This window comes from Undibacterium hunanense, assembly GCF_014284335.1.
In the GTDB taxonomy this organism is placed as follows: Bacteria; Pseudomonadota; Gammaproteobacteria; order Burkholderiales; family Burkholderiaceae_D; genus Undibacterium; species Undibacterium hunanense.
Window position 1 is genome coordinate 1 of the sequence record NZ_JACOGF010000020.1, and the last position, 57,333, is coordinate 57,333.

Annotated in this window: 56 protein-coding genes (1 of these 56 only partly in view); 28 read left to right on the forward strand and 28 right to left on the reverse strand. The window is 52.3% G+C overall.

What is annotated here, in order from left to right; all coding sequences use genetic code 11:
- Positions 1-232: 232 nt before the first annotated feature.
- The 8 genes from H8L32_RS25355 to H8L32_RS25390 all read right to left on the reverse strand — a co-directional run bounded on the left by H8L32_RS25355 (position 233) and on the right by H8L32_RS25390 (position 9,250).
- Complete coding sequence (locus H8L32_RS25355; RefSeq protein ID WP_222619494.1) at positions 233-760, reverse strand: DUF1566 domain-containing protein; 528 nt, start codon at positions 758-760, stop codon at positions 233-235.
- 366 nt (positions 761-1,126) lie between these two features.
- Positions 1,127-3,826, reverse strand: a complete 2,700-nt coding sequence (locus H8L32_RS25360; RefSeq protein WP_186950655.1) for a TonB-dependent receptor plug domain-containing protein — start codon at positions 3,824-3,826, stop codon at positions 1,127-1,129.
- Between the two features lie 377 nt (positions 3,827-4,203).
- Positions 4,204-4,596 carry a cupin domain-containing protein gene (locus H8L32_RS25365; RefSeq protein ID WP_186950656.1) on the reverse strand — a complete coding sequence of 131 codons (393 nt, stop codon included), beginning with the start codon at positions 4,594-4,596 and terminating at the stop codon, positions 4,204-4,206.
- Between the two features lie 101 nt (positions 4,597-4,697).
- Positions 4,698-5,600 carry an AraC family transcriptional regulator gene (locus H8L32_RS25370; protein WP_186950657.1) on the reverse strand — a complete coding sequence of 301 codons (903 nt, stop codon included), beginning with the start codon at positions 5,598-5,600 and terminating at the stop codon, positions 4,698-4,700.
- Positions 5,601-5,840: 240 nt separating this feature from the next.
- Complete coding sequence (locus H8L32_RS25375; protein ID WP_186950658.1) at positions 5,841-6,509, reverse strand: hypothetical protein; 669 nt, start codon at positions 6,507-6,509, stop codon at positions 5,841-5,843.
- A gap of 133 nt (positions 6,510-6,642) precedes the next feature.
- On the reverse strand, positions 6,643-7,536 hold the full coding sequence (locus tag H8L32_RS25380) for a LysR family transcriptional regulator (protein WP_186950659.1): 894 nt from the start codon (positions 7,534-7,536) through the stop codon (positions 6,643-6,645).
- Between the two features lie 145 nt (positions 7,537-7,681).
- On the reverse strand, positions 7,682-8,083 hold the full coding sequence (locus tag H8L32_RS25385) for a hypothetical protein (protein WP_186950660.1): 402 nt from the start codon (positions 8,081-8,083) through the stop codon (positions 7,682-7,684).
- A 243-nt stretch (positions 8,084-8,326) separates the two neighbouring features.
- Entirely contained in the window at positions 8,327-9,250 is a 924-nt protein-coding gene (locus H8L32_RS25390) for a LysR family transcriptional regulator (RefSeq protein ID WP_186950661.1), read from the reverse strand.
- A gap of 323 nt (positions 9,251-9,573) precedes the next feature.
- Here H8L32_RS25390 and H8L32_RS25395 point away from each other — a divergent pair, with 323 nt between their 5' ends.
- Both H8L32_RS25395 and H8L32_RS25400 read left to right on the forward strand, forming a co-directional pair.
- On the forward strand, positions 9,574-9,864 hold the full coding sequence (locus tag H8L32_RS25395) for a DUF4148 domain-containing protein (RefSeq protein ID WP_186950662.1): 291 nt from the start codon (positions 9,574-9,576) through the stop codon (positions 9,862-9,864).
- A 348-nt stretch (positions 9,865-10,212) separates the two neighbouring features.
- The gene (locus H8L32_RS25400; RefSeq protein WP_186950663.1) at positions 10,213-11,157 is read left to right on the forward strand and encodes a hypothetical protein; all 945 of its coding nucleotides are present in this window, start codon (positions 10,213-10,215) and stop codon (positions 11,155-11,157) included.
- A 28-nt stretch (positions 11,158-11,185) separates the two neighbouring features.
- Here H8L32_RS25400 and H8L32_RS25405 read toward each other — a convergent pair whose 3' ends face one another.
- On the reverse strand, positions 11,186-11,950 hold the full coding sequence (locus H8L32_RS25405; protein WP_186950664.1) for a hypothetical protein: 765 nt from the start codon (positions 11,948-11,950) through the stop codon (positions 11,186-11,188).
- A gap of 393 nt (positions 11,951-12,343) precedes the next feature.
- The gene (locus H8L32_RS25410) at positions 12,344-13,141 is read right to left on the reverse strand and encodes a hypothetical protein (protein WP_186950665.1); all 798 of its coding nucleotides are present in this window, start codon (positions 13,139-13,141) and stop codon (positions 12,344-12,346) included.
- A gap of 452 nt (positions 13,142-13,593) precedes the next feature.
- On the opposite strand from H8L32_RS25410, the gene H8L32_RS25415 reads away from it, so the two are divergent.
- The gene (locus tag H8L32_RS25415; RefSeq protein ID WP_186950666.1) at positions 13,594-14,436 is read left to right on the forward strand and encodes a lipase family protein; all 843 of its coding nucleotides are present in this window, start codon (positions 13,594-13,596) and stop codon (positions 14,434-14,436) included.
- A 36-nt stretch (positions 14,437-14,472) separates the two neighbouring features.
- On the opposite strand, the gene H8L32_RS25420 is transcribed toward H8L32_RS25415, so the two are convergent.
- A complete protein-coding gene (locus tag H8L32_RS25420) occupies positions 14,473-14,727 on the reverse strand; it encodes a DUF3224 domain-containing protein (RefSeq protein ID WP_329605229.1) in 255 nt (84 codons plus the stop codon).
- A gap of 335 nt (positions 14,728-15,062) precedes the next feature.
- On the opposite strand from H8L32_RS25420, the gene H8L32_RS25425 reads away from it, so the two are divergent.
- Positions 15,063-15,413, forward strand: a complete 351-nt coding sequence (locus H8L32_RS25425; protein WP_186950667.1) for a GlpM family protein — start codon at positions 15,063-15,065, stop codon at positions 15,411-15,413.
- Positions 15,414-15,480: 67 nt separating this feature from the next.
- Here the strand turns inward: H8L32_RS25425 and H8L32_RS25430 are convergent, their stop codons facing one another.
- The 3 genes from H8L32_RS25430 to H8L32_RS25440 all read right to left on the reverse strand — a co-directional run bounded on the left by H8L32_RS25430 (position 15,481) and on the right by H8L32_RS25440 (position 18,974).
- Complete coding sequence (locus H8L32_RS25430) at positions 15,481-16,614, reverse strand: DegT/DnrJ/EryC1/StrS family aminotransferase (RefSeq protein ID WP_186950668.1); 1,134 nt, start codon at positions 16,612-16,614, stop codon at positions 15,481-15,483.
- 503 nt (positions 16,615-17,117) lie between these two features.
- Positions 17,118-17,291: a hypothetical protein gene (locus H8L32_RS25435; protein WP_186950669.1), complete on the reverse strand. Its 174-nt coding sequence runs from the start codon at positions 17,289-17,291 to the stop codon at positions 17,118-17,120.
- A 534-nt stretch (positions 17,292-17,825) separates the two neighbouring features.
- On the reverse strand, positions 17,826-18,974 hold the full coding sequence (locus tag H8L32_RS25440) for an MFS transporter (RefSeq protein WP_186950670.1): 1,149 nt from the start codon (positions 18,972-18,974) through the stop codon (positions 17,826-17,828).
- A 365-nt stretch (positions 18,975-19,339) separates the two neighbouring features.
- Between H8L32_RS25440 and H8L32_RS25445 the strand changes: the two genes are divergently transcribed.
- The gene (locus H8L32_RS25445) at positions 19,340-19,801 is read left to right on the forward strand and encodes a cache domain-containing protein (protein ID WP_186950671.1); all 462 of its coding nucleotides are present in this window, start codon (positions 19,340-19,342) and stop codon (positions 19,799-19,801) included.
- 143 nt (positions 19,802-19,944) lie between these two features.
- Here the strand turns inward: H8L32_RS25445 and H8L32_RS25450 are convergent, their stop codons facing one another.
- Complete coding sequence (locus tag H8L32_RS25450) at positions 19,945-20,337, reverse strand: VOC family protein (protein ID WP_186950672.1); 393 nt, start codon at positions 20,335-20,337, stop codon at positions 19,945-19,947.
- Between the two features lie 319 nt (positions 20,338-20,656).
- Here H8L32_RS25450 and H8L32_RS25455 point away from each other — a divergent pair, with 319 nt between their 5' ends.
- The 12 genes from H8L32_RS25455 (at position 20,657) to H8L32_RS25505 (ending at position 31,514) form a co-directional block, all read left to right on the forward strand.
- Complete coding sequence (locus tag H8L32_RS25455) at positions 20,657-21,415, forward strand: hypothetical protein (protein WP_186950673.1); 759 nt, start codon at positions 20,657-20,659, stop codon at positions 21,413-21,415.
- Positions 21,416-21,494: 79 nt separating this feature from the next.
- A complete protein-coding gene (locus H8L32_RS25460; RefSeq protein ID WP_230412417.1) occupies positions 21,495-22,325 on the forward strand; it encodes an AraC family transcriptional regulator in 831 nt (276 codons plus the stop codon).
- Positions 22,326-22,433: 108 nt separating this feature from the next.
- A complete protein-coding gene (locus tag H8L32_RS25465; RefSeq protein ID WP_186950674.1) occupies positions 22,434-22,757 on the forward strand; it encodes an ArsR/SmtB family transcription factor in 324 nt (107 codons plus the stop codon).
- Positions 22,757-23,179, forward strand: a complete 423-nt coding sequence (locus H8L32_RS25470; RefSeq protein WP_186950675.1) for an SRPBCC family protein — start codon at positions 22,757-22,759, stop codon at positions 23,177-23,179. Before H8L32_RS25465 ends, H8L32_RS25470 begins: the two co-directional genes overlap by 1 nt.
- A complete protein-coding gene (locus H8L32_RS28065) occupies positions 23,176-23,304 on the forward strand; it encodes a hypothetical protein (protein ID WP_268977654.1) in 129 nt (42 codons plus the stop codon). Before H8L32_RS25470 ends, H8L32_RS28065 begins: the two co-directional genes overlap by 4 nt.
- A 9-nt stretch (positions 23,305-23,313) precedes the next feature.
- Complete coding sequence (locus H8L32_RS25475; protein WP_186950676.1) at positions 23,314-23,748, forward strand: DUF1801 domain-containing protein; 435 nt, start codon at positions 23,314-23,316, stop codon at positions 23,746-23,748.
- 94 nt (positions 23,749-23,842) lie between these two features.
- Positions 23,843-24,748, forward strand: a complete 906-nt coding sequence (locus H8L32_RS25480; protein ID WP_186950677.1) for a DMT family transporter — start codon at positions 23,843-23,845, stop codon at positions 24,746-24,748.
- 225 nt (positions 24,749-24,973) lie between these two features.
- Complete coding sequence (locus H8L32_RS25485) at positions 24,974-26,284, forward strand: M20/M25/M40 family metallo-hydrolase (protein WP_230412418.1); 1,311 nt, start codon at positions 24,974-24,976, stop codon at positions 26,282-26,284.
- 115 nt (positions 26,285-26,399) lie between these two features.
- Positions 26,400-28,973, forward strand: coding sequence for a glycosyl hydrolase 115 family protein (locus H8L32_RS25490; protein ID WP_186950678.1), 2,574 nt, complete (start codon positions 26,400-26,402; stop codon positions 28,971-28,973).
- A 124-nt stretch (positions 28,974-29,097) separates the two neighbouring features.
- The gene (locus H8L32_RS25495; protein WP_186950679.1) at positions 29,098-29,553 is read left to right on the forward strand and encodes a MarR family winged helix-turn-helix transcriptional regulator; all 456 of its coding nucleotides are present in this window, start codon (positions 29,098-29,100) and stop codon (positions 29,551-29,553) included.
- 473 nt (positions 29,554-30,026) lie between these two features.
- A complete protein-coding gene (locus H8L32_RS25500) occupies positions 30,027-30,452 on the forward strand; it encodes an organic hydroperoxide resistance protein (protein WP_186950680.1) in 426 nt (141 codons plus the stop codon).
- Positions 30,453-30,494: 42 nt separating this feature from the next.
- A complete protein-coding gene (locus tag H8L32_RS25505; protein WP_186950681.1) occupies positions 30,495-31,514 on the forward strand; it encodes an alpha/beta hydrolase in 1,020 nt (339 codons plus the stop codon).
- Positions 31,515-31,667: 153 nt separating this feature from the next.
- Here the strand turns inward: H8L32_RS25505 and H8L32_RS25510 are convergent, their stop codons facing one another.
- The 4 genes from H8L32_RS25510 to H8L32_RS25525 all read right to left on the reverse strand — a co-directional run bounded on the left by H8L32_RS25510 (position 31,668) and on the right by H8L32_RS25525 (position 36,107).
- Complete coding sequence (locus H8L32_RS25510; RefSeq protein ID WP_230412419.1) at positions 31,668-33,233, reverse strand: eCIS core domain-containing protein; 1,566 nt, start codon at positions 33,231-33,233, stop codon at positions 31,668-31,670.
- Positions 33,234-33,415: 182 nt separating this feature from the next.
- Complete coding sequence (locus H8L32_RS25515) at positions 33,416-34,180, reverse strand: hypothetical protein (protein ID WP_186950682.1); 765 nt, start codon at positions 34,178-34,180, stop codon at positions 33,416-33,418.
- 110 nt (positions 34,181-34,290) lie between these two features.
- Positions 34,291-35,013, reverse strand: a complete 723-nt coding sequence (locus H8L32_RS25520) for a hypothetical protein (RefSeq protein WP_186950683.1) — start codon at positions 35,011-35,013, stop codon at positions 34,291-34,293.
- Positions 35,014-35,135: 122 nt separating this feature from the next.
- Complete coding sequence (locus tag H8L32_RS25525; RefSeq protein ID WP_186950684.1) at positions 35,136-36,107, reverse strand: LysR family transcriptional regulator; 972 nt, start codon at positions 36,105-36,107, stop codon at positions 35,136-35,138.
- A gap of 121 nt (positions 36,108-36,228) precedes the next feature.
- Here H8L32_RS25525 and H8L32_RS25530 point away from each other — a divergent pair, with 121 nt between their 5' ends.
- Positions 36,229-37,434 carry an MFS transporter gene (locus H8L32_RS25530; protein WP_186950685.1) on the forward strand — a complete coding sequence of 402 codons (1,206 nt, stop codon included), beginning with the start codon at positions 36,229-36,231 and terminating at the stop codon, positions 37,432-37,434.
- Between the two features lie 204 nt (positions 37,435-37,638).
- Positions 37,639-38,436: a zinc metalloprotease gene (locus H8L32_RS25535; protein ID WP_186950686.1), complete on the forward strand. Its 798-nt coding sequence runs from the start codon at positions 37,639-37,641 to the stop codon at positions 38,434-38,436.
- 154 nt (positions 38,437-38,590) lie between these two features.
- On the opposite strand, the gene H8L32_RS25540 is transcribed toward H8L32_RS25535, so the two are convergent.
- From H8L32_RS25540 to H8L32_RS25550, 4 genes are all read right to left on the reverse strand, one after another.
- Positions 38,591-39,772 (reverse strand): hypothetical protein, encoded by a 1,182-nt coding sequence (locus H8L32_RS25540; protein ID WP_186950719.1) that lies wholly within the window; start codon positions 39,770-39,772, stop codon positions 38,591-38,593.
- 111 nt (positions 39,773-39,883) lie between these two features.
- Positions 39,884-41,605, reverse strand: coding sequence for an eCIS core domain-containing protein (locus tag H8L32_RS27905; protein ID WP_230412420.1), 1,722 nt, complete (start codon positions 41,603-41,605; stop codon positions 39,884-39,886).
- A 118-nt stretch (positions 41,606-41,723) separates the two neighbouring features.
- On the reverse strand, positions 41,724-42,278 hold the full coding sequence (locus H8L32_RS27910; protein WP_329605230.1) for a LysE family translocator: 555 nt from the start codon (positions 42,276-42,278) through the stop codon (positions 41,724-41,726).
- Complete coding sequence (locus H8L32_RS25550) at positions 42,236-43,297, reverse strand: NAD-dependent epimerase/dehydratase family protein (RefSeq protein ID WP_186950687.1); 1,062 nt, start codon at positions 43,295-43,297, stop codon at positions 42,236-42,238. The genes H8L32_RS27910 and H8L32_RS25550 overlap by 43 nt, the downstream gene beginning before the upstream one ends.
- 122 nt (positions 43,298-43,419) lie before the next feature.
- Between H8L32_RS25550 and H8L32_RS25555 the strand changes: the two genes are divergently transcribed.
- Positions 43,420-44,349, forward strand: a complete 930-nt coding sequence (locus H8L32_RS25555) for a LysR substrate-binding domain-containing protein (RefSeq protein WP_186950688.1) — start codon at positions 43,420-43,422, stop codon at positions 44,347-44,349.
- Positions 44,350-44,405: 56 nt separating this feature from the next.
- Here H8L32_RS25555 and H8L32_RS25560 read toward each other — a convergent pair whose 3' ends face one another.
- Positions 44,406-45,260, reverse strand: a complete 855-nt coding sequence (locus tag H8L32_RS25560; RefSeq protein WP_186950689.1) for an oxidoreductase — start codon at positions 45,258-45,260, stop codon at positions 44,406-44,408.
- Between the two features lie 202 nt (positions 45,261-45,462).
- Here H8L32_RS25560 and H8L32_RS25565 point away from each other — a divergent pair, with 202 nt between their 5' ends.
- From H8L32_RS25565 to H8L32_RS25575, 3 genes are all read left to right on the forward strand, one after another.
- Positions 45,463-46,446 (forward strand): AraC family transcriptional regulator, encoded by a 984-nt coding sequence (locus H8L32_RS25565; RefSeq protein WP_230412421.1) that lies wholly within the window; start codon positions 45,463-45,465, stop codon positions 46,444-46,446.
- Between the two features lie 120 nt (positions 46,447-46,566).
- Complete coding sequence (locus tag H8L32_RS25570) at positions 46,567-47,238, forward strand: hypothetical protein (protein ID WP_186950690.1); 672 nt, start codon at positions 46,567-46,569, stop codon at positions 47,236-47,238.
- Entirely contained in the window at positions 47,235-47,825 is a 591-nt protein-coding gene (locus H8L32_RS25575) for a hypothetical protein (RefSeq protein WP_186950691.1), read from the forward strand. Before H8L32_RS25570 ends, H8L32_RS25575 begins: the two co-directional genes overlap by 4 nt.
- 265 nt (positions 47,826-48,090) lie before the next feature.
- Here the strand turns inward: H8L32_RS25575 and H8L32_RS25580 are convergent, their stop codons facing one another.
- The 4 genes from H8L32_RS25580 to H8L32_RS25595 form a co-directional block, all read right to left on the reverse strand.
- Entirely contained in the window at positions 48,091-48,756 is a 666-nt protein-coding gene (locus H8L32_RS25580; protein WP_186950692.1) for a GNAT family N-acetyltransferase, read from the reverse strand.
- 75 nt (positions 48,757-48,831) lie between these two features.
- Positions 48,832-51,336 (reverse strand): DUF4135 domain-containing protein, encoded by a 2,505-nt coding sequence (locus H8L32_RS25585; protein WP_186950693.1) that lies wholly within the window; start codon positions 51,334-51,336, stop codon positions 48,832-48,834.
- Positions 51,337-51,625: 289 nt separating this feature from the next.
- Positions 51,626-53,335: a methyl-accepting chemotaxis protein gene (locus H8L32_RS25590; RefSeq protein ID WP_186950694.1), complete on the reverse strand. Its 1,710-nt coding sequence runs from the start codon at positions 53,333-53,335 to the stop codon at positions 51,626-51,628.
- 455 nt (positions 53,336-53,790) lie between these two features.
- Positions 53,791-54,609, reverse strand: coding sequence for a hypothetical protein (locus tag H8L32_RS25595; RefSeq protein WP_186950695.1), 819 nt, complete (start codon positions 54,607-54,609; stop codon positions 53,791-53,793).
- A gap of 397 nt (positions 54,610-55,006) precedes the next feature.
- Here H8L32_RS25595 and H8L32_RS25600 point away from each other — a divergent pair, with 397 nt between their 5' ends.
- The 5 genes from H8L32_RS25600 to H8L32_RS25620 all read left to right on the forward strand — a co-directional run.
- Entirely contained in the window at positions 55,007-55,405 is a 399-nt protein-coding gene (locus tag H8L32_RS25600; protein ID WP_186950696.1) for a PRC-barrel domain-containing protein, read from the forward strand.
- A 193-nt stretch (positions 55,406-55,598) separates the two neighbouring features.
- A complete protein-coding gene (locus tag H8L32_RS25605; RefSeq protein WP_186950697.1) occupies positions 55,599-55,832 on the forward strand; it encodes a hypothetical protein in 234 nt (77 codons plus the stop codon).
- Positions 55,833-55,953: 121 nt separating this feature from the next.
- Complete coding sequence (locus H8L32_RS25610) at positions 55,954-56,490, forward strand: ferritin-like domain-containing protein (RefSeq protein WP_186950698.1); 537 nt, start codon at positions 55,954-55,956, stop codon at positions 56,488-56,490.
- Between the two features lie 16 nt (positions 56,491-56,506).
- Positions 56,507-57,010: a hypothetical protein gene (locus H8L32_RS25615; protein WP_186950699.1), complete on the forward strand. Its 504-nt coding sequence runs from the start codon at positions 56,507-56,509 to the stop codon at positions 57,008-57,010.
- Between the two features lie 29 nt (positions 57,011-57,039).
- Positions 57,040-57,333 carry the 5' portion of a DUF883 family protein gene (locus H8L32_RS25620; RefSeq protein ID WP_186950700.1) on the forward strand. 12 nt of this gene lie beyond the right edge of the window, so only the first 294 of its 306 coding nucleotides appear in the window; its start codon is at positions 57,040-57,042; the stop codon falls past the right edge of the window.

Genomic DNA, 57,333 nt, shown 5'->3' on the forward strand with positions numbered 1-57,333 from the left:
GTATTTCATCATGCGTCAGCAGTCATCAAGCGGCTGCAATAAAGACCGAATGTATGGCTGCAATCGACTACGTCAGGTTTAATTTGAAAATGCTCTTGCAAATGGGGGGCGTCCATGTATGCGCCGCGCGCACCATATTTTCAATCGCATGGTGGCATTCGGTGCGCATGGCGCACCCTACTCCCCCCATACGACATCAAGCCTTACGATGCCTAGAGCAAAGGCCGATGGACTAAAACGCCCTGATCGCCCGGACGCGTTCCTCAGCCGAACGTTTCATCAAATCCATCCGTGCACCATTATTACTGATAACAACAAAGGCTTCAGAGTCGCTCTTTTCGTTGGAACTCCAGTAATAACCTTCACTGAATTTGCCGATGTTCCTGTTCGGGCCATTGGTACCATTCCCTATCGTTTTAATCATCAGTTCCAGCTCGTATAGGGAAGGCAGGTACCAGTCGCCAATGCCATTCAACTGGTAACGTGCGCAAAGTATGGCAGCGTAATCGCCGGAGCCATATTTATCGATAATTTTTTCCGTATTGTACCGGCCCATACCGATCCCATCCCTTACCGTCATTGCCAGAACATTCGGGCTTTTGGCAGGGCACCAAGCTGTTCTTTCAACCGGATCGACAGGCGCGGCCATCAAGCCATGTTCACCGCTTTTATCGAGATAAAATATGATGCCGCCGTCAAGCTGTTCACCTATCTTGTATTTCGCACCTGCTGCAGTCGTTCCATTTGTCATCTGATCCACCGTAAGTTATGAAGTGTAGAGTTTCCGATAAACTATGCGCCTGAAAATAAAAGAATGCGCCAGAAACGGTCGTGTCCAATCGCATTCAGTTTATACACGGCAAATACCGGTTTTCGTTAATCATAACCCAACACTTCCAGTGCACGCCATTTTTTTATCTGTCTGGCATGCACTTTGGCAGAGAAATCAAGATCACAATTATGTGGAACTGCCATACACCTTGCTTCATGATGTGTTATCTGTCGGCATTGACGGAATGAGCCTTTACTATTTACGGAAGATATCCGGTGCACGACACCCTGCCGCATAGACAATAAGCAGGATGTCATGTCGCGCACCGTTTTTCTTCACAGCCAAAAACGGGAATTACGCACCAAATTTATAATTCACCTCCAGCCATCCTTGTCGTCCAAACGGGGTAAATGAACCTACAGGGTAATTCGGCCAGCCGCCGCTGTAATCGTATTTGATCTTGTTGAACACATTGTTGATGATCAGCGATACCGACAGGTTCTTGCTGGCCTGATAGACCGTACTCCAGTTAGCGATGCCCGTCGGGGACAGGTAGTATTCACCAGAGCCATTCGGTATCTTGCCGTAACGAGTGACCGTCAGTGTATTGGACCAGTCGCCCTTGTTCCAGTTGACGCTGGCGATCAGTTTGTCGCGCCAGTCTGAATTGCCAAGATCGGCCAGGTCATCGTAGAGGGCATCGCCTTCAAACTGTTTGGACTTCTTGCTCAACACCTTGCTGTAATTGGCCTTGAAAGTAAAGCTGCCAGCCGTCGTTGTTTTCAGCAGGTATTTGGCACTGATGTCGATGCCGCTGGTGGCCTGGTAAGCCGCATTGATGGGATTGACCCAGATCTCCTGTATTTCACCGGCATGGCTGAGCGCATTGGTCGGATAACGTTTGATGCGGTTGATGGTGTCGGCACACAGACTGGATTTGATATCGCGTTTGCCAGTGCGGCAATCAGCTTCATCGCGCAATAACTGGTCTGCGCTGAGGTTGACGACCATGTCGCTGATCTTGATGTTCCAGTAATCAAGCGAAACATCGAACTGATTGCTGGGTGACCAGACCACGCCCACGCCAAAGGATTTGCCTTTTTCTGATTTCAGGTCAGGGCTGCCGAACTGCACATAATTGGCGCCTGGCGAGTAATTCGCATAGTCACAATCCTTCAGTTCCTGCCCTTCGGCCTTGCAGCGATAATAATCCGTCGTGCTTGAATAATAACCGGTGCCGCGTGCCTTGAAGATGTAGTTCATGTCCGGCGCACGGAAACTGGTGGCATAGTTGGCGCGCAACAGCAATTCTTGCGTAGGGCGAATTTCCAGACCACCGTTATAGGTCAGCTTGCCATCCTTGCGTCCGGCAAAGTGATAATCATCATAGCGACCGGCCAGGCTGGCAGTGACTTCTTTCAACAGCGGCACATATACTTCTGCCCCCAGCGCATAACGTTTGCGCGAGCCGCGCACATCATCGGACTTGGTAACGGTATTGAACACGCCCTGGTTAATCTGCGGATCAGGCAGGTTATCAAAACTCTGGTTACCAATTTCTGCGATGCCTGCGGTTTTGATGGCTCCGGCAGGCAGTTGCCATAATTCACCATTCAGTGCCACGCTCAGGGTTTGCGTGCGTGAACTGTCGGCACTGCGCGAGGCGGCAGTGATCTGGTTGAATTCTTCGGGTGTCAGCCGACGCGTCAGACGTTGCACGTCGGGGGCATAGATGGCGATGCCAGCACTGTCCAGTCCCAGTTTGGGGCCAAGGAAGAAAGTATCAATATTGGCCAGGGTACGTGGTACCACGTTTTCACTGCGGTAGGCCGATGCGCTATAAGCCGCTTCATAATTCCACTGCGAGCCCGGCAACACGCCGCGTATGCCCAGGTTGATACCTGCCGAGGTGTCGTCCCAGCGACGGTTGAAGCGGTTCACGCCATTGATTTCTTCTGGGGCAAATACCTTGCTCCAGGCCTCATAGGCGTTGGTGTTTTTATTCCAGAAATAACTCTGGTTTGTCGATGACGATACCCAGCTTGGCGAACGTGTATCGTTTTCTGTCTTGTTCTTGCCCAGCAGGATATCAGCGAACAGGGTGGTATCAGCATTTAGCGTCAGATTGCTGCTGGAGAAAAGATTCAGGCTCTGGTTCTTGGTTTGTACTGTCCAGTGCATAGGGCTTAAACGCGGGCTGGCGCAATAGCTGCCTTTGCTGGTTTTATAGCTGATCTGGGTGCCGTCAAAGAAATCGCTCAACTGGCTACAGGCATCCCCCAGGTCGATATAGCGACCGGTCTTGATATCCTTGCGGTACAGCGTGGCACTGGGTGTACTGCGTAACGCCATGAAATCGCGCTGGGTGGCGCGCAGTGGCTCACGTTCGCTGTATTCAAGGCTGAACAGGCTTTGCAACTGATCGACATTGACCGTGCCGGAAAATTGCACGCGCTTGTTACCCCCGCCACCACGTTCGGTATCGCCGATTTTGGCATTGATGTTATACCCTTGCGTATGCTTTTTGAGAATGATGTTGACCACACCGGCAATCGCGTCTGAACCATAAATGGCTGATGCACCACCGTTCAGTATCTCTATGCGTTCCACGATATTCGAAGGGATATTTGCCAGGTTGGTGAAATTGACCGTACCTTCATAAGCGATAGGAAAATCCGCCATGCGTCGCCCGTCCAGCAGGATCAGCGTATGGTTCGGCCCCAACCCGCGCAGACTGATGGTATTGGCTGATGGCGTAAAGGTATTGCCAAAATCTTCGCCCTGGGTAAAACCGGAATTTTGCACGGCATTGTTGAGGGCATCGTAGACATTCTTGTAGCCCTGGCGTGTGATTTCTTCACCCGTGATGATGGTCACCGCCGCCGGCCCTTCGAGGCTGGCACGCGGTATGCGCGAGCCGGTGATGACCACGGACTCTTCTTTTTTATCTTCCTTTTGCGCGGTCTGTGCCAGCGCAGCATGGCTATAAAACAGCGCCAGAGCACTGACAACGCAAGCAGATAAAGGCTTTAGTTTGATTTTCTTGGTAGGCATGGGTCTTCTTTAAAAAAAACAGCGAAGACCGGAAAATATCAAGAATATATCAACAGACAAACGAATATAAGCGCATATGGAAATTCACTCGACCACTGGTATGGTGATCTTGTGATGGGTGGTGATGGCGTTTGCCCTATTAGTGCAAAACAGCGTAAGTCGGCAAAGTGGTATGCAGGTGTGACGGTTTTATTTTTTGCATAGAGCGCAAAAAAATGTTCGGCATTTATTTTTGTTCGCGTTACGTGAACATCCTGAAAAACAGAACAGCCACGCGACAACAGGTCAGAATTTTTTACAAAAAGCAGATAAAAGTGCACTTAAAAATACGTATAAGTGATTGATATCAATCACTTATCCTCTATTTTACATTTTCATCAAATCCACACATCCAGCGCACTGGTCCTGTCACCACCCTCTTCACCTGTATTCACCACACCCCGTGGTTCTATCAGCAAGAGTTTGACTTCGTGTTCGGCATAGGGTTTGTGTTCAACACCTTTGGGGACAACATACATTTCGCCTTGCGATATCAATACGTGACCATCACGAAAATCGATGCGCAGTTGCCCTTCCAGAACGATGAAGCTTTCATCGGTATCGACATGGTCATGCCAGATGAAATCGCCTTGCAGGCGGGCGACTTTGAACTGGTAGTCGTTCATTTCGGCGATGACTTTTTGTGACCATTGTTCGCTGAACAGGCTGAATTTGTCGGCGAAGTTAAGACTTTTGTAGCTCTTTGCGGTGGTGTCTGGCTGGGTAGACATGGCGGCGTATCCTGTGGTGGAGTGAACAAGCCAACAGCATAAGCAAAGTCAGGCAGCAAATATTGTACGATTGTGCGTGAAACTTGACACTGTATCGCGCGCTATCGCTTGATCTTGGTCCCATGCATTTTCAGCCAGTGCAGTGGTGTCAAACCGAAGGCCTTGCCAAAGTGTTTGGTCATATGGCTTTGGTCGGTAAAACCTGCCGTCAGTGCAGCATCCACCAGGGAATAGCCGTCCATCAACAATTTTTTGACCATATCCAGGCGACGCATGGTCAGGTAGCGATAGGGGCTGGTGCCAAACAACAGACGAAAATCGCGTGACAGGCTCCAGCGGTCACGGCCACTGTGTTCTTCCAGCTCTTCGAGGGTGATGCCATGGACTAAGTTATCCGAGAAATTATCTGCGCGCTTACCAGCGATTACGCTGTGGATGTATTCGCGCGCCCGTTCTGCTGCCTGGTAATCAAAGCGCTGGCTGCTGGGGCTGCGTTCAGGGCTACCTAAGAACGTGTCAGCGATTTTACTTGATGCGCCATGCATGGCGTGGGCCAGGTCAAACAGGGCATCCTGTTCTTCCAGCACATCCATGGGTCCATCCATGCGTTGCAGCAAGGCCAGGGTGGCGGTATGCAGACGCGGGGCTGCCGAGATGCCGTGCTTCACAAAGGGCAAAGGCTGTCCACCAAGAATTTGCTGTATCAGCGCCGGTTCAACATAAATCATGCGGTAGCGAAAACCATCACCAGTACCAGCCTGCCCATCATGCGCCTCGTCCGGATGCAAGACGATGGTGCCACCTGGCAGGCTATGGCATTCACTGCCGCGATACGTAAAGCTTTGTACACCAGACAGTGTGGTGCCTATGGCATAGGTATCGTGCCTGTGCATGGCATAGGCATTGCCGGCGAAATAGGCTTCGATACGTTCCAGCCGGTTGGCGTTGCTGCCCGGGGCATGGTGTATCCAGTCGCTTCGGTGGTCCTTGGGGTGTTTGCTCATGGCTTTGGGTGTGATGCGGTGGCTGCCACTATTTTAAGCGTTTGTGAGAGCATGTGCTGAAGCCGCTGCTGTATGCACCGTGTACACCATATCTCGTCATGGATTTGGTGAGTTTGAAAACGGTGCGCGTGGCGCACCCTACGTATTATCCATGCCCATGCGCGAGGTCGAAAATGGTAGGGTGCGCCACGCGCACCGAATGCCGCCATGCATTTGAAAATATGGTGCCCGTGGCGCAGCCTACTTTGGCTGTAAGACGGACCGGTAACGGCGTTCCGCTTCAGTCGCGTCTACCCAGCCACAGCCTTCGGGATGATAGCTGACAAAGAAAAGCAGCGATGACTTGAGGTCTGGATTCTGGCTGTCGACGAATTGGTATTGCACATTTTCTGCAAGAATATCCGGCTTGTCAAAATCGAGCAGGGTTTTGCGGGTGCGTTCTATGCCGTTTTCCAGTATCTCTGACTTGGTGCGGAATCCATATTTGAATGTCCTGCGGATGGCAGTTTCGGCGGGTTTGCGATCACGGCTCAGGCGCTGTATCTCGCCATTGGCGGCGGCGTATTCCACCTGTGGATAAATCTCCAGAAAGAAAGAGCTGTCCGCACCGGCCTCTTCACCTGCCTGCGATGCGATGAAGACGCCGTCGACATCCTTGACGGTACGGTAGACTTTCCAGCCACAGTCTGCGCTGATGGCATTCATTTTTTGTTGCCGGACAATCTGCGGATAATTAAAGATGCCCCAGACGGCAGCAATAACGACCAGGTTGACGATGACCAGGGTAATCTTGCGGTTGTTGATGCTTTGTATATTGGCAAAGCGAATGACGTAGCGTGCACACAGGCTGCCCAGCAATATAAAAACCAGCAGGCATGCCAGAAAGCCTAAGAAGCTGATGATACCCATTCAGAAACGCCTCGTACTTTGATCTGCCCTTAAACTGCCTGTGAACAAAAACATGGTGGTTGCATTGTGGTTCAAAAATAAGACCCGCATTATTTCATGCACCAAGCCTGGTGTCTGGCTTTTTTTGCAGAACTCAGGCTTGATGACGCAAGGCATCCACCACCAGCGCAAAGGCCGGTGAAGCCTGACGGCGGCTGGGGTAATACAGGTGGTAACCCTGAAAGCTGGGCGCCCAGTCTTCCAGAACGCGTTGCAAATGGCCATCGCGTACATGTTGCGCCACCATGTCTTCTGGCAGGCAACCAAGACCAAATCCGGCCAGCGCGGCACGCAAAATCGGCGTACTGCTGTTGAACACCAGTTGCCCTTCCACCCGCACATTCAGTTCCTGGCCATTGCGTTCAAATTCCCAGGCGTACAAACCGCCATACGTGGGCAGGCGCAGGTTGATGCAATTGTGGCCCGCCAGCTCTTGCGGGGTGTGCGGTGGTGCATGTCTGGCAAAATACGCAGGCGCACCCACCACCGCCATACGCAGGTCGGGCGCGATTCTGACGGCGATCATGTCCTTGGCGACTTGCTCCCCCAGACGCACACCGGCATCAAAACGGTCCGCCACGATATCGGTCAGGCCATAGTTGATATTTACCTCGACCTTGATATCCGGATAATCAGGCAAGAACGCGGCCAGTTTGGGCCACAAAACGGTACTGGCTGCATGTTCAGCCGCTGAAATGCGGATGGTACCGGCAGGTTTGTCGCGCAACTCGCTCAAAGCAGCCAGTTCAAATTCAATTTCTTCAAAACGCGGGGCAACGGTTTTCAGCAACCTTTCGCCAGCATCGGTGGGCGACAAGCTGCGTGTGGTGCGTGTCAGCAGCCGTACGCCCAACCGCGTTTCCAGCCCACGGATGGTATGACTCAAGGCCGATTGCGACACCCCAAGCTGGGCAGCAGCCCGGGTAAAGCTGCCTTCACGGGCGACGGTGATGAAAGCAAGCAGGTCATTGAAATTTTCTTTTTGCATTCATGCATCTCTTTTCGTCAGTAGCTAGCGCACAGGAATAATAGTAGGGTGCGCCGCGCGCACCTTTGTTGTGTCGTGCTAAAACCCGGTGCGCGCAGCGCACCCTACGACTTTTTGCCTGTACGGGCGCATCGATCAATCTGCATCACCCCGGCACATCCACTTCATTGCCGACAAAGTACGAACCATCGCTCCCTAATCCTGACAGGCTGATGTCGTGGGCATGCGGGTTGTTGAAATCGAGTTTAAGGTGGTAATTTTTGCTGGCGTCGACTGCCAGTACGACCACCAGCGGGCGGGTTTTACCTTCTTTTTCCAGCTCGTCAAACAGGCTATGCATCAACGGGCCAAGCAGGCCGGTGTATTCGGCGCTGGCATGTTGCGGGTGTAACTGACGGCCTTTACGGCTGATGAACTGGAAGTGGTTCTGCGTCTTTTCTGTAGACTGGAAGCGGCATACCACCTGATCCCATTCCTGCTTTGACGCTGCCATCAGGGCGAGCAAGACCTTGGCCATGACGACAGTAATTTCATTCTTGCGGGACATCCATCTATCCTTATATCTAATCACCCGTTTACCAGGCTGGCTTACCTTTGCAAGCGCTCATATGTCCCTGGGCCTTCCGACCACATAATTGACAGAAATCACGTCATTTTGTTCCTGTCACGGGCATCCGTGAGCAGGCCGAAACGAGTTGTGATGGCGTCCAGACCTGTATTCTATCCTAAGACCACTTGATTAACCGGAGGAAACTTGTCAATTCACCTACATTCATCCAGGAGATACTCCTCAACTCAGCCAGATATCATTCTCAGGATGCGGGTATTTCGCCAGGATGAAATCAACAAAGCTACGCACTTTGGCAGACAGCAGGCGGCGGCTGGGGTACACCATGGAAATCGACACCCGGCCAAAACACTGATCCGGAAACAGCCTGACCAGACGGCCGCTGACCACATCGTCGGTCAACTGGAATGAGGTACGCAAAGCCAGGCCCATACCTGCCAGGGCGCAGACCCGCAGCACATCGGCATTGTTGGAAATCACCGTGCTATGGATGGGAATGTGCCTGCCCAGTTCTGGCCCATCGCAAGAATTGCGCACCATCCAGTTATCGCGCAAAAATTCATAGCTGAAATTCAGGCAGCGATGCTGGGAAATATCGTCTGGTGTCTGCGGCGTGCCGTATTTTTTCAGATATTCGGGCGAGGCGCATAACACCACTTCGGATGTCGCCAGCTTGCGCGAAATCATGTTGCCATCGATTTTTTGCAAATCCAGAAAAAAACCGACATCAATTCCCTCTTCCACCAGGTCCACATGGTGGTCGGTGATTTTGATGTCCAGCACCACATCCGGAAATTCCTGCGCAAATTGCGGCAGCAAGGGTGCCAGTTGCGCTTTACCGAAATGTGGGACAGAATAAATACGCAAGGTGCCGCTGGGCTTTTTAGCCGCATACGAAGCCACGGCATCGGCATCATCAATATCAGCCAGTATCTGGCGGACCCGCTCCAGGTAGATCTGGCCGGTCTCGGTCAGAGACAATTTACGGGTCGAACGGTTGAGCAGGCGGGTGCCCAGATGGCCTTCCAGGTCAGCGATATAACGGGTCACCACAGCATTCGACATCTCTAATGCCTGTGCCGCCTTGGCGAAATTACCCAGCTCGACGACCTTGGAAAAGAGTCGCATTGATTGCAGCCTATCCATTTTTCAAGCCCCTTATTGTTTCGGATTCCACAATAGTATATTCCTGATTTGCTACTTTATTGTTGAAACCGGAAGGCCTACACTGCATTCATCGGTGGAGGACATCTACAAACAGCCCGACACCGAACCGCAATCGACAGACTTTTTTCAGTTGTCATCGGAAGTGAAGCATCCCTCTCACTTCTCATGACAATTTAAATCAAGAGGTGGTTGCAAGATGACACTGGCGTGAGTATCCCGTCTGGCCGGTTACATCTTGCAGCAAACCTCGAGTCAGATAGAAAGCGGTTTCTCTTAAATTTTATATAGGATAGGAACCCATCATGAATGCGAAACAAGTCTTTTTGGCCACTAGCGCCTTTTTTCTGACCAGCACTGCCGTATTTGCTGCTGATACAACAACTCCAGCCCCAAAAACCCGTGCAGAAGTGGTTGCTGAACTGGTACAGGCACGTGCCAATGGTGAAGAACTGGGCAGCGAAGGTTTTGCCTGGTACCCAGCACAAAAAGCTGCACTGGTAAAAGCCAATACAGAAACCAGACTGGCTGCTGAAAAAGCCGCTGCTGATTCCAAAGTTGCTGCTGGCACTACCCAGAAAACACAGCAAAACTAAGACAGCCGGTTTAAGGTCACGGCAATGCAGGCAAGCTGCACCGTGTGACCAGCAGTAAGTAATCAGCGGCAGATCGTCTGCCGCAACAAAAAGCGGGGAAGATAGCGGGCAGCGATGCCCCTGTCTTCCCCGCTTTGTTTTATAAGCCGAACCAGCAGGCTGCATGGCTATCCCTTCCCCCTCAAAATCCGCTCGTCAACAAACATCAACCGTTTATCCGCCGGCTGAGCCATGTCGGTTGCTGCTCAGGTAATATCCGTTTTAATTTTTGTAATTCGACGTGACCTCATTGCCGAATGTCAATTTTTTGGCATGGCTATTCCATTGCGCGTCCCAAAGGGAACCATCATGCAAAAAACGGTGCAGAACGACCAGCCATTAACGTCCAATGCGGTAGTCATCGCAAAATTGCTCTGTATCAGCCTGCTACTCTTTGGCGCATTGCGTCTTGCACGCACGATCATGTCACCCAATAGTGATAGCAGCGACATGATGTATATATTGATTTTCTGTATTGGTGGCGGCATGGGTCTGTGGGCAAACAGCTACGACAGCCCGACCTCAAGACGCCTGTTTGCGATTTTTTTCAATGTACTGTGCCTGATGACGCTGATGTCGAATTTCAGTCCGCGCAACAGTCAGATACACCTGATCCCGCGCTGGCAAATACTCTGGTTCGGACTTGTTTTTGTCATGAATATCTATGTACTCGCCAGAGGCAAAAAAATACATGCAGAACCGAAACAAGTGGCAGAAGAAGGTGAGACCGGGCAAGAAGCCGCTGAATCAAGTGCGCGCGACCACCATTTCACCATGACGCGTATGGTGCTGCAAGGTCTGTTGCAAGGTGAAAAAGGGGCGCTGTTCGTCAATAATCTGAAAAACAAAGGGCGCGTTATTTTTGCCAATATATGGGACGCTTTTGGAAAAAGGGAAATCAAGGACCCTGCAAAAATCATCCCCAGCAAAGAGATCGAAGTCTATGTCGATAAAACGACAAGCGGCAAAGAAATTGTCACCATCAAAATGCCAAGACCCGTTGCCAGGAATGAGACTTATTTTGTCGCCATCGTTGAGGATGAGCAGCCAGGAAGTTATTACACCTACAGTCTTGAACTGAGTATCATGCCCAACACCGGCAAAATGTTCACCATGCTGACCGGCATACGCAATGGCCATCGCGCCAATTTTGGTATCGGCCCGGCACCAGATAAAAATGCCTTCGTCGAAACCATATCCGGCATGCTGGATACCCCCAAAGAACCACAAACCATGATGCAGATGCCGACTTAAGACGGCATCACTGCTAAACAGGCCCGGTTCAGGGCAATTGCCAGGCGCTGATACTGCGCGCCTGCAATGTCATGTCCACCATGAAATCGCCCGCTGCATCCTTGCTGCCCACATCATGTGAACGCAATTGCCCTTCGATTTTGACGGGGAAGCCCAAAAAAGCATGCGGATGCAGGCCAAGGGTACGTCCATAACCACGCGTCAATGCCAGGCGCATGACAGAAGCCGACGCCGGAATATCGGCCACGGTAATCTCATATTGTTCGGTATGCACAAAGCGTCGCGTAAAAACCAGCGCGGCCCGCATTACCATCGTATACCTCAATTCGACCTGATAACGCTGGCTGGCATAGCCATTCCAGTTCGCCGCCGGTACTGGCGGGCTGATCTTGATGTGTTCATCTTCCATGCTACCCACCAGAGGATCGAACAGACCACCACGTTCTGGCAACAGGGGCGTATTGGTATTGGTATCAGCATGCGGACCTGCTGGCACGGGGTCGAAACGGGTATGGGCACCATCATCTTCCGATACTTCGCTGACCTGCCCTCTGGCCAGATTCAGCAAACGAAAGTGCATACCGTCAATCTCGGTCAAAAAACGGCCCTCGCCATTGCGTGCCGGCTTGCCAGGCTGACGACTCTGGCTGCGTTGTTCAAATTCGATACGCACACCGGCATGCGCTTGCAGGTAAAACACGCACAACAGCGTCAGCAACAAACATCTCTTGATGCTGGCTATGCCCAGCTTATCAGGGGTTTGCTGCATGGTTTTCTGCACGTTCTGTGACATGATGATCTTCCAGGTAGAGGGCAACCTGGCGCAGCATGAACAAGCTAGCTGCGGCTGTCTACCGGAAGATGAAAGGTAGCAGCATATCCACAAGAAAGTTGCAGGATATGCTGCCCTGAGAGCCTGAAGACGATGGATTACAGAACGTAGGTACGATTAGCGCAGCGTAATCGTACGTATGTTGTGCCCGTCCGTGGCAATGACGCTTCAAATTGTCTTGTCTTTTAACCCACCGGGAAAACTTCACTGTTTTGTATTTTCATCAGCAAATCAACAGTTGAAGATAGCAAGCCGTGATGGACATGCGTACGAATACGATTACGAGCGCGCTGCGCTAATCGTACCTACATAGGTTCAATGCGCAGCGCTGCTGTTTTGCGTAAATCCGATTAATTACAGCTTGAATTCAGCCTTCAACTGACGCTCAATATTCTTGCCGTGTTCTTTGCCGTACTGGGCTTCGATGGCGCTTTGCATGGTACGGGCATAGCCCACCATATACGCCTTGGCATCATGCGCGTCACCTTGCTGTATCAGTTCCAGCTCAATACCGTCCTTGTTCAGCAACTGCGCCAGCCTGGTGCTGACCTCAGCTGGCAGGCTGTCTTTAAACATCGACACAACATAGCGTTTTTTGGCGATGTCCTGCTGGGCTGCCTGCATCCATTGTTTGGTTTTTTCATCCGGCACCATTGATTCCCTGGTTTGCCCCAGGTCTTTTTCAGTCGGGATGGCTGCCAGGTCCAGTTTGGAGATGGTGCAGGCTGGCTTGTCCAGATTCAGGACGATACCGCTACCCAATTCATCGACACGGTCAGCACCACCTTTGGGGCCATAACCCTGTCTGGATTGGCTGCCACCCCAGGTCGATGTCAGATAACGCGGTACGGCAGCAGAATAATCATACAGACTGATTTTTACCAATTCTGTCGTCTGCGTCACATTGCGCTGAAAATCGCGCTCATAAATCTCCCTGGCGCCCTGCTCGGTCTTCACACCCAGTACAAAACCGTTAGGCAAAGTCAGCTTGTGGATCTGGCTGGAATTGCCTTCCCAGTGGGCCAGTTCATTGCCGCCATAAGTCAGGCTGACCTTTTGCACGCCGGGGCAAAGTTCAGCATGGGCCACGCCACTGATGGCAAACAGTGCCGCTGCAGCACAGGCGAAGTGATTCAATTTGGAACATATCATTGCGCATTCCCCTAAAGTGTTGTTCTGCAACTCCACCATCAAAAAGTTTCTTTCAAAGCAAATATCATTTTAATCACTCTGTAAGAAAAAGCAAATAGGATAAAGGGTTTGCCACAGCGCCGCTTGTCGGCCGCACCAGTATGCGCTATCTTGAAACACTGTGCATCTGGCCTGCAGTAGCGATAACAACCGGACCTGTGGCTGGCATCGTCAACAATGAATATACAAATAAATTGGACTTGCGCGAAATTGTCCCAGCACGGCTAACGCCGTAGGAAACCTCCCTGGCAAGGTCGGTTCGTTGCGTCGGCAGACAATATATTGTCTGAAACCCCGACTTCACCGTAGCGACGAAGACAGTACGAATAGTACCGAATCTTGCTAAATACGGGAGCTACAACACAGCTGGGGCAGTTTTGCGTAAGTCCACATAAATTAAGCGAGGATGATGTATGCAATACGACCCTAGCGAAACAGCATTGCTGCACCCTGAACAACAGCCGGCACTGCTCAACAAAGACAAAAAATGGACCAGCCACGCCATTTGCGCCGAACTGTCACGGCTTGTCTACTGGCGCTTTGAACAGGGTGACCAGTCATTGGCAGCGCTGGAAAACATCCTCGCCCATGCCCAGATGGGCAAACCACAGTTATTCAAAAATGCCGACAGCAGCACTCAGGCATTTGCCGTCAGCAGCGCCGACGGCAATACCACTTACCTCAGTTTCAGGGGCACGCAAGCTGATGACATGACAGACCTGATCACCGACATCCGTTTTTTTCCTGCCGAATGGAACGGACGCGGCAAAGTACACTCCGGCTTTCTGGCCGCTTTTCAAAGCATAGAAAAAGAGCTGGATGTCTGGTTCAGGCAATGTCCTGCCAATACCGTATGGATATGTGGCCACAGTCTTGGTGCAGCGCTGGCGACACTGGCTGCCGCCAGATACCCTGGCACCCGGCTGGTCAATTTTGGTTCCCCCTGTGTCGGTGACGCAGAATTTGCCGCCAGCTTTACCGGCCGCGAGGTGGCACGCTATGTCAACTGCGCCGATTTTGTCACCAAACTGCCGCCGGAATCATCATTTTACCAACACTTGCAAGGCATGCGCTACATAGACAGAAACGGCGTCATGCCACCCGGCATGAGCAGCACAGAGATGGAAGCCGATCAGGACGTCGCCGCCACCGCCTACACACTGGATTACGCCACCACGCCTGGCAACGTGCCATTTCGCAATATGGCAGACCACGCGCCCATCAATTATGTGCGCGCCCTGCTGGGGGAGTTATAGCAGCACTCACTATCAACAGGGTAAGTTCCCGTCCTGTCACGGCAGCGCATAATCAAAGCTGTAGTGATGCTGTCCATTGCTGATTTCTATCGCCAGCCTGCCACTGAGCCCCGTCAGTTCATCCGTGCCGGAATCCGGTACCACCTGCACCGTCAGCGACGGCACGCCACGACTCATGATACCCATATGTATCAGCACAAAGCTGCCCTTCCTGCCTTGCAGTGTGCCAGTCACACGCTCGATCGCCACATACCCGGCCGAACCCTTGGTCGCCGTACCCGCCGCCAGCATTTCCCCCAAGCTATGCGCCTCCAGCTCGCCGGTACGTCTGCCGCCCCAAAGCCGCCTCCGCAATCTCGCTGGCAGCAGGCTGCGGGGTCAACTTGACGGTAAAGGTTCCGGTGATGTGGGGCATGGTTGTCTCCTTGAATGTGAGAATCCGTTTTGCTGTAAGCACCAGAAAATACTGAGGTCTGTTGATGATCTGTTTCTGGCAATGACAAGCAAACTGTTTGCAATATAGTATATCAAGGTCTGCGATAGAAAAAAGGACTTCCTCAGTCTGAACAACCCCACAGGTCTGCTAGACTGGCATTCTGACCTGGACCATCAACTCAATCCATCCCATGATTGCCCTCCTACTCAAATGCCTGCTGGGTGCACTGGCCGTGTTACTGATTGCACTCGCATCCAAATCCCGTTATTTCGTGCTGGCCGGGTTGGTGCCGCTGTTTCCCACGTTCGCGCTGATCGCCCATTTTGTGGTCGGCACCACACGCCCCGCCACGGCTTTGCAAACCACCGCCCTGTTCGGACTATGGTCATTGTTCCCATATGCGGTGTATCTGTTTGCCGTGTACTGGCTCAGCACCAGAACATCCATCGTCATCACACTGGGTGCCGCCACTGGCTTATGGGCATGCGCAGCAGCGATCATGCTGACCGTGTGGTTCAGGTGTTATCCGACGGCGGGTTGACGTATCTTTCATCTTCGCTCATCGCACGAACATGGATGGTCGCGCAAGCAGTTGGTTGCTCCCTGCATCACCCCGCCAACACCTTGCCCACCACCCCACAAATCTCATCCACATCCCCCAGCGTCAGGCCCACGTGCAAAGGCAGTGTAACGGTTTCGCGGGCGATGCGTTCGGCGTTGGGGAACATGCCTTCGCGGTAGCCGTAGTGCCTGGCAACGGTAGTCAGGTGGCAGGCTTCGTAAGAGATGCCTGTGCCTATGCCTGCCTCATTCAATGCGTTGCGAAAGCTGGTACGGGTGTGGCCAAAGTTTTCATAGGGGATGAGCACGCAGAACATATTCCAGGTCTGGTCGGTCTGTCCGCTCTGTCCATTTGGTGGCAGCACGACACCTGGTAACTGTGGGAAGCGTTCAAAATAACGCTCAGCCAGTACCTGACGCTGCGCCATGAATGTATCAAACTGCGCAAGCTGGTGCAGGCCAATGACGGCAGACACATCCGACATATTGAACTTGCCGCTGGCTTCGACCACATCACGGGTCTGGTCTGGCAGCTTGCTGATGCCATGAAAGCGCAAAATATCCACACGCTGTGCTTCTGCTTCGTTATTGACGACGATGGCGCCGCCTTCTATGGTCGTCATGTTTTTGTTGGGATGAAAACTGAAAGTGGCAATATCGCCAAATGCGCCTACAGGTTTGCCTTGCCACTTGGAACCCTGCACCAAGGCGGCATCTTCAATCACGCGCAGCTTGTATCTTTTGGCCAGTGCATACAGGGCATCCATATCCCCCAGCGCGCCGGGGAAATGGGTGGGCATGATGACTTTGGTTTGGGGTGTAATCGCCGCCTCGACCTGGGCCAGATCAATCGCCCGCGTGACCAGATCACAATCCACAAACACCGGCCTGGCACCACATTTGACGATCATGTTCATCGCCGAGAAAAAACTCTGCGCTGAAGTAATGACTTCATCGCCTTCACCGATATCACAAAGCGCCAGCGCGATTTCCATCGCGCCAGTGGCCGATGTCACCAACCTGGTCGGGCGATTGCCAAAAGTATGCGACAGCGCCTGCTCCAACTCGGTCACTTTGGGGCCAGTGGTGATCCAGTTGGAACGCAGCACATCGGCCACGGCCTGTATGCTGGCTTCAGACAATTGTGGCTGGGCGAATTTACGGAAAATGGGAGCTGTCATGGCAAAAATAGGCTGTAAAAATCGAATGCCAATTGTAGCCGAAGTGCCCGTCGTGGCTGAGTATTGTTTGTTCAACGGCACATCTCGTAGGGTGCGCCGGACACACCATTTACGCAAACGGATAGCGGTATCCGGTGCGCATGGCGCACCCTACGGAGTGACAACACCTGGGTCAGATAACACCTCGAATCTAGCGTAGAAATTGATGCTAGAACTCATTTCATAAATAGGAGTGAGTGCGAGCAAGGCGATTCGGGATGCAGTGCAAGGCGTGACGCGCAGCTAAGGCTGGTGCCTTAGCAAGCGCAATGTCACCACCTCGCGCTGCAATGCGCCCGAATCGCCCGCTCCCGGAGGGTTTGCCTCATAACGCGTGCTGGACTGCGTTGGACTCGTTGTCAATAGACCCGCTATTGACTGCCTCGTCCGCCTTGCCAGCCCACGTTATGAGGCAAACGCATCTCACTCCTATTTATGAAATGAGTTCTAATCACAAACAGGGTTTATTCTTCTGCCTGATCACGGACATATCTTTCCTCTTCGGTGACCAGAGACTTTGTCGCTGTCTGCTTACGCAGGAATTCTGCCACCAGCAGCAACGCCAGCAATACAATCTGTGTGCCTGGCCGCCATGGGGAAAAAGCAGACGCAATGATGATCAAGAGCATCAATGCCATTTCGGCTCTGGTTCTTTGAATGACAGTGCGGTCCCGCAAAATGGCCTGGCAATGCGGGCATTTTGCCTTTTGGATTTGTGGCCGGTACCATTTCGCATGTGGAGGCCAGATTGCAATATCAGGCTGATCAAAACGACAGGCGCATTCCGGACAACGGTATTTGCCGGTATGTTTATCTGGCCCCGAAAATTCTGGCTCACAGCGCGGACAAACAGCGTTGGCGCTAGCCAAAGTATTACCGCAGTTTGCACATTGAAATCTGCTATCTGTCATAAGATTTTGAATTCGATATTGAACGGGGTGTCCGGTCTTCACGTAGTGAATTTGCCATCAGTTTAAAATACTATACGATCACATCACACTTTACAAATTCTGGATGATAAAAACGATGTACATGGGTTCAAGCCCCCGCATCTCCACACCGCGTAGGGTGCGCCACGCGCACCGTTTACGCAAATGGGTAGCGGTGTTCGGTGCGCGCGGCGCACCCTACGAAGGGACACGGTATGACTTATCGCAGCAAATTTATGGCCATCACAATCCACGACCAACAAACAATTTCAACCGTGAACTGGCCGCCACCAACAGCATGGCTGCTCCCAGACCGGCAAAGGCGGTGTTCAGGCTGATGGCGTGGGCGATGAAGCCGATCAGCGCTGGCCCGGCCAGCACGCCTGCGTAACCGATGGTGGTGATGGCACCAATGGCCAGACTGGCGGGCATGGCGTCTTGTTTGCCGGCAGCGCTGAACAGTATGGGGACGATATTCGATGCGCCTATGCCGACCAGCACAAAACCCGCAATCGCCAGGATGGGCGACGTGGCCAGCACCGCCGCAAAGAAACCGATGGCCGCACATATGCCACCGGCCAGCATCACCAGCTTGCCGCCAAAGCGTTTGACGACACGGTCACCAGTCAGGCGACCAGTGGTCATGGCGACCGAGAATGCGGCATAGCCTATGCCGCCCTGCCCAGCATCGAGGCCACGGCCTGCAGTCAGCAACAGGGCGCTCCAGTCCAGCAAAGCGCCTTCTGCCAAAAAGACGATAAAACACAAGACGCCGATCAGTATCACGGCACCATGCGGCACCACAAAATGCGGGCCATCACGGTCGGATGCATCCGGCTCGCGCAACAGATAGGGGCTGGCGATGCCCAGCATCAGTGCCACCAGCAGCGACAGGCAGATGCTGGATACCAGCGTGCCCATATCCAGCCACAACAACAGGGCCATGCTGCCCGCTCCCAGAAAACCACCGGCGCTGAACATGCCATGGAAGCCGGACATCAAGGCATCGCCGGACACTTTTTCAACGATGACCGCCTGTATATTCATAGCCACATCCAGTGTGCCTACGGCTGCGCCAAAGGCAAACAGGGTCAGGCCAAACAATAGTGGATTATCCACCAGTGCCAGACAAGGCAGGATGAGGCAAGTCAACGTACCCGCACACAAGACCACGGCACGGCAACCAAAACGGGCCGACAGCATGCCTGTCATGGGCATGGCCAGTAAAGAACCGCCACCCAGGCACAGCAACAGCAAACCCAGGGCTGCCTCATCCAGGCCGAGCCTGGCTTTGGCATAGGGCACCAGCGGTGCCCAGGCTGAAACGACGAGCCCGGCAGCCAGGAAAGCCAGGCGGGTAGACAAGCGTTGTGGTGCGCCAACTTCATTCATTGTGAATCTTCTACGGTGGGTCAATATTGCGACATCAAAACCTGTCAACAGGTATGAATGCATGTGATTCGGGGGCGTCATAGTCAAATAACGAAGGAAGCGGCATCTTACCGCATGTAGAGTGCGGAAGTAAAAAGAGCAATGAAACCACATCGACAAGCCGGGTTTGATCCAGCACATACCGATGTCACAATTTTTGGCACATTGATTTCACAGCTCTTCTATACTCATTTTGTACGCTTAGTTTTTCACCAGAATTCAGATCATTGTGTAGGCAATGCGATGCATGGCTACATGCATTTTAATTATGCAAATTACGCGATCACAATAGAATCTGACATTAAATAATAAACAAGGAGACGACAATGAACAGATTTGGCTCGCTGGTATTGGCTTTTTTCATGGCTTTTTTCTCATGCACGATAGCACTTGCCGCAGACGACAAGGGCACGGCAGATCAGGCTACGGCAATGGTAAAGAAGGCAGTCGCGCATTTCAAATCAGTGGGTAAGGATAAGGCACTGGCAGATTTCAATGATGCATCCAACAAGCCCTTCCATGACCGTGACTTGTATGTCATCGCCTTTGACATGGAAGGCACCATGCTGGCATCCGCCAATCCCAAGCTGATCGGCAAGCCGATGATGGATTTTAAGGATGGTGATGGCAAGCTGCTGACCAAAGAAATGCTGCACATCGCCAAAACCAAGGGTTCTGGCTGGGTCGAATACAAATGGCCCAACCCTGTCACCAAGGTACTGGAGCAAAAATCCACTTACATAGAAAAAGTGGACAATTATTTTCTGGGTGTAGGCATTTATAAGTAAATCGCACTGCCCCCCCACCTCCCTCACCGCCTCCGCACCAAACTCCTGTTATGCTGGCGAAATCAGTGTGCTGGCCGCATACTGCTTCGCCAGCCATTTTTTGGCCGGAGTGCGACTGACTGTTCGTTGATAGAAGGCAGGTTTCAGGTACCTGGGGGTTGCCACAGTTCGACCCGGTTACCTTCGGGATCCATCACCCAGCCAAATTTACCAAATTCTGACTCGTCGACCTTTGCGTCAACCGCGCAGCCTTCCTGGCGCAACTGCGCGAGCAGGGCATGCAGGTCATCCACACGATAATTGATCATGAATGCCTGGGTGCTTGGTGCAAAATAATCCGAATCGCTGGGGAATAATGACCAGACCGTTTTTTCAGTATCGGTGGTGCCATCGGCGTCTTTGCTACCGCTTGGCTGAAAAATCGCACCGCCCCATTCTTCCAGGTTGAAACCAAGGTGATCCCGATACCATGTACGCAGTTTTTCAGGGTCCTTCGCTTTGAAAAACACGCCGCCTATGCCTACAACACGTTTCATATCAACTCCCTGAAAACATCTGTCGAACAAAGAATCGCCTTATCTGGCCGATCACGCTACTGGATACTACATGATCAGATAATCGCGCGCAAATCAGTTGGCAAGGCACAGGCAGCAAGCGTGGCCCACATACCTGTGCTCAAAGGCCGCTCTGTCGTTTGGCAACACTGTCTCATTTTCAATGCTTTTATTACAAAAAGTACGATATTTGCTACACTGCACGCGGGAGTTGCTTCCATCGTTTGTATGCCGTCCACGCTGAAGCCGGGGCCAGTGCCTGATACAGGCCTGCCCTGTCTATAGAATGAGATCATCAAGCATGCGCTTAGTCCGTATCCTGCATCGCTATCTGCTGGCCAGCATCATGCTGATGGGCTTTGCCATGCCTGGGCTGGCACAGGAAACGCCAGCCAGCTTCAAACGCCATATCGTCTTGCCGGTATTTGTCGATGGTCTGGAGATGCGGCAAACCCGTTTTGCCCTGGAAATGGCCTATGCAGCCATCGGCATCAAAGTCAGTTTCGTGGCCCGGCCTGCCTTACGGGCACTGTTGGAAGCCGACAGCGGGCAGGTCGATGGCGAAGTGGTGCGCGATAACTCTATCGAAGCCAGCGCCCCCAACCTGGTGCGGGTTGACGTGCCCATGTTCCGCTATGTAGGCAGTGCCTTTGTACTAAAGGGCAGCGAGCTACCCACCAGCCTGGAAGCAGCATCACGCCTGCCCAGCGTGGGCATAGTCCGTGGTGCCAGACGGGTAGAAGTGGAAACCCAGGGCTGGTCCAATCTGGTGCCCATCAATGATCATGGTGCTGCCGTCAGGATGCTGAAAATCGGACGCATCAGCACCCTGATCGGTGCATATGAAGTCGTCAAGGATGCCATCCTCAGCAACCAGTTCAGTGAAAACGACTTCAGCTCACATGAGATGTACAGCATTCAGGTATTCCATTATCTGCACAAAAGCCATGCCGACATCATCCCCGCCCTTGGCCTGCAGCTTAACCGGCTCAAGGGTAGCCAGGCCACGGTACTGGATGGCTTGCGTGCCAGCAAAATCAAGGATTTCCCCCGGCAGTAGCGGCAACACCGGGCGCGATAGTGCTAGACTGTCATAACTACTCCAGCCCGGCACTGTTGCCCCTTAGCCGTACCACGCGATGAACAAACCCACCCAGCGCCCATTTACAATGCTGCCCTGCCTGATACCTGGCATTGAAGCCGTGCAAGCGCAGTCGCGGCATCGCTTTGGACGGCATATGCATGAACAGTTTGGCATAGGCGTTGTGCTACAGGGCGGGCAAAAATCACTGAGCGGGCGCGGCGTGGTAGAGGCCATGGCAGGTGATACGATTACCGTCAACCCTGGCGAAATCCATGATGGTACCCCCATCAGCGACGCTGGCCGCAGCTGGAAAATGCTCTACCTTGAACCAGCACTGATCGCCGCCCTGCGCAGTGACATCAGCGAAGGCAAATCAGAACACGCCGAATTTACCCTGCCCGTGATTGCTGACACACGCACCAGCAGGCAAGTACAAGACCTGTTTGCCTGCATGACCACACCCGGCAATAAAATTAACGGCGTCGCCCGCATGGCTGCCGAAGAAGCCATGCTCTTGCTGTTTGCCAAGGTCATGCATGTTCCCGCAGGCATGCACACGGTGCTGGCTATTCCACAGGCGATAGCACATGCACGTACCCGCATTGATGACGACCCCACCGCCGCCCTTACCCTGCACGAACTGGCGCAAGAAAGCGGCCTGAGCCGCTTCCAACTGGTGCGCGCCTTTGCCAGGGCTACTGGCATGACACCGCACGCCTATTTGTTGCAACGCCGCCTGCATCATGCCCGCCGCCTGATCGCTGGTGGCACACCCCTGGTGCAAGCCGCTGCCCACAGCGGTTTTGCCGACCAGAGCCATATGACGCGTCTGTTCATCCGCAATTTTGGTTTATCGCCCGGCATCTATGCCAGCGCGCTGACCTGAAACCACCACCACTTGCATAGCCCAAGCCCCATCTAAAAACCCTTCTTGACAATCCATAACCAGTTAGCTATGATTTATTTATGCCTATTTACAATGCGAGGATTAGCAATGCATGCCGAGCCAACCGCCGTCCTGAAAGTCTTGTCAGACCCGACCCGGCGCGCCATTTTTGAACGTTTGAGCAAAAGCGGTGAAATGACAGTGCATGCCCTGACTGACCCGTCTGGCGTGTCACAACCAGCCATTTCCAAACACCTTAACGCCCTTAAACAGGCGGGTCTGGTACAGGGCCGGCGTGAGGGGCGCGAGACCTATTACAGCGCTGAACCGAAAGCACTGGCACCGCTCATGAACTGGATCAGTTTTTATTCGACTTTCTGGCATCACAAATTTGACCGTTTGGAAGACCTATTGAAAAGGATGGATCAATAATGCATACCGATAAGCTACAGAACAGCAATGACACCCAAACCGTGGTGGTAGAGCGCGAAATGCCGCATCCCCAGGAAAAAATCTGGCGGGCGCTGACGCAGGGTTACCTGATCGAAGAATGGCTGATGAAAAACGACTTCCAGGCTGTCGTCGGCCACCGCTTCACGCTCAGTGCAGACTGGGGCACGGTGGATTGCCAGGTGCTGGTGGTAGAACCCAACCAGGCATTGTCGTATGCGTGGGAAGCAATGGGCCTTAAAAGTGTCGTCACCTGGACACTCACCGCCACCAGCAACGGAACCCATCTGCGTATGGAACAATCGGGCTTCCGCCCCGATCAGCAACAAGCCTTTCAGGGTGCAACATACGGCTGGCAAAAATTCTTCAACAGCCTCGACAATGTGGTGGGCGGTCTGTCATGAGCCATGCAGTCATGAACCATGTCATAGGCCGCGCCGTGGCTTTGCGTTGCCCGTCCCATGCTGGTCGTCTTGCATTGGCTGCTGTTCTCTGGAAAACACCTTTTCTGTCCTATCTGCCCTTTTGAAAGTGCCACATGAAAAAAACCGACACAGAGCAAGATCAGTCCGTCCCCGGTCAATCTGCATCTGAACTCATCTCGGCAAAAATTGCCAGCCTGGGTGACTGGCGTGGCGAAACGCTGGGCAAGATGCGCCAGTTGATCAAGGCAGCAGACCCCGATGTCGTCGAAGAAGTCAAATGGATGGGCACGCCGGTGTGGTCACATGACGGCATCATCTGCACTGGAGAATCTTACAAGAGTGTGGTGAAACTGACCTTCGCCAAGGGCGCTTCGCTGCCCGATCCGGCGCAGCTTTTCAACTCCAGCCTGGACGGCAACGTACGCCGCGCCATCGACATCCATGCAGGCGAAGCAGTGGATGAAGCCGCCTTCAAGGCACTGATACACGCAGCAATTGCCCTGAACAGTTCGGCCAAGAAAAAACCGGCAAAAAAAGCCAAAACCTGAACACCTGGCCTGCAATTTTGTTCAAGACCCGCAGGCCGTGACCTGTCAGGCTGATGCTTTTCCATTGATGGTGAGGCGGATGATGCGGCAAAAGATGTCAGACAGGTTATTGGGATATGTGTATTTGGCGCTGGCGATGATCCTGGTCGGCAGCACGGTGGTGGCCAGCAAGCTTATCGCATCGGGTTTGCCAGTATTCACCGCCACGGCACTGCGGTTTGCGATTGCTTTCCCCTGCTTTTTGTTGATGATGCGGGCCACAGGCACCCGTTTTTCAGGGCCGGGCAAATACAATAAGCATGACTGCATCATCCTGCTATTGCAGGCAGGTGCCGGCAGTCTGGGTTACACCACTTTGCTCATCAGCGGCCTGCACCTGACATCGGCGGCGGATGCCGGTGTCATCATCGGCACGCTGCCGATTGTGTCTGCCGCCATCGCCATCGTGTTGCTGGGCGAAAGACCGCAGCGCTTCCTGTTGCTGGCCGTGGTGCTGGCCGGTGCGGGCGTGTTGTCGATCGCCTTTGATGCAAAGCCCGGTGGTCATCATTCCCTGCCCGGCAATGCCCTGATCTTGTGCGCGGTCATTTGCGAAGGCCTGTTCATTTTGCTCAACAAGCGTTTGAAAACCGCCATCGCGCCACTCACCCTGTCCACCATCATGACGGGCCTGGGCCTTGCACTCTCCATCATCCCTGCCCTGTTTGAAATGCCCTGGAACACCCACATCAGCAGCGATGCAATGATGGCTGCCGCCTGGGCTACCGTGTATTACGCCCTGGTGCCTACCGTGGCGGGTTTTTTGCTGTGGTATGCCGGTGCCGCCCGCGTCAGCGGCAGCGAAGCCGCCCTCTTCACCGCCCTGGCCCCGGTATCGGCCGTGCTGCTGGCGATGGTGGTGCTGGGCGAACCTGTCAGCCGCAACCAGCTCATTGGCATAGTCTGCGTGTTGATCGCCATAGGGGGTATGGGTTTTCTGGGTAAGCCAGGCAATAAGTAGGGTGCCAAATGGCGATGGTGCGCGCGACGCACCCTACGAAAAACGTAAAATTGCTACGGAGTAGGGGGCTCCATGCGCACCATCGCCAACATATTGACATATCCGCACATCCAATAGCCTGTAGATGGTGGCACACATCATAATTTCATACATATGGATACTTCACACCCACACAAATCCGTTTATGATTGGCATCATACCTAAACCTCCCCACAAGGCACCGCCATGTCCAAACCCCGCAAAGCCCTACTCACCATGACGTTGCTGGCCGCTTTCGGTCTGCATGCCGCAGCAAGGGCAGATGATTTGTCAGCCACCGAGCAAAAAATTGTCGCCGCCGTACAGACAAGATCTGACGCTGCCCTGGAATTGCTGGAACGCAGTGTCAACATCAATAGCGGCACACTGAACCATGAAGGCGTGCGTGCCGTCGGCAAGCTATACCGGGCCGAGCTGGATGGCCTGGGTTTTAAAACCAGCTGGTCAGACATGCCAGCAGCCATGAACCGTGCCGGGCATTTGCTGGCAGAACGCGAAGGCACCCAGGGCAAGCGGGTACTGCTGATCGGCCATCTGGACACCGTATTTGAAAAAGACAGCCCGGTGCAATTGTGGAACAGGCAAGGCAACAAAGTGCGCGGCCAGGGCGTGAATGACATGAAGGGCGGCGACGTCATCATCATCGAAGCCCTGCGTGCGCTGCATGCCGTTGGTGCGCTGGACAATACCCGCATCCAGGTGATTTTTAGCGGCGACGAAGAAGCCGCAGGCCACCCCATCGCCATCTCGCGTGCGGACCTGGTCAACGCCGCCAAACGCAGTGATCTGGCACTGGCCTTTGAAGGCACGGCGCTCGATAGTCAGGGCAATGCCACCGGCACCATAGGCCGTCGTGCATCGGGCGGTTTTGTGCTCGATGTCAAAGCCAAACAAGGCCATTCTGCAGCTGTATTTGGCCAAAATGGCTATGGCGCGATTTATGAAACTGCCCGCATCCTCAACAGCTTTCGTGAACAACTGATCGAACCGGACCTCACCTTCAACCCCGGCAACATCATCGGCGGTACAGAAATCAGCTATGACGACCAGGCCAGCAAGGGCACTGCCTTTGGCAAAACCAATGTCATCTCGCCGACTGCGCAGGTGCATGGTGACCTGCGTTATATCACCGCCGAACAGGGTAAGCGCGCCGCAGACCGCATGCGCGACATCGTCGCCAAAAACCTGCCCGGCACCACCGCCAGCATCCGTTTTTATGAAAACTACCCGCCCATGTCGCCCACCATCGGCAACCTGGCCCTGCTGGAAATCTACTCCAAAGCCAGCAAAGATGCCGGGCTGGGTCCGATAGGCCCTTTCCCACCGGGCTTGCGCGGTGCTGGCGACATCCAGTTCGTCGCTCCATTCGTCGATAGCCTGGACGGCCTGGGTGCCACCGGCAGCGGTTCTCATTCACCAGACGAAGACCTCGACATCAGTTCCATACAGCGCGCTACCATCAGGACGGCGATTTATTTGTACAGGCTGACGCGGTGATGTAACAGCAATCATCTTGTCGATTGTTTGAGCGTGGCGGGCTGGTCTGCCGCCCCGGCGGGTAGTGTTCTCCTACAATGCGGGTTATAGATGACACTCGACAGGACGACCCGCCATGCACGCTTTCGCCAGACTTTGCCGCATATTGATTAGCTTGCTGGCTTCGTCTTTCCTGTTATGCAGCCCTGTGCTGGCGCAGAGCAGTCCCCATGATGACTGGATCAGCAGTGTTGTCCTGCCCGGTTCGGCTGTCATATCCGACGCCAGCAAACCCACACAGATCGTGCTGGCTGATGGCGATGCCAAAGTCGTGCAACTGGCGGCGCGTGATCTGGCGACTGACCTGGAGCGTGTCACCGGGCGGCACGCACATATTAGCTCGCCCTCTGCCATCAAATCCACGTCGCTGATCCTGGTCGGCACGCTGGGCAAATCCCCCTTGCTGGATCAACTGGTGGCGGCAGGCAAGCTAGACATTGGCAACCTGCGTGGCGCGTGGGAAAGTTTTGTTGTCGCCAGTGTCACCGCACCCATGCCGGGTGTGGATAATGCCGTGGTCATTGTGGGCAGTGATGCACGCGGCACCGCCTTTGGCATTTATGAATTGTCGCAAGCCATCGGTGTGTCGCCGTGGCATTGGTGGGCAGATGTGGCACCGGAAAAGAAAGCAGCCCTGTACATGGCAGCAGGCACACGGCGCTTTGGACCGCCTTCGGTCAGGTATCGCGGCATTTTCATCAATGACGAAGACTGGGGCCTGCATGTGTGGGCGGCCAACAATTTTGAGCCAGAACACAAGGGCATAGGCCCCAAGACCTATGCCAAAGTGTTTGAACTGTTGCTGCGCCTGAAGGCAAATACCCTGTGGCCTGCCATGCATGCAGTCAGCCCGCCTTTCAACCAGTTGGCTGCCAATGCGGCGCTGGCGAATGACTATGGCATCGTCATGGGATCATCCCATGCTGAACCCATGCTGCGCAATAATGTCGGCGAATGGAAGGCCGCGCCAGAAAGCTATAATTACGTCAGCAATGCAGATGGCGTGCGTGCTTATTGGGAAGAACGCCTGCGCAGCAATGGCGGCTATGAAAACATCTATACCCTGGGTATGCGCGGCATCCATGATTCCAAAATGCAGGGGCCAAAAACGGATATAGAACGCAGGCAGGTGCTGGAAACCATCTTTAGCGACCAGCGTCGTCTGTTAAACAAATACGTGAACCCCGACATCAATCAGGTACCGCAGGTATTTTGTGCGTATAAAGAAGTATTGCCTCTGTACCGTCAGGGCCTGCAGGTGCCGGACGATGTCACCATCATCTGGCCGGATGACAATTTTGGTTATGTGCGCAGCTTTGCCACTGCAGAAGAACGCAAGCGTGCAGGTGGCTTTGGCGTATATTACCACCTGTCATATCTGGGCGCACCTTTGTCTTACCTGTGGCTAAGCACCACGCCCCCGGCCCTGATCTGGGAAGAAATGAGCAAGTCTTACGACAACGGTGCCCGTAACATATGGATAGCCAATGTCGGCGACCTGAAACCAGCAGAAATCGGCACCGAATTCTTTTTGCAAATGGCCTGGGACATGCAACGCTGGCCGCTGGCACAACTGTCCACCTACTTGCGACAGTGGGCCGGGCGTGAATTTGGGGCAACACAGGCAACAGAAATTGCCGCCATCATGTCAGAGTATTACCAACTGAATTACCAGCGCAAGCCAGAACACCTGCAATGGTGGCTGCCCAAAGAAAGCCCACGCCCGAGCGCACTAAGCCCTGACGAAATCACACAAAGGCTGGCGGCATTTACGCAATTGCAAAGCCGCGTTGGCAAAGTTGGCAAGCAACTGCGCGCCGACCAGCAAGATGCATTTTTTGAACTGGTGGCCTACCCGGTGCAGGCATCGGCCCTGGCGAATCTGCGTTATTTTGAAACCGAACGCGGCAACCGTGCTGCCGCCATCAACGCCGACCAGCAACTGCAAACCATCAACGCCCATTGGAACGGCCCACTGGCAGCTGGCAAATGGCGTGGCATCATGGCAGCAGAACCGGCAGATGATCAGTGGAAATCCATGCGCATCAGCAAGTGGCAGGCGCCCGCTACAGATATTGTCGCTGCAGCACCCGTAGCACCTGTAGCACCTGTAGCACCGCCCACCGCATCAGTGGTCGCCATGGAGGCCGAACAATTCCAACATCAGCGTGCAAATGGCAGCATGCGCTGGGAACTGATACCCGGCCTGGGCCGCACTGGTGCTGGCACTATGGCCTTGTTCCCCACCACGGCCGCTGCCATCCCACTGGCGCAGGCAGCAAGCACAGCACCGCGTCTGGATTATGAATTTACGCTGGACGGTACAGACGGTGCGGGCAACTACCAGTTTTCAGCCTACCTCATCCCCACTCAACCTCTCAGCGGTACGGTACTGGAGCTGGCCATTGCCATTGATGATGGCGCACCTCAACTGGTACAACTCGATGTCAAAGATGGCAGTGCAGAATGGGCGCAGGGTGTATTGAATGCCACACGCATTGCCAGCACCCCGGTGGGCACGCTGGCGGCAGGCAAGCATCAATTGCATGTGTATGGCATACGCCCCGGCATTGTGGTGGACAAGATCGTGCTGCATCAGGGCAAGCTGTCATCTGGCTATCTGGGGCCGGTGAGCGCAAGCAGGAATTAACCAACGGAAGATATGGCAATAGCTGCCGCCATTACCGTCCATACAATTGCGATCATAAATGCCGTTACAATTAATTTTTAAAAATAACTTGCTATTAGATAGTACGCTATATATTATGTGAAACATGAAAACGCCCAACACCAAATCCATGCCAGTACCGCAGCTCGGTGATCAGTTGTGCTTTGCCTTGTATTCCACCTCACTGGCAATGAACAAGCTGTATCGCAAGCTATTGAAAGGCATGGGCATCACCTATTCGCAGTACCTGGTGCTGATGGTGTTGTGGGAGCAGGATGCGCAAACCGTGAATGACATCGGTGCCCGTCTGATACTGGATTCAGCCACCCTGACACCTTTGCTGAAACGCATGGAAGCGCAGGAACTGATCACCAGGGTCCGGGCCGCCAGCGATGAAAGACAGGTCATCATTTCACTGACCAAAGCTGGCAATGACATGCGCAAGGCAGCATCTGCCCTGCCGGTGTCGGTGATGTGTGCGACAGAATGTTCGTCAGACCAGATCAAAGGCTTGAAGGAAGAAATTATCGCATTGCGGGAAGCGATTTTGAAGAATGCATGAAGGTAGTAGATGCAGAAGCAGTAGGTACGATTCGCGGAGCGTAATCGTACGAATGTGAGCCACGGCTTGTGATATTTAAATGCCGATTTGAAATATCTTCGTGATTTTCAGGCATAGCATATGTGCGATTACGCTACGCTAATCTCACCTACGCAGCTTGGTTTCTTGACGAATGCAAGGTAGTTTTTAGCAAATTCGATTGTTGTTTTTATATAGTGAGCTATTTAATAGTAATCTATTTATGTGGGATTACAAAGAATGGCTGCAAGAGCAGGCAAGTGTGTCATCAGTTTAGCTACTTGCTTCATATCATTTATATAGCTCACTATTTATTTTGTAGCGATTTAAATTCAAGAAAAAAATGCAGTAAAAGTAGCAGCAGCAGTAAAACCAGCAACGCCAGCAACACCGTAGCAAACCCATGTGTTTTATTTTCGCAGCCATACCGGCTGCACAAACTGAAAGGAAATTGTATGTCTATAGCTCAAGTTCTCTATCGTGCGTATGCCAAAGCCACCGGTGGTCGTGATGGCCGTGCTGTTTCTTCGGATGGCGTACTGGATATCAAGCTGTCTACCCCCAAAGAACTGGGTGGTGCGGGTGGCGCGGCGACCAATCCGGAGCAATTGTTTGCTGCCGGTTATTCAGCCTGTTTTCTGGGTGCGATGAAATTTGTCGGCCAGCGCGACAAGATCGCCATTCCGGCAGATGTTGAAGTCAATGGCAGTGTCGGCATCGGTGCGATACCACAAGGTTTCGGCATAGAAGTTGAACTGAAGATCAGCCTGCCCGGCATGGACAAAACCGTGGCCGAAGACCTGATCGCCCGCGCCCATATCGTCTGCCCGTATTCGAATGCGACGCGCAATAACATCGACGTCACATTGACCCTGGTGTAAACCTGACGCATCACAACCCCATCCATCATCACAGGACATACCATGAACCACTTGAAGACCATCCTGGCAGCGACTGCCATCAGCTTATCTGTTACCAATGCCTTTGCCGCCGGTAGCCCGGGTGTGGAACCAACTACCCAGGCCTTCCTAGAAGCCTTGCAGGCCGGTGGTGGCAAGCCACTGGAACAACTGTCTGTCGCCGATGCGCGTGCCGTACTGGTCGGCGCGCAGGCAGGCGTGAAACTGACTTTGCCCAAGGCTGATGTCTCTGAAAAAATCGTCAAGCTCAACGGCAGCGATGTCAGGCTGACCATCGTGCGCCCGGCTGGTGTCAAGAAAACCTTGCCTGCGTTCATGTTCTTCCACGGTGGTGGCTGGGTGCTGGGCGATTACCATACCCATGAACGTCTGGTACGCGACCTGGTGGCACAGTCTGGTGCAGTGGCCGTGTTTGTGAATTACACACCGTCACCAGAAGCAGGTTATGGCGTCGCCATACAGCAGGCGTATGCAGCGACCAAATGGGTAGCAGAGCATGGCAAAGAAATCCACGTGGATGGTAGCCGCCTGGCAGTAGCAGGCAATAGTGTAGGCGGCAATATGGCAGCCGTGGTCAGCCTGATGGCGAAAGAAAAAGGCGAACCCAAACTGCGTTCACAGGTCTTGCTGTGGCCAGTGACGGATGCCAGTTTCGACAATGCGTCTTACCAGCAGTTTGCCGATGGCCATTTCCTGACCCGCAATATGATGAAATGGTTCTGGGACAATTACACCACCGACCAGGCAAAGCGCAAGGAAATCTACGCATCGCCTCTGCAAGCCAGCACCGAGCAGTTAAAGGGTTTGCCACCAACACTGATACAAACCGCTGAATTTGATGTGCTGCGTGATGAAGGTGAAGCCTATGGTCAGAAGCTGGCCAGTGCCGGTGTAGCAGTAACTACCGTCCGCTACAAGGGCATGATTCATGACTTTGGCTTGTTGAATGTGTTGAGCACGGTACCGGCAGTACGGTCGGCGATGTTACAGGCAGGGGCTGAGTTGCAACTGCGCTTGAAGTAATAGCCTGACAAATACAGCAGATACATCACGCCAGCCATGTTGTATCTGCTGATTTTTCAGCATTCATTTCATCATTTCATCATTTCACGCTACTGAATGCAAGTGGCGATGAAATTATCGAAACGTATTCGCAATCAAGCGAAAAATAAACTCTTAAAAAATAGCGCACATGTCTTTACATGTTTCTTCATAGCCTTTTGGATCAGTCAATATTTTCTTTTTTAAATCATCATCGTCATCTATTTCGTCGAGCAGTCTGTCAGTATTGTCGATGCGCTGATTCTTAAACTGATCACTGTCTTTTCCAGCAGCGCCACTTAACTCATGGATACCAAATTTCTCGGGATCGATGATATCTTCAGGATCAATCTTATTGCCTTCCACTTGCTGGCTCTTCAACACCAAAGACGGAATAAATTCATGGTTGCGCAAGGACTCCAGGGCATACAGATACTTGAAGTGTTCACTTCCGCCACCAACTGTTGGATAGAGATTATTTTCAGTCAGGCTGGCATAGCTGCTTTTCCCTTTGGTTCCCGCCAGAGAAACATGAGTAACCGCCAGCAAATCCTTGTAAGTGCGCAGATTGCTTTGGTTGGCTACATTAACAGAAAAATGTACTTGCCCAATCGAAAAATGAGCTGTGAACCGAGCATTGCTGTTTCTGTCAATCACATTGGTAAACATCTTTTTTAAGATAAGGTGCAAATCGTTGACCTTGTTTCCCTTATTTTGTTTCGCTTTCTTTAAAATGCCTTTAGAAACTTCAAAAATTCCCGTGATGCGTTTGAGTTTCGTAGAATTTATCTTAGAACGCCTGCCTCTTACTGATTGTGATTTTCGTATGTGCTCAAGAACAAAATCCGATTTTTTTATTTTCTTTTTATCGTCTGGTGCAGGAACCTCTACCAGGGCCTTCTTCTTTTTATCATAAATATAGTGCCTGTTTGGGTCATCCATTTTTTCCCGCATCTCTTTTGGATCAACGCCTTCCAGTTTAATCGCATTCTTATACGGGTCTGATCTGGCCGTTTTTAGTTTATGGACAATACGCTGCACGGGCACGTGCTCATACTGCCGATCGGCTCCAGGCGATGAAGCAGACTGCGCGCTGATCTGATTTTGTGCGACGCGCTTTTGTTGTATCGCCCCGCCCTGACTCAATGCCTTTGCCCCCATGACATCGGCTTCCTGTTCCAGCCCGGCATCATCATTGACGGCAACACCCTGTTTGATTTTCAAGGTAGGACGAACCCGTCCTTGCGCCTGCTGCACCACATGCCAGGCTTCATGCGGCAAATGCTGTTCTTGCCCCGGTGCCAGGTGGATGGCATTGCCCTGGGCAAAGGCATGCGCCTTCAGCTGGGCTGGTTTGGACGAATTGTAATGCACGCGCACATCGTCCATGCGCATGCCGGACAGGGCTTCTATGCCTGCTTTTAACTGGGCTGGCAAACCATTGGCCTGTGCAGAAGATGCCACCGGTTTGGCTTCCTTGCCTGGTTTTCCCTGCTCCATCAACTGGGCACAGGCTTGCAGTCGCCGTGCTTGCGGACTGTGGTTGGCCATCTGCTGCAACTTTCGCTGCGCAAGGGCGGCGGGCCGCTGATCATGCACGCTGGCAGCCACTGTAGCCAGTGTCTGTTTTTGCCGCGCATCAACGCCTGTCATAGCCCTTGGCTGACAGGGTTCGGCTTTAGCAAAAAAAGGTGCTTTCATGGCGGCACGGGGAAATTGGACAAATAGCGAAAATCACATAACACATTACAACATGATCAATGTTGCAACAAGCACTAAATCATGCACCAAGAGATGCACGGTGCCGATAAAACCAGGAAGCAGGGCATTGCTGTAATGCCACTATTCCACTATTTATTACATCTATTCGGTACCTCTATTTATTATCTCTTTTTGGGGTTTTCTTTCTTCAACTCTTTCTGGCAATCTGCATAATTCGAGAATTCATAGATCACCCCTACCCCGCCCTGATGAATGGTTTCCGCCTGGGCATAGACGATGATGTTCATGATATCGTCGGGCAAATCTTTTACCGTTCTACCTGCGGCCCAGCGATAGCCATAGCTGACGGATCCTTCTTTCAGGCCCACCATCCAGTATTGTGGCTTTTTGCGATAGACATCAACGCTGATGACGTCTTTTTTCTTGCTGGGTTTGCCGTATTTTTCTTCCAGGCTGGCAGCGATGCGGTCTACTGCTCCCCTGATTTGATCACCACTGCCATTGACGGTATCAAAGCGGGCATATCCACCGATCCTGCACAAGCCGCTCAAGGGTGTGGCCAGGGCAAAATAGTCAGAAAAATCTGCCATCGGTTGTGGTGGTTTGCCAGTGTACAAATGCCTTACCTTGTCTGAAGCGCTGTAGGCCAGTTGACCGGTCAGTTCAGCTTCGGTGATGCCCATGGCCAGACCCAGCGGGCCGTTGTAGGCGAGCCTGCTGCTTGCCTGCGCTGTTCCCGCGCTGGCTTCTGAAGCTATTGCAGGCAGAAAAGCGGAGGTGGCAGAGGCATGGGCCAGAGCTTTTCCGGCATCAGATGCGGCAGGTTTTTGACAACCTGCCGCAGCAGTCAGCAACAAAAATGACACGGCAACATTGCGCAGCATTGCCGGGTGGTGAGGTCGCTGGTTGGCTATCATTTCAGACAACGATCTTTGCTGTTTGGTGTACTGTTTGGTAATTTGGCGAATGCTGATCAGTCATATCGTGTGATGGATATGACTGATACGATGAATGTCATAGCGAACTACAAATTACTCTACAGATTACTCGCTTTGGCTTTTTTGTATTCTTTCTCGCACTCTTTGAAATTCGTCATGTCATAAGTGACACCGACACTACCTGAATCCAGAGAATAACCAGTGACGGTGATATCTATAGAGTCAATATTGTTTGGCAAAGCGGCAGTGTTTTTTCCTTTCTCCCAGTCATAACCATAGACGACAGATTTTTCCTTCAAACCCAGCATCCAGTATTGTGGATTCCTGCGGTAGATATCATTGGCAATACTATTGTATTTACCGCTCGGTTTCCCGTACTTTTCTTCCATCAGAGACGCCAAATTATCTGCTTCTTCCTTGAGCTGATCACCTCTGTCATTCACAGAATTGATCACCTTGATTGCACGTATCCGACAAACACCCGCAACAGGCGTAGCGATTACATAGTATTTCGTAAATCCAGGGCCAAGCTTGGGTGGCGTTCCTGTATAAACGTGGGTCGCTTCTGCAGTATTGGTAAAGCCAAAAATCTCGTGTATTTCTTTGTCACTAATGCCCATTGCGAGGCCAAACGGACCATCATAAGTCTTGACCGCAGGCTTGGCGGCTGTCGTGGTTGCAGCCACTGCAGATGCAGTTGCCGAAGACGATGCCGCGGTTTTGGGTTCTTCATGCTTTTCGCAAGCAGACAGGCTGGCGATTGCAGCGATCACGGTCATGGATAAAAATTGGCGATGGAATGCTTGTTTCGTTCTTTTCATAGTGGGCATTTTTTTTGGTTTATCTTGGAACTACGCGACAATTCTGCATGGGTGGCAGACATCAATTAGATGATAAACAGGCATAAATTGCAACGCCTTTCCTTTAAACAATCATCGATGCCTTATTCTTTATCCAGCGGCAGGCGTGTCATTAAAAAACTCAGGAATGCCGCGACACGCGGGGCGATGGCTTCCTGTTTGTAAAACACGGCCCACACCGGCTGAGACCAGGGCAAAGCCTTACTGGCCAATACCGGTACCAGGCGACCATGGGCGCGATCTGCCGTGGTCATAAAATCTGCCAGACAGACAATGCCTGCCCCGCTCAACGCCAGATGGCGCAGGGTTTCGCCGTTTGATGCGCTGACTGTTGCATCGATCACCAGACCACCCTGCCTGCCTAATGGATCAAAATCGGGGTCAAAATCAGGATCAAAATCGGGATCAGAATCAGAATTGGAATTGGAATTTGCAGTTGAACCGGCCAGCGGCCAGGTGTTCAGGCTGGCAGGTGTGGTAAAGCCTAGCAGGCGATGGTGTTGCAGGTCGCTCACTTCTTTCGGTTCACCATGACGCGCCAGATAATGCGGCGCTGCCACCACACGCAGGCGGCTATTGCCCAGGCGACGTGCATGCAGGCTGGAATCGGTCAGGTTACCGATGCGTATGGCAAGGTCGGCACGCTCTTCGATCAGGTCAACAAAGGTTTCGCCACTGACCAGTTCCAGCCGTATCAGCGGATAGGCATCCATAAAATCGGCCACCAGCGGTGCGAGCAAATGATCAAGTGTAGGCGTGGCTGCATTTACCCTGACCAGGCCAGACGGTTGTGACAATCTGGCCGTTAATTGATCTTCGGTATCTTGCAGGTCGGCCAGCAGCTTTCTCGCCCTTTGCAGGAGCCATGTTCCCTCTTCCGTCAAATCCAGCCGGCGCGTGGTGCGGGTCATGAGAGTCATGCCCAGCTGTGTTTCCAGCCGCGACATGCTGCGACTGATGCCGGACGGCGTCTGGCCCAGTCGCTCCGCCGCTGCAGAAAACGAGCCGGTATCAACGACGGCGACAAAGGCAGTGAGTACATCCAGACCTAGCATTAGTGACTCCCAGTCAAAAGTCTAGTGTAACCGCAGGCATTTTTCTTTGCAGCATCAAACTGCACAATGTGGGCTGTTTTAGTCTATTCATGATCTATTCAGGATTTATTCAGGAGCCACTATGCCTCTCGCCTTATGGGCGCTCACTCTCAGCGCCTTTGCCATCGGTACGACAGAATTCGTGATTGTCGGCCTGATCCCCACCATTGCCGACAGCCTGCAGGTGTCGGTTCCTTCGGCTGGCCTGCTGGTCAGCCTGTACGCCATGGGTGTAGCCGTTGGCGCACCAGTCCTGACGGCACTGACTGGGCGCCTGCCACGCAAGCAATTGCTGCTGGGTCTGATGGCCTTGTTCACCATCGGTAACCTGGTCGCCTGGATGGCCCCCGGCTACCATGCGCTGATGGCTGCCCGTGTCCTGACCGGGCTGGCCCATGGCGTGTTCTTTTCCATCGGGTCTACCATCGCTACTGGCCTGGTACCCAAAGAAAAAGCTGCCAGCGCCATTGCCCTGATGTTTACCGGTCTGACCGTGGCACTGGTGACAGGCGTGCCGCTGGGCACCTTCATCGGTCAGCATTTTGGTTGGCAGGCGACCTTTCTGGCCGTGTCTTTGCTGGGTGTGATTGCCTTTATCGGCAGCTGGATACTGATACCCGGCCATATTGCCAGCGCTGCTCCGGCTTTATTACTGACCCAACTGGCGGTTCTGAAAAAGCCGCGCCTGTTACTGGTGTATGCCATGACGGCGCTGGGTTATGGCGGCACTTTTATCACATTTACGTATCTGGCACCAATACTGCAAGACATCAGCGGGTTTTCACCTTCGGCCGTGGGTCTGGTGATGCTGGTGTATGGGGTATCGGTTTCCGTGGGCAATATTTGGGGTGGCAAACTGGCTGATAAAAAAGGCCCCATACGTGCCCTGCAAATTATTTTTGCCCTGCTGGCTGTGGTCTTGCTGGTGCTGACCTTCACTGCACACAACAAGTGGCTGGCATTGCTGACAGTATTGGCCTGGGGTGCGGTTGCTTTTGGCAATGTGCCGGGTTTGCAAGTGTATGTGGTACAGCGTGCAGAACGCGATGCACCACAAGCCATTGATGTAGCGTCCGGCCTGAACATTGCTGCTTTCAACGTCGGCATAGCCGCCGGTGCCTGGGCCGGTGGCCTGATCGTCAGCCGCTTCGGCCTGATGACCACGCCATGGATAGGTGCACTGGTGGTTGTCGGTGCCTGGGCCCTGACGACACTGGCAGGACGCCTGGACCGGGCAGATGGTGTAGCGGATAAACCAGTCAATCTGGGTGCAGTAGCCATGCATTGATGTGGTAGGCAGCCGCTCGTCAAGTTCGAGATATAGTGTTTAAAACATCGCGTTTTAAATATCCCGTTTTAAATATATCGTTTCGTATTTCAAACTTGGCAAACTTGGCAAACCGAGCAAGCGGCTGCCGTTAAAATTTTACTTTTATCCATGTTGAAGCGCTAAACTGGCAGTCAATCTCCAACGCTTATTGATGACGCCAACGTGAAACGCATGCCTACCTATCGCCATCTGCTGACGCAGTACGCCCGGTTCTTGAAGTTTGCTGGCCTGGCCGCCATACTGGTCGGCGCTGCGGCAATCCGTGCAGAAGAAACAGCCCCCGCAACAGAATGCAGCAAACTCATCCCGCCTGAATATCAATGGCAGCCGCTGGACTGGTCGCAATTACATGCAGCCAGCCTGCCGCGTGAATTGCGCATATTCCCAAACCAGCAGCCAGGCTGCGAGGCCAACGAGGCAATGTGCACGGCAGCAGAAAGCAACAGGCTGATAGGCATCCATGTGGACGTGTATTTCAAAGACTCCGCCATCTGGAACAGGCCGGAACAATTGTTGCCTTACATGGAACTGGTCAACCGTTACTATCAGCAGGCGCGTATTGTCTTCCATTTCAGGTTCAAACCTGCGACAGAGATACCAGCATGGAATGACAACATCAACCAGTTGTCCGTCATTTTTGCAGCAGCCATGCCCAATCCGGCAGGCACGGTTGCGGATGCCTTTGGCAATCTGCCCGCCGGTAAGGCGGTATTCAATGATGTGCTGATGAACCGTCCGGACAGACACGCCAATCGCTATTTCGCTATGGGCAAACCGCTAGGGCATGAGCTGGGCCATGTGCTTGGCCTGGCGCATACGCAGGACAAGGCATTGTTGATGACGCAAGGCACCTCACCACAGAATGCACTCGTCATCACGCCTGAGCAGGCCCTGATCATGCGGGTAATGGCATTGCAGCGTTTTGGCGGGGTGTTTGAAGCGGTCAGCGCGTGTAATTAAGATGGTGGCAATAAAGAGATAACACAAATTGGTGCGCGTGGCGCACCCTACTCCGTAGCAATTTTACGTTTTTCGTAGTGCGCCACGCGCACCGATCAAGCGATATCCGCATCGAAAACGTGTCTTCAAAACCCCATCATCGAACAAGGATGTTTCAAGGATACACCACCTTGCACGTCGCCCCTTTTCCAACTTCACCAACTGCAACACCAAACACCGCCTGCATGCCGCACTGTGACCCGAACATGCGTTCCTGGTCGTGGCCAACACCGTTCACTTCCAGATAGCGGTGCATGGACATCACCGGCGGAATGGCCACCGGCAATGACAAAGCCGGGTTGGTCGTTGCACCAGCTTTGGGTTCTGCCTTTGCCTGCACCTTGCTGTTGACCTGCGCAGCCAGTTGCGTATCAAGCATGGCTTCGTAACGCCAGTATCCGCGTGCACGTTCCAGGCGATTGGGGCCTTCTGCTTCGGCACCGCAGGATTTATCCAGCACACGGTGATTCGGGTCATTGTCGCTGGTACCTGCCAGGTAAGTGACCTGACGTTTCTGATAGCGCCGGTACAGCTCATCACCATTCATCTTGTTGGCATACGCCACCATGTGCTGCATGCCATAGCGGTAATCATCATAATTGGCGCACAGGGCCGTGTCATACGGGGCAAACCCCTTGACACCGGGGCGGTCTGGCGTAAAGTACAGATACGAAGACGGATTCGCCACCACATACTGCACATCCAGCCCCTGACTACGCAGGCGGTCGTCAACATGATTGAGCACAGCATAACGATGTATCAATTGCGCGCCACCAGAATGACCGGCAAAGGTGATCTTGCTGATCAGCGGAAAACGTTTTTTGTCCGCCACCATCAGCGCCAGATCATCCATCACACGCAGGGAACTTAACTCTGCAGGCACAGCTGCGGCAGGCAGCGCCGCATCACCACCGGTCCAACCCTGCACGGTCCATACCGGCATGCCGGTAAAACCTTTGTCCGCATCTGGCGTACCAGGGAAATTGGGGGCAATAATCAACACATCCTGCCCGGACCTGCCAGCCGCTTTCAGCAAGTTCATGGCAGCGGCATAATAATCATCGCCATTACGCTGTATGCCATGCTGGACAAAAATCACTTCACGGATTTTATTGTTATCTTTGCCGCCATCTGTGACCAGATCGTGATTGGCATAGACAGGGAAATCATAACCTGTCAAATGTACGCGCTGCCATGCTGGTGCGCTGGTGGTTTCTGCGGCAAGGGTGGCCGTGCTGACGGTGTAGCCTGTAGCGGTCAATAGCAAGGCGGTGAAGGCGTGTCTGAACAGGTGCATGGTGGTCCTTTTATCATCTCAACATTCATCCTTGGATGATAACATTGTCCCGGTGTTAGAAAATACCCTGCCATGACACAGTCTTCGTCGCTGCACTTTGCAGTATCAAATTCACTTTAAGGCTTTGATAAAACTATCTCGATGAACAAGACGATATTTCTTACTACCTTTTATCTTCTCCATATCATTGACATGTGTTTCACCGACCTTCCATACACCTTTGCCAGTAGCAGCGTTTGCAGCCTCATGCATATTTTCTGAGCGCTGCTGAGTAATATCTGGTTCGTCGAGGAAGGGGGACCTTATCGATTGTTTTCCAAATTTTCCAATATCGTCCGCTATTTCCATCACATTATATACAACGTCGTCGTATCTACTTACTGCATCGTGGGCCTCCAGACCCTGTAAAACTGTATTATGTCTGCTTGACAATGGAGACAGCAATTTTGCCCATAAGATATATTCCCTCATATTGAGTTTGCCAGCAAAGGGGGATTTTTTCTTCCTGAACAGAGCGTTAATTGAAGAAATTTCTGCTTTCATTCCATTCATGAAACGATTTTCACCTGCCTTCATAGATTCGATCAGCTTGGCAACAATTTCACTTTTCTTTGTAGTCGTCAGATTCTGCATCAAAGCAAAATCCAGGGCAGATATTGACAATCTCTCGTAAAAATCCTTGGACCGGTAGACCAGATCTGCCATTCTCAAATATTTGTCATCGCCCCAATCGTCATCAGTGCTCAACGCAAATTGCTCTTCTCCCCAATACCCGGCATCTTCACCCAGAATACGCTTGGTGTAGTTTGTTTCAGCAAGTCGCTGGGGATTTGATTCATCGTGGTTTTCACCGACAACATTCAACTTGCCCGTAGTCAAAGGACTCGCGCCCATCAAGTAACTGATGATTTTAGAAACACTCCAGATGGCCGCTACCGTTGCAATAGCAGTCAGCGCAAAATACAGCGTGGTGGGTGCCATACCCAGGGCCGCAGCCACACTGGCAAAGTTTGCTTCCACACCGAAATACAAGGCCAGCCGCTGCAAGGTTTCACCATACATCTGGACCGGTGCAGAACTACCCTGTGCCGCATTGACCGTCACTAGCTGGCGTGAAGCACCAGCTGTTGCTGTTGCGTCGACGGTATCCACGTGCATGCCTGCATGCTGCCCACCCTGTCCGGCAAACAGGTTGGCACCAGCACTCAGGGCCTTCGCCCCCATCACATCCGCCTCAGCTTCCAGACCCACATCGTCATTCACTGCCACGCCCTGCTTCATCTGCATGGTGGGCCTGACACGCCCCTGGGCCTGTTGCACCACATGCCAGGCTTCATGTGGCACGTGCTGCTCTTGCCCGGGCGCTACATGGATTTCGCTGCCCTGCGCATAGGCATGGGCGTTCAGTTGCGCTGGTTTGCCGGAGTTGTAGTTGACCTTGACATGGTCCATGCTCATGCCGGACAGGGATTCTATGCCCGCCTTGAGTTGATTTGGCAGGCCAGTATGATTGGCTTGGGGTGCGGCTTGCGCAGCGAATTGGGCAGTACCACGGTCAGTAGATTTTTTTTGCAGCGATTCTTCGTCTTGCGCTTTTTGCAGCATCGCTTTATCCATCATTGCCTGCACCGCTTTAAGCTGCATAGCGCGAGGGCTGTTTTGCATCATGTGACTATACGCTTTAAGCTGCCTGGCTTGCGGGCGACGATCAACAAATCCAGACGCACCTTCATCTATGCTTTGTTGGGTCAATGGCGCGCCACGGCGCTGAGCAAGTGCCCCTTGCCGGACTTGATCGACGGCCTTCCGACTTTGATAACTTTGCTCAGACATGGCATTCCTATCAGCAAGTTCACAATGACATTTGTTTAACTATTCTAACAAATAAATGCTACTGACTAAGAAACTTTTCACTTTTCGGCTACAAAGCAGCCAGACAGAACAACACGTCCTACCAATTCAAGCCCATCACCAGGCCACACAACAGCAAGCCGCCGCCACAGATTTTTTGAATGCCGCCAGCTTGTAGTCTGCGCAGCCAGCCTGATGAAGACTGTTGTGACAGCCGTTTATTGGCCCATGTAAGCAGGCTGCATAACAGCACAAAATACAGTACGTTGATGCTCTCAAAAACCAACCCCAGCATGACAAACCCTTGCACGACACTGCTTTGTGACGCAGGAATAAACAAGGGGAAAAATGTGCTGAAAAACAAAACCGGCTTGGGATTGCTGATCGTCATCAGCAGGCCTCTGGTAAAGCCTGCATGCGCTGGGCTGGGTTGCTGCGCAGGTGCCGCACTACTTCGCAATATTGCTATACCCAGATACAGCAAGTAAGCTGCCCCCAGCACACGCATCGCTGGCAATAGCCAGGGCAGGCTTTGCATCAATACCGCAAAACCTGCCGCCGATAAGGTGATCAGCAATACATCGCCACAGACAATTCCAGCCACTGCCACTATCAAGACAGCGCGCCGGCCTGACTGTCTGGCCTGCCCGGCCACCAGCAAAGTCGCCGGTCCGGGTATGACAATGACCAGACTGGCGGCCAGTATGAAACTAAAGAGCGTGGATAGTTCAGGCATGTTGCGCCCCCCTGCCCTTCCAACAGTAGCTGCTGATGCAGATCCAGTATCAGCCTGTCAAGCCAGGCATCGACATTGGAAAACTGATAGCCCAGGCCGCGTGCCCGCGCAGTATCCATCACATAATCATGTGCATAATCAAAAGGACTGTGCGCTGTGTTGTCACCGGCAATTTGCAATATGGCCGGTTTGCCCAGCAGGCGCGCGATGCGCTGAACCAGTTGCGGCGCAGACAGATTACCCTGACAGGCGAGATTCAGCGGCCCCAAAAAATCTGCCATGCCTGCCCAGACCATGGCATCGACCACCGCAGCCACATTCAGGAATGAGGTATTGCCCGCACCTGCCAGATGCAGCAGGGTTTGCTCCTGCATCACCTGCTGAACATAACTGGCCAGCCTGCCGGTAAAATCATCCTGCGCCGACAACACGTGAGCAATGCGCAATGTGGCGACCGGCAAACGGCCATCCTGCATCAGCACGGCTTCTGCCTGTAGTTTACCGGCGGCATAACTGACATCCGCCAGTGCAGGGTCACGCCACGGATATTGCCAGTCGATGGCGACCTGGGTCAGATCCAGATCATCTTCCCGCAAGGGACGCAAGACCCGGCCCACTAGGTGGCGATAGGTTTCTATGGTGGATGACATGACATAGCGCCCGACCTTGCCGGCAAACACTTCCAGCGCAATTGCCGCATCCAGGGGGCTATAACACATCTGGTCAAACACCAGGTCATAACTGGCATGGGCAAACACGGCCTGCATGGCTTGTTCGTCACGCCGGTCCACGCGCAGGCGTTGCACGGCATCGCCAAAGTCATCCGGGTTGCGGCCACGGGTGGCGATGGTGACCCTGTGCCCGTCTGCCAGCAGACGTCTGACCAGTTGTTTTCCAAAAAATCGCGTACCACCTATAATCAAGATATTCTTATGCATGATTGTTCATCCTTCCCGTTTTCATTGACATGGGACGATGATGTTCCCACATAGAGCAAATGACAAACGAGCATTACCATACTCATGAATAAGTATGACTAATGCAAAGATGAAAGAAAAGGATGAACGGACAATTACGTAACCTGTCGGTATTGCTGGACTTTGACTGCGCAGCACGCTGGTGCAGCTTCAAGCTGGCGGCGCATGAATTACACAAGACCCCGGCAGCCGTCAGCCAGAACATCAAACAGCTGGAACAGCAGTTAGGCTTTGCCCTGTTCGAGCGCCATGCGCGTCATTTGTCGATCACCGAAAAAGGGGCAGAGCTGGCCGACACTGTCAGCCATATGCTGCGTGATCTGCACGTCAAAATTGCCGCCCTGCGTGAAGACAGCAGCAATGACAGCCTGCGCATTTCCTGCACCCATTCTTTCGCCATGAAATGGCTGGTGCCGCGCCTGCATCACTATACCCGCCTGCACCCCGGCATGGATATCCGCATCGATTCAAATGATACCGTCGTTGATCCGTCACAGGGGCAATGCGATATCGCCATCCGTCATCAGCTTTATACAGAGGGCGATACCGACAGCCTGCTGTGGCGCGAGCAATTGCTGCTGGCCTATAGTCCGGCTATATTGAATGACAAGGACAGGCAGGCACGCCAGCCGCCCGGTCTGAAACGCCTGTTGCGCTACCCATTGTTGTATGAAGGTACGCCTGAACACTGGATACGTTTGTTGCACAACCATGCCTTGCTGGACCAGCAACACGACTTTGCACAAAATTATAGCCATGCCGGTTTGCTGGTACAGGCTACCGTGGCCGCCCAGGGCGTGGCCCTGTTGCCTGCCGCCATTGCGTACGAAGACCTGCGCCAGGGCCACCTGCGTACACTGCCCATGCCGCCTTCCATGGCGCCAGCATCCCGCTATTGCTATCGCATCGTCACGGCAAAAGGCAAGGCAGCGTCAGAAAAAATCAGCAACTTCGTGGCCTGGCTGCATGGCGAGATGCTTGCCATGCAGACCTACCTGAAACAAATGGAATAAAACCCGTGCCTGCTCGCAGGCGCTGTATCAGCCTGGCGAGCTGCCCAGGTTTAATCTCACTCAAAATTCCCATCGGTTGATGTGGACAAGGCACTCCACTGCTCCAGTTCCTGGCGGCGTTTTTCTGTATTGCCACGCAACAGGGTGATCGCGTCGGAACCGGCAGCAAAATGCAGTGGCGGCGCAGGCAGCTTGCTGATGGCCAGCAAGGCGGCACCCAGCTTGTCAGGATCACCAGCCTGGCGGTGGTTGTAGCTGTCATAGGTTTCGCGTGCGCTGGTGCTGTTGCCGTCAGTGCCATTCACATAATCAGCGATGCTTTTCTGGCCGTAACGTACCGAACTCTGATCCAGAAAATCGGTACGAAAAAAGCCCGGTTCCACGATCGTGATGTGAATGCCAAAACGCGCCACTTCCAGTGCCAGTGATTCCGAAAACCCTTCAATCGCAAATTTGCTGGCGCAATAGACTGATGCACCGTCAAACCCGACGACCCCGCCTATGGACGACAGGTTGAAGATATGTCCACGCCTTTGTTCGCGCATGACAGGCAGGACCGCACGCGCCACGTTCATGCTGCCAAAGACATTGGTATCAAACTGCTGACGGATGTCGGCCGCGTCAATTTCTTCAAACAAGCCCAGTTGCCCATAACCGGCGTTATTGACCAGCACATCGATACCACCAAAATGCGCGCAGGCAGCCTTGACCACGGCCTGTATCTGCGCGTCATTGTTCACATCCAGTGCCTGCACCAACACCTGGTCGCCATAGCTGCCAAAGCGGGCCTGCAACTGATCGACAGCACGCCCGGTAACGACGACCCTGTCACCACTATCCAGCACAGCGGTGGCAATGGCGGCACCTATGCCACGGGTTGCGCCTGTAATTAACCATGTTTTTTGCGTCATGATGCACCTTTTAAAATGATGGCCCGCGAATTGCGAGCAGGGTGTCATCATAAGATCCGGGCGGCAAAACCAGAATGCCGGAAACTGTAGCAGATTTGCCTAATCCTATAATCCGGCAATCACACAGACTAAATATTGCTACCATACTTGCCTGTTCATATCAGCGCGTACAATCCCACCACGCATACAAGGTGTTTATTCCATGACGATTTCTTCCATCCCTGCCATCCCTGAAGTGACAGGTGGTCCTGCTCATAACAGCAACAACAGCAGCCACAACGCAGCCACAAACATGGCCGCCATCGTGGCACGCCTGGCGCCAGAAGAAGGCTTTACGGCATCGGAGCTGGACTATGTGCACTTCATGCGCAGCAACCACGCTTTCAGCCGCACACCTGTGATGTACGAGCCCTGTATCTGCATCATTGTGCAGGGTCGAAAGCGTGCTTATCTGGGTGAGGCTATGTTCACCTACGATGCGCAGCAATACCTGGTGGTGTCCGCCCCCATGCCGTTTGAAGCAGATACCGAAGCCGCGCCAGATCACCCTTTGCTGGGCATCCATGTCGGCATACAGCAAACCCTGGCAGCAGAGCTGGCATTGGCTGTTGAAGAAGAAGACTTTGCCGCTATCAAGCCATCGGTACAACCAGGTTTCATGTATTCGACCAGCGTTGAAGGCAGCCTGGCCGATGCGGTCATGCGCTTACTCATGGCATTGTCGTCACCACTGGAAGCAAAAATCCTGGCACCGGCCATAGTGAAAGAAATCTATTTCCGTATACTGATGGGTGAACAGGGTACAGCGATGCGCGCCGCCTTAAGCCAGGGCAGCCATTTCCAGAAAATCACACGGGCATTACGCAGAATCCATGAAGGCTTTAATCAAAAGCTGGATGTCGATACCCTGGCGAAAGAATCCGGCATGAGCGTACCCGCCTTTCATCATCACTTCAAACAGGTGACGGCAACCACACCCATCCAGTACATCAAGGCGATGCGCCTGCACAAGGCCAGGCTGCTGATGATACGTTCGGGTATGAGCGCGTATACCGCATCCACCAGCGTCGGCTATGAAAGCAGCTCGCAATTCAGTCGTGAATTCAAACGCCTGTTTGGCCGCAGCCCGCTGGAAGAAGTACAGCAGATGCGTACAGTATTACGCATGCAGCCAGCGGCGGCTTGATTGCTTGATTGCCAAGGAATTGCTGGCAATCAGAAATCAAACAAGCTATGATTTCGCGGCGATTTCATCTGCACAATGCATTTCGCACATTCAAAAACAAATCAAAAATGAAAGAAGGATATGAAATTACTCATGTTGTTGGGATCGAACCGTTTTTTTTCAAATGCAGGAAATAGTTTTTCTCGCATGGTATTACTGGTTGGGGTACTAGGCTTTACTATGCTGGGCAGCGGCTGTGTCTCAGTAAAGCAATATGTTGATCCTGCCTTACCTAAAGTAGCGTTTGAAGATTTATTGAAAAATCCATCCAAGCAAGAAAAGCAGCCAGTTCAGGTCATGATTGAATTCCGCACCAAAGGTATTGTCAATGCCCGCGCAACTGAAGCTGTTACCCCTTTAGTGATTAAAACCTTGCAACAGTCCAGCTTATTCAGCGACGTACTTACTGGGCAAGCAACATCTGGCAATAAATTATTCATTACCATCGATAATATTGTTGTGGACAAAGACGCATTCAGCAAAGGATTTGCCACTGGATTGACGTTAGGACTGGCAGGCTCCATGGTGACTGACGGTTATGTGATGAATGCAAGCTACATTACGCCCAACAAGGATGAGTTCAAGCACGTGTATAAACATGCCATCCACTCCACCATTGGTAATGCAGAGGGTCCAAAGGGGCTGACACCTGTACCCAAAGAACCAAAGGACGAAGCAATTCGTCAGGTGGTTGAAGGTTTGATACTCAATCTTCTTAACGATATGCAAAAGAATGGCGAGATGAATAAATGAAGATATCGTCGTCCTCTTTCTTCATTGAGAGCTTAAGGAAAACCGGCTTGCTTGCCGCTTTGATCTGTACTGTAATGCTGACCGCATGTACAACTGTTGCCCCCGGCTATCAAGCAACTGTGGACAATGTCAAAGTGCTGCAAAAGATGCCAGGAAATGGCGTTGCGGAAGTAGGAAAATTTACTGTCACTGACGACAGCCTCAATCACCTGAGAATCCGTGCCAGTGTCTACGCATCGCCTGCCAACGGGTCGTTTTCAGAATATATTAAAGAAGCTTTGAAAAACGAATTGGCCAGCGCTGGCAAGTTAGGAAACAAGACCAGCGCAATAATAAGCGGGAAGCTACTGAAAAATTATCTCGACGGATCTTACGGTATAGGCAAGGCAACGGTAAGTGTTCGCTTTACAGTTACGCGAGGAACGACAATAAGCTACGAGAAAATCATCACTGGGGAAACCACATGGGATTCTCCGTTTGTTGCAGCAATCGCGATTCCTGAAGCACAACGCAACCATACTGAAGCGGTAAAGCAATTGTTGGGAAATTTATTTGCTGACCCAGATTTCCAAAAGTCGATTCAATAACGCTGATGAAAAAGAAAATCTGAGTATCTCGGAGTATCTCTGAGTATCAGCTACGTTCGAAAAATAGATTTTCAGGCTCTATGGCTGGCAAAAGCTGAACCCCGCACCTAGCAGGGTTCAGCTTTTTTTATTGGCGTTGATTCAAACTTCGCCTGACACGGCATGCTTGAGTACGGGTATCTGCAAATAGTATCTCGTCGCCGGAGATGACATATATAACAACTCCGACGCATTCTAAAAAACAAGCACAGGGCAGTGCCTGGTTCTAATCTTGTCTCGCTTTGATTTCTACCGTCGAATAAGGCGACCGGACAACCCAGCCCAGCGTAGCATACAAGGCACATCCGGCTTCCGTCGCCACCAGCACCCGCTGTGCAGCATTTGACTGCTGGGTTGTACCCAGCGCCGCCATGATTGCCCGGCCCAGACCACGCCGCTGATGTGCAGCGTCGACCGCAATGCGGTCATAGATAAAGAATCCACCGTCTTCCATGGCATAACCACTGGCAGCAAGCGCACCGTCATCGGAAAAAATGCGGGCTACTGTTGCAGGGAATGGATGGTCAATGGCAATTTCCAACCGGTATCCGGGAGGCAGTACCGGCATCACGTCTGACGTTGCGGCATGGGTCATCAAATAGCCAACACGCTGGAGTTGCCAGTGCTGCGGCACCAGCGCCAGCAACTGCGCGGCTGTGCCACACATTTTGATGAAGGTGAATGGGGTAGTTATCGACAGCGCCAGTTCCCGTATCCCATCCGCCGGGCCAGCAAAGACATAGCGCCGTTGCTCCGTTTCTTGCGCGGTATCGACGCGCCATCCACCATGATCAGGCACCGGTGCCGGTAAACCACGCGCAACTGAACGCGTGCCTAGCCAACCGGCGATCAGTTCTGGTTCGACGTTATTCGAGATGTTTGGTTTAGTCATTGTCAGAAAAATAGGTCAACCCGCCCTGGTACATTTTCTTGGTCACATTCTTAATTCTGGGCTTGTTCAGGATCATCAATCGTCTTTATGTGTATTCAAATACATTTCTTTCGCTACGTCTTTCACCCTGGTTTCACTGATGTGATTAACACTGATTTCGATGGCTGCCTGAATTCCGGGCTTATGTTTAGCAATGACGCTTCCACGATAGTACACACAATCATTGCTGGGTTCGTATCGGAAGATAGGGAAATCTGTGTTTTTGAAATCTTCGATCATGCCCGTTTTGATTATTTCATCACTTCCTTCTGCCATGACATATCCAGCATCATTCAATGACTGTTTTGCATCTCCCAACATAAAGCCCAGCATTTTATCCCTGGTCTCAGGTTCTCTATAGACACCCTGCATTGCCTTCTTAAAGTCAAGCGTGGCAATTGGGACTATGCGTACCCCATGTATACTTTTAACTCTTTCCTGCAAATAGGAAATGAGCCGGCCCTTGTTTCTATCTACAGCACTGATTCCTTCCGCAATACCGTCGAGAAAAGCCCGGTTGTATTTACCGCCGGGTTCATAAGACTGTGTCCTTACTTTGCTGAGATATTCGCCACTTGGTTCAGTTTCGTCATCTTCGGCGTTATCACCATCTCTCCAGGCGTCAAATTCTTCATCCGTACAGAAGTAATTGGGTGTTTTCGCACCGTCCTTGGCGAAGGTAGTCAGCGTTGAATGAATCAGGGTCGCATTCCATGCTTCACTCATCATGACATCAGGCAGAAACGATGTTTCTGCATCGACTATCACTGGAATACCGCCGCTACTTGTATAAATATTTTCCTGATGCAAGTCTGTGACACCCAGCAATTTCGTTGCAATGACCATGCGCCCCATCTGATAGTAATATCTCCCCGCTTCTTCTATGGTCAGGCGTTTGGCCTTGGTGATATGTTCCATGTAGCCATATTGCTCGCCCTTATTGTCTTCTGTCTGGCTAAATTTAGTAGTAGCCAGCTCTGTGTTCAGGTCGGAAAGCACGCTTTTCTTGCCACCTTCGAGATGGATGTCAGGGCTTAACGTCCTGGGTTTGTACACTACTTTTTTACCCTCATCCGACTCAAGAATACAGACACTTTGTCCGTCATTATGGTAGTCCGACCCAGTCAGATGCACGTGGACCAGGTGTTGCGATAATCCGTATTCATCACGAATACTAACCCAGTCACCTTCTATACGATCCAGCATCTTCCTGAAATTCCGGTTTAACAGCCCTACTCTTTTTTGGGCAAATTCCAGATGCCCAGCCTTCACCGAATCCTGACGAATTTTGGAGGTATCCAACTCACCAAGAATAGCCGCCTTGATGACTTCTTTGTTTTTTTCTGACTTTAAAACAATGGGGAGTTTCGAATACGTACTGCAGACCAGATATACCAGACGGGATGCATCCGGGCCGCGGCTGCTCTTATCGATCCATTCAGCGATCTCTAAGGGATAGGCTCTGTCGTACTCAATCCAGGTTTTAGTGATGGCGGAAGATATATTATCCAATCGATAGAAAATTGCTTTGAGAGTACGAAGCGTAGTTGCGTAATTAAGGGTCGTAATGGTTGAAGCTTCTATTTCATCAAAACGGTTTCTCAATACAGAAATCTGCTCGCCACCCTGACTTTGTTCAAACGGTTTCATGGAATCCAGAAACTCTTTCACCCTCTTTTCCTGCGCCAGCAACTCATCTTCTTGCTGATTCTGGAACCAGTTGGTAAGGCGATTCCAGCCTTGAAAACGCTCAAATTTCATTAGCTGATAGGGCATGACCACACTGCTGTAAGCAGATGCTGCAGAATAATCAGGCGCAGCGGTTCTTTGATTACCCACTCCCTTGTTCTGTACCACCTTTCCACTTATAGCCGTACCAACACCCAGCGCCTTCGCCCCCATCACATCCGCTTCGGTTTCCAGGCCTGCATCATCATTCACCGGCACACCCAGCTTCATCTGCATGGTCGGTCTGACCCGCCCCTGTGCCTGCTGCACCACGTGCCAGGCTTCATGCGGCACATGACGTTCCTGCCCCGGGGCTACATGAATCTCGCTACCCTGTGCATAAGCGTGGGCATTTAACTGTGCGGGTTTGTCAGAGTTGTAGTTGACCCTGACATGATCCATGCTCATGCCGGAAAGCGATTCTATGCCGGCCTTGAGCTGGTTAGGCAAACCGGTGTTGTTGGGTTGGGCCGTGGATTGTCCGGCTAATTGGGTAGTACTGTGATCAACAGATTTTTCTTGCAGCAGTTCTTCACCTTCTGCCTTTTGCAATACAGCTTGATTCATCAAGTGCTGCATCGCCCGCAATTGCGTGGCACGCGGGCTGTTCTGCATCATGTGGCTATAGGCTTTGAGTTGCCTGGTTTGTTGGCGCTGATCAGCGAATTGTGGACGAAGGTCGACGGGATCTTGCTGGGCCAATTGTGCAGTGTGCGACTGTGGCTGCGACTGCACAGCAGATTGACGCTGGGCAGGCGCATGCTGCTGCCCCAGATCCATTTTTTTGCGTGCTTGACGAATATGCTCAGACATGACGTTCCCATTTCAGGTGCGCTGTGTCACTCAGATGGCAAGCAAGAGCACAACAACGGCACTCAGCGCTTTACCAACCAGGACGGATGAGCATTACTTGTAGATTATTTATGTTATTTTGTCAATTATCCCTACAAAAAATAATTCCTTGGAATGCTTCGTCTTACTGACCAGGAAAGCATCATTTTGCCTGCATCAAGAACAAAAAACCGCTACACCTTAACTGGCGCAGCGGTTTTTTTTGTGAAGACTGTAACGCTTCGATAATACAGACGGTTAGCAGCCTGGCTTAAAACTGTTCCCACTCTCCTTCTGTCCCTGCTGCCACTTTTGCAGCATTCCGGGGCCGGGTGCCAGCAGTGGATGCCAGCCTGGATACGGTGGCTGTCTTGCTGACGACTTTAAGCTGTGGCCGTTTGGTGGCGCTTTTGATCGTTGCAGCAGTCATGCCCTGCTGATGACCATTCAACCTGAACACATCGACCACGTGGGCCAGTTTGACGGCCTGATCCTGCATCGATTCTGCTGCGGCAGCGGCTTCTTCCACCAGGGCTGCATTTTGTTGGGTGACCTGATCCATCTGGGCGATGGCCTGGTTGATCTGTTCAATGCCGGCATTCTGTTCCTGGCTGGCAGACGAAATTTCGGAAATGATGTCCGTCACGCGTCTGACGCTGTCTACAATCTCACCCATGGTGATACCGGCTTCATCCACCAGTTTGGCACCCATGCCGACTTTTTGTACCGAGTCGCCAATCAGCTCCTTGATTTCCTTGGCGGCTGATGCCGAGCGTTGTGCCAGGTTGCGTACTTCTGACGCAACCACGGCAAAACCACGGCCCTGCTCACCGGCACGTGCTGCCTCGACTGCGGCATTCAGCGCCAGGATATTGGTCTGGAAGGCGATGCCATCAATGACGCCGATAATGTCGACAATTTTCTTCGACGACTCATTGATCGAACCCATGGTTTCAACCACTTGTTGCACCACGCTGCCACCCTTGACAGCCACATCCGACGCCGAATTTGCCAACACATTGGCCTGGCGCGCATTGTCTGCATTTTGCTTGACGGTAGATGTCAGCTCTTCCATCGACGATGCGGTTTCTTCCAGCGAACCAGCCTGTTCTTCAGTGCGGGACGACAGATCCTGATTGCCCGCAGCAATCTGTTGCGACGCCGTGCTGATAGTGTCGGTACCGGCACGCACTTCGCTGACGATACCGGCAAGGCTGCCGGTCATGGCCTTGAGCGCCTCCAGCAACTGGCTGACTTCATCCTTGCCCTGCACATCAATATGACGTGTCAAATCACCAGCAGCAACGGTTTGCGCAATGCTGACAGCTTCATCGATGGGGCGGGTAATCGAACGGGTAATCGACCATGCCAGGCCTGCTGCAGCGATGAAAGAAAACACCGTAGCACCCAGCAAAATGTTTACGGCAAACCCGTAATCTGCGTGCATCTGTTCTACCGATTCCTGGTTCTGTTTTTCCAGTAACTGGATCATCTCGTTCAGCAAGGCAAATGTGGCATCTTGCGGTTTCTGTACTGAATTCTGTAAAAAAGCTGTTGCCTCATCCTGCTTGTCGGCGTTGACCAGTTCAACCACGTTATTGAGCAGGCGCAAGGTATCGGGCACCTTGACTTTCATGTCTGCATGAAGTTGTTTGGCTTTTTCGCTGCGTACCAGACCACCAAGGCGTTCCACACCTGCGGTCAGGCTCTTGGACGCATCGTTGATACGTCCGCGCATGGTGGCCTGCGAATCCTTGTCTTTGTAGAGAATATAGTTGCGCGCCGAACGGGCAACCAGATTCAAGTCAGTCAGCATGCGATTCGACAAGGCCGTCTTTACATTGTTTTCGTTGACGACCACATCCATGCGGGCCTTGATCGACGACAGGGAAGACCAGCCGATATAAGCAATCATTATCAGCAACACCAGTATGGTGCCAAACGCCAGATTAAGACGAAAGCCGATTTTCAATTTGTTCATATAATATTCCTCAACCACACGTATATTTGAAGTAAAGACGATGCAAGCATGAAACGATAAGGCGATCCGGCGATCTAACTATCCGGCGATCTAACTATCCGATGGTCCGGCGCTCAGGTGATACCGCTCGTAGCGGCATTCTGTTATGTGGGGAATTCAGTACCATGGCTTGATGAAAGCCATCCGGCAAAAATCTGTTGACTGACACAAGTGCGACACAAGCCATCAGAAAGTACTATATCTCTGAAGTAATAGTACATTAGGGCAATAAATCAATGTGTTAACATGGGTTAAATGGTATGGCGGGAATGACGTGCCAAGAGCAAGCCAGGGTAGCCGTGCACCGGCAAGAGAAGATGTTTAACAATCGCGTGCCTGATCAGCGCTTGGTTAATGCAGGCAGATTGCAAAAACGGTGCGCCACGCGCACCGAATCTGATACGTAGTACCGCCACTTACTTCGCTATTCCCCACTGCTTCAGAATCGGTATCCAGCGTTGTGCAACAATTTTGTCAAAACCGGATGAAGTGGGATGCATTTCATTTGCCCAGTCAGTCTTGTAGTCGGCACCGCTGCTGAGCGTGCCGCGTGAATCGATATAGACGACGTCATTGCGCCAGTCATCAAAGGTTTTGAAAAGGCCATTCAGGCGGTCTATCAGTTCATGCACGACTGCCAGGCGAAAGGCGGGGTCTTTTTTTACCTTGGCTGCATCCAGCGCAGGCAGCAACCAGGGGCCGGTGACCAGTTTATTGAGAATGTTAAAGCCGCGCCCGTCAGGCACTGGATAATCATAGCCATGAATGAAGATGGGGCGTACCTGTTTGACGGCGTCTTTGTATGCCCAGCGTATTTCATGTATCAGCCCGCCCATGGCAGTGGCGATCTTGCGCAAAAGATCGTCGATACCTGTGGGATCCAGACAGGCTTTGGGATCGGTAATGCCGGTGCAGTCGGTCTTCAGGGCCAGCTTGTAATCGATGGCATCATTGCCGGCACCACTGATCATGAAGACGTTATAGTATTTCCTGACATCAGGCGTCAGGTTATATTCAACATCCCGGGCATACTTGCCGGCACCGACATAATCCTGCAGTGGCGCGCCATTATTGCCCACCGCCTGGATATTCGAATAATTAGCGCTTAATGAATTATTGCGTATCAGCGCCTGCAAAATATTATTGCCCGGATACCAGAACCACGAATCCCCTATCGCCAGGATAGCTGGGTACTCGCCTGCTACCCATTGTTCATTTTTTTGATACACACGCATATCGTATTCCTTTGTATTTTTTAGCAAAACAGCAGAGAAAAGCACGACGTTTTCATGCCTTATGAGGCAGGCAGACAAGCAGGCCGTGCTGGCGGTGATGTCACGGTTCAATGTCGCAGCCAGGATTTGTGGCATCCATATCATTATAAATTTAATTATAAAATTAACCACTAAATAAATGATCAATTGACTATGGATGTGCATTCCTTTCCATAGGCCAATATGAAAATAAAAACCGTCGAAAACCAATAATCCGCCTGTACTTCACTTGATCAAAGCATCCGTCTGCTTAATTTATTGATGATGAAAAAAAATAATTCTTTATGTGTGGTATCGAACCGAAGCGCGATGAAGTCGGGGACATACTTAAGTCTCGACTCAACGTGAAGGAATTGAAATGATTAACGAAAATTTGGACATCTACAGCGGCAACGGTGGCAATCCACACAAGGGCCCTGGTCCTGAACTGATGGGCGCAAAAACATTGACTGGCGACAATGTCGTCAACCATGCTGACGAACATCTGGGTGACATCAAGGAAATCATGCTGGACATGCGCACGGGCCGTGTCGCCTATGCCGTGGTCGCCCATGGTGGCTTGCTGACCATCGGTGAAAAACTGTTTGCCGTACCCTGGTCTGCACTGACCCTGGACGCGGTCAACAAACGCTTTGTGCTGAATATCGATAAAGAGCACTTCGAAAAAGCACCTGGCTTTGACAGCGACCGCTGGCCAGACATGGCCGACCAGCTCTGGGTCAATGAAGTACACGGGTATTACGACACGAAAAACTGAGCACGAGCGCCAACAGGGATGTGGGCGTAGGGATGTGGAAATAAGATGTAGATCAGGCGCGGTGAAAACCCGCTTGCCCCCTGCCCGCTCACACCAAAGCGCAGCAACGCAGCATGAAACTGCGACCCAAACATTGTACCGGGACGGTCGCAGCATCAACAGCAAGCAATAACCAGTTATGAAGGGAATCATCATGGACTATACCGAAATGCATTTCGCCTTTGAAGTATATGAAAAGGCCCTGGCAAAACGTAGCAGGCATTTGTTCAAGACACCAGAACCTCTGCGCGATGCAGAAGAAAAACTGTACACGCTGGAAACAGCCGTGAGCGAAGTACTGGCCGATACCCGTAAAGTCGCAATGATGATCAGGTCCAGCGCGCAAAAATCCATGCCGGCCTATGTTCAAAGCGTGGCCAGCAAGTGAATGCCGGAAGCGCGGGGCTGTGAACAGTCTTGCGCAGTCTTCCTCTCAATAGGGCATAAGTCCAGGGCACAAACCCGGGGCATAGACCAGGATATTTTTAACTGATCTCAGAAAGAACATCATGCATGAAGTCAACAAGACCCAGCGCAACGGCCTGGATACAGCCGCGATTCGCCAGGCAGCAAAAAATCTGGATGATGGTGCCGTCACCGCTGGTTACCAGGGTAACCGCGAAGAAGTCATCGCCATGCTCAATGGCGCATTGGCGACCGAACTGGTCTGCATACTGCGTTACAAGCGTCACTATTACACAGTAAACGGCCTGCAAAACGGCCCCATCAAGGCTGAATTTTTAGCGCATGCGGCGGAAGAACAGGCCCACGCCGATCTGCTGGCAGAACGTATCGTGCAATTGAATGGCAAGCCTGACTTCAACCCGGCCACATTGACGGAACGCAGCCATGCCGAATATGACGATGCCGATGATATCAAGGGCATGCTGACGGCCAATCTGATCGCCGAAAGAGTTGCCATCGAATCGTATCGCCAGATGCTGGAAAAGATAGGTGAAAGTGATCCGACCACACGGCATATGCTGGTGGGGATTATGGCGAAGGAAGAAGAACATGCGGATGATATGCGGGATTTGCTGGCGTAATGTTTAGGCGTGACATTTGGGCGTGATGTTTGGGTGCTGCGACTGGCTGGGTAGCTTGCGAGCCGCACGATGTAATGCTTGTGCTGAGTTTCAGTCGTTCAACGGCAATCATAGCGTCGTCGCTCCAGCGAAGGCTGGAGCCCAGCGGCGTTTGTTGCATTGCCGTACTTTGATTGGAGCGATTGCCCTTCGTGGATACAGGCCGGGACTCGGCCCGGCGGCCGAATTCCTTTCTTTGCTTCGCCAAAGAAAGGAATCAAAGAAAGGCGACCGCAGACTTGCCCTTCGGGTGCTTACGCTACGCTTCAGCATAATTTTTGCGTCACAAAAAATGGGAAGGTCCGCAACTCGCTACGCTCAAACATCGGACCTTCTTTTTCCATTTTCTGTGACGCAAAAATTACATCGTCCCAAGCGGATTAAGGTCAAAAGCAACGTCAAAAACAACGGCAAAACAAAGATCAAAATCAAAAGCAACACAAAAAAAATAACGGCATCAACACCAACCAAAATTTGTTAGTTCCCTAACCAACCAGAAGGAAGATCATCATGCTTGAATCCAACATCAAAGCTGTCAACAAAGATATCAAAGTATTGCTCAAAGATGCGCAGGCGCTGTTTAGTGCGGCGGCTACATTGAGTGGCGAGAAGGCCGAAGAGGCGCGTGCGCGGGGGATGAAATTGCTGGATACGGCCATGGTCGCTGCGCAGGATGCACAGGCGTCGGCACTGGCAACGGGCAAAGAAATGGCCAATTCGACCGATGCCTATGTCAAGGAAAACCCATGGAGCAGCATCGGTGTGGCAGCCACGGCAGGCTTGCTGGTGGGTTTGCTGTGCTGT

What these genes read in the sequence shown, in the direction of transcription:
- H8L32_RS25360 (WP_186950655.1), bottom strand. Translation starts at nt 3,826, where the DNA reads ATGCCTACCAAGAAAATCAAACTAAAGCCTTTATCTGCTTGCGTTGTC.
- H8L32_RS25365 (WP_186950656.1), bottom strand. Translation starts at nt 4,596, where the DNA reads ATGTCTACCCAGCCAGACACCACCGCAAAGAGCTACAAAAGTCTTAAC.
- H8L32_RS25370 (WP_186950657.1), bottom strand. Translation starts at nt 5,600, where the DNA reads ATGAGCAAACACCCCAAGGACCACCGAAGCGACTGGATACACCATGCC.
- H8L32_RS25375 (WP_186950658.1), bottom strand. Translation starts at nt 6,509, where the DNA reads ATGGGTATCATCAGCTTCTTAGGCTTTCTGGCATGCCTGCTGGTTTTT.
- H8L32_RS25380 (WP_186950659.1), bottom strand. Translation starts at nt 7,536, where the DNA reads ATGCAAAAAGAAAATTTCAATGACCTGCTTGCTTTCATCACCGTCGCC.
- H8L32_RS25385 (WP_186950660.1), bottom strand. Translation starts at nt 8,083, where the DNA reads ATGTCCCGCAAGAATGAAATTACTGTCGTCATGGCCAAGGTCTTGCTC.
- H8L32_RS25390 (WP_186950661.1), bottom strand. Translation starts at nt 9,250, where the DNA reads ATGGATAGGCTGCAATCAATGCGACTCTTTTCCAAGGTCGTCGAGCTG.
- H8L32_RS25395 (WP_186950662.1), top strand. Translation starts at nt 9,574, where the DNA reads ATGAATGCGAAACAAGTCTTTTTGGCCACTAGCGCCTTTTTTCTGACC.
- H8L32_RS25400 (WP_186950663.1), top strand. Translation starts at nt 10,213, where the DNA reads ATGCAAAAAACGGTGCAGAACGACCAGCCATTAACGTCCAATGCGGTA.
- H8L32_RS25405 (WP_186950664.1), bottom strand. Translation starts at nt 11,950, where the DNA reads ATGTCACAGAACGTGCAGAAAACCATGCAGCAAACCCCTGATAAGCTG.
- H8L32_RS25410 (WP_186950665.1), bottom strand. Translation starts at nt 13,141, where the DNA reads ATGATATGTTCCAAATTGAATCACTTCGCCTGTGCTGCAGCGGCACTG.
- H8L32_RS25415 (WP_186950666.1), top strand. Translation starts at nt 13,594, where the DNA reads ATGCAATACGACCCTAGCGAAACAGCATTGCTGCACCCTGAACAACAG.
- H8L32_RS25420 (WP_329605229.1), bottom strand. Translation starts at nt 14,727, where the DNA reads ATGCTGGCGGCGGGTACGGCGACCAAGGGTTCGGCCGGGTATGTGGCG.
- H8L32_RS25425 (WP_186950667.1), top strand. Translation starts at nt 15,063, where the DNA reads ATGATTGCCCTCCTACTCAAATGCCTGCTGGGTGCACTGGCCGTGTTA.
- H8L32_RS25430 (WP_186950668.1), bottom strand. Translation starts at nt 16,614, where the DNA reads ATGACAGCTCCCATTTTCCGTAAATTCGCCCAGCCACAATTGTCTGAA.
- H8L32_RS25435 (WP_186950669.1), bottom strand. Translation starts at nt 17,291, where the DNA reads ATGGCATTGATGCTCTTGATCATCATTGCGTCTGCTTTTTCCCCATGG.
- H8L32_RS25440 (WP_186950670.1), bottom strand. Translation starts at nt 18,974, where the DNA reads ATGAATGAAGTTGGCGCACCACAACGCTTGTCTACCCGCCTGGCTTTC.
- H8L32_RS25445 (WP_186950671.1), top strand. Translation starts at nt 19,340, where the DNA reads ATGAACAGATTTGGCTCGCTGGTATTGGCTTTTTTCATGGCTTTTTTC.
- H8L32_RS25450 (WP_186950672.1), bottom strand. Translation starts at nt 20,337, where the DNA reads ATGAAACGTGTTGTAGGCATAGGCGGCGTGTTTTTCAAAGCGAAGGAC.
- H8L32_RS25455 (WP_186950673.1), top strand. Translation starts at nt 20,657, where the DNA reads ATGCGCTTAGTCCGTATCCTGCATCGCTATCTGCTGGCCAGCATCATG.
- H8L32_RS25460 (WP_230412417.1), top strand. Translation starts at nt 21,495, where the DNA reads ATGAACAAACCCACCCAGCGCCCATTTACAATGCTGCCCTGCCTGATA.
- H8L32_RS25465 (WP_186950674.1), top strand. Translation starts at nt 22,434, where the DNA reads ATGCATGCCGAGCCAACCGCCGTCCTGAAAGTCTTGTCAGACCCGACC.
- H8L32_RS25470 (WP_186950675.1), top strand. Translation starts at nt 22,757, where the DNA reads ATGCATACCGATAAGCTACAGAACAGCAATGACACCCAAACCGTGGTG.
- H8L32_RS28065 (WP_268977654.1), top strand. Translation starts at nt 23,176, where the DNA reads ATGAGCCATGCAGTCATGAACCATGTCATAGGCCGCGCCGTGGCTTTG.
- H8L32_RS25475 (WP_186950676.1), top strand. Translation starts at nt 23,314, where the DNA reads ATGAAAAAAACCGACACAGAGCAAGATCAGTCCGTCCCCGGTCAATCT.
- H8L32_RS25480 (WP_186950677.1), top strand. Translation starts at nt 23,843, where the DNA reads ATGTCAGACAGGTTATTGGGATATGTGTATTTGGCGCTGGCGATGATC.
- H8L32_RS25485 (WP_230412418.1), top strand. Translation starts at nt 24,974, where the DNA reads ATGTCCAAACCCCGCAAAGCCCTACTCACCATGACGTTGCTGGCCGCT.
- H8L32_RS25490 (WP_186950678.1), top strand. Translation starts at nt 26,400, where the DNA reads ATGCACGCTTTCGCCAGACTTTGCCGCATATTGATTAGCTTGCTGGCT.
- H8L32_RS25495 (WP_186950679.1), top strand. Translation starts at nt 29,098, where the DNA reads ATGAAAACGCCCAACACCAAATCCATGCCAGTACCGCAGCTCGGTGAT.
- H8L32_RS25500 (WP_186950680.1), top strand. Translation starts at nt 30,027, where the DNA reads ATGTCTATAGCTCAAGTTCTCTATCGTGCGTATGCCAAAGCCACCGGT.
- H8L32_RS25505 (WP_186950681.1), top strand. Translation starts at nt 30,495, where the DNA reads ATGAACCACTTGAAGACCATCCTGGCAGCGACTGCCATCAGCTTATCT.
- H8L32_RS25510 (WP_230412419.1), bottom strand. Translation starts at nt 33,233, where the DNA reads ATGAAAGCACCTTTTTTTGCTAAAGCCGAACCCTGTCAGCCAAGGGCT.
- H8L32_RS25520 (WP_186950683.1), bottom strand. Translation starts at nt 35,013, where the DNA reads ATGAAAAGAACGAAACAAGCATTCCATCGCCAATTTTTATCCATGACC.
- H8L32_RS25525 (WP_186950684.1), bottom strand. Translation starts at nt 36,107, where the DNA reads ATGCTAGGTCTGGATGTACTCACTGCCTTTGTCGCCGTCGTTGATACC.
- H8L32_RS25530 (WP_186950685.1), top strand. Translation starts at nt 36,229, where the DNA reads ATGCCTCTCGCCTTATGGGCGCTCACTCTCAGCGCCTTTGCCATCGGT.
- H8L32_RS25540 (WP_186950719.1), bottom strand. Translation starts at nt 39,772, where the DNA reads ATGCACCTGTTCAGACACGCCTTCACCGCCTTGCTATTGACCGCTACA.
- H8L32_RS27905 (WP_230412420.1), bottom strand. Translation starts at nt 41,605, where the DNA reads ATGTCTGAGCAAAGTTATCAAAGTCGGAAGGCCGTCGATCAAGTCCGG.
- H8L32_RS25550 (WP_186950687.1), bottom strand. Translation starts at nt 43,297, where the DNA reads ATGCATAAGAATATCTTGATTATAGGTGGTACGCGATTTTTTGGAAAA.
- H8L32_RS25555 (WP_186950688.1), top strand. Translation starts at nt 43,420, where the DNA reads ATGAACGGACAATTACGTAACCTGTCGGTATTGCTGGACTTTGACTGC.
- H8L32_RS25560 (WP_186950689.1), bottom strand. Translation starts at nt 45,260, where the DNA reads ATGACGCAAAAAACATGGTTAATTACAGGCGCAACCCGTGGCATAGGT.
- H8L32_RS25565 (WP_230412421.1), top strand. Translation starts at nt 45,463, where the DNA reads ATGACGATTTCTTCCATCCCTGCCATCCCTGAAGTGACAGGTGGTCCT.
- H8L32_RS25570 (WP_186950690.1), top strand. Translation starts at nt 46,567, where the DNA reads ATGAAATTACTCATGTTGTTGGGATCGAACCGTTTTTTTTCAAATGCA.
- H8L32_RS25575 (WP_186950691.1), top strand. Translation starts at nt 47,235, where the DNA reads ATGAAGATATCGTCGTCCTCTTTCTTCATTGAGAGCTTAAGGAAAACC.
- H8L32_RS25580 (WP_186950692.1), bottom strand. Translation starts at nt 48,756, where the DNA reads ATGACTAAACCAAACATCTCGAATAACGTCGAACCAGAACTGATCGCC.
- H8L32_RS25585 (WP_186950693.1), bottom strand. Translation starts at nt 51,336, where the DNA reads ATGTCTGAGCATATTCGTCAAGCACGCAAAAAAATGGATCTGGGGCAG.
- H8L32_RS25590 (WP_186950694.1), bottom strand. Translation starts at nt 53,335, where the DNA reads ATGAACAAATTGAAAATCGGCTTTCGTCTTAATCTGGCGTTTGGCACC.
- H8L32_RS25595 (WP_186950695.1), bottom strand. Translation starts at nt 54,609, where the DNA reads ATGCGTGTGTATCAAAAAAATGAACAATGGGTAGCAGGCGAGTACCCA.
- H8L32_RS25600 (WP_186950696.1), top strand. Translation starts at nt 55,007, where the DNA reads ATGATTAACGAAAATTTGGACATCTACAGCGGCAACGGTGGCAATCCA.
- H8L32_RS25605 (WP_186950697.1), top strand. Translation starts at nt 55,599, where the DNA reads ATGGACTATACCGAAATGCATTTCGCCTTTGAAGTATATGAAAAGGCC.
- H8L32_RS25610 (WP_186950698.1), top strand. Translation starts at nt 55,954, where the DNA reads ATGCATGAAGTCAACAAGACCCAGCGCAACGGCCTGGATACAGCCGCG.